The organism is Saccharopolyspora elongata, assembly GCF_004348985.1.
GTDB lineage: Bacteria > Actinomycetota > Actinomycetes > Mycobacteriales > Pseudonocardiaceae > Saccharopolyspora > Saccharopolyspora elongata.
This window is the reverse complement of sequence record NZ_SMKW01000080.1, coordinates 1-42,024: the sequence shown is the minus strand read 5'-3', so window position 1 is coordinate 42,024 and position 42,024 is coordinate 1. Positions and strand designations below refer to the sequence as shown.

At 68.2% G+C, this 42,024-nt stretch carries 36 protein-coding genes and 4 pseudogenes; 20 read left to right on the top strand and 20 right to left on the bottom strand.

All coding sequences use genetic code 11. From position 1 onward, the window contains the following. Positions 1-558 (bottom strand): alpha/beta hydrolase fold domain-containing protein (locus tag E1288_RS37790; protein ID WP_165968473.1); only part of this gene is annotated, 558 nt, incomplete at its 3' end. 186 nt (positions 559-744) lie between these two features. Here E1288_RS37790 and E1288_RS37785 point away from each other — a divergent pair. From E1288_RS37785 to E1288_RS37775, 3 genes are all read left to right on the top strand, one after another. Beyond that, complete coding sequence (locus E1288_RS37785; protein ID WP_132493484.1) at positions 745-1,083, top strand: hypothetical protein; 339 nt, start codon at positions 745-747, stop codon at positions 1,081-1,083. 198 nt (positions 1,084-1,281) lie between these two features. Beyond that, positions 1,282-2,199: an acetoacetate decarboxylase family protein gene (locus E1288_RS37780; RefSeq protein WP_132493483.1), complete on the top strand. Its 918-nt coding sequence runs from the start codon at positions 1,282-1,284 to the stop codon at positions 2,197-2,199. Positions 2,200-2,310: 111 nt separating this feature from the next. Further along, positions 2,311-3,891 carry a succinic semialdehyde dehydrogenase gene (locus E1288_RS37775; protein WP_132493482.1) on the top strand — a complete coding sequence of 527 codons (1,581 nt, stop codon included), beginning with the start codon at positions 2,311-2,313 and terminating at the stop codon, positions 3,889-3,891. Between the two features lie 141 nt (positions 3,892-4,032). On the opposite strand, the gene E1288_RS37770 is transcribed toward E1288_RS37775, so the two are convergent. Further along, entirely contained in the window at positions 4,033-4,629 is a 597-nt protein-coding gene (locus tag E1288_RS37770) for a TetR/AcrR family transcriptional regulator (RefSeq protein ID WP_132493481.1), read from the bottom strand. Positions 4,630-4,724: 95 nt separating this feature from the next. On the opposite strand from E1288_RS37770, the gene E1288_RS37765 reads away from it, so the two are divergent. After that, on the top strand, positions 4,725-5,987 hold the full coding sequence (locus E1288_RS37765; RefSeq protein ID WP_132493480.1) for an NADH:flavin oxidoreductase/NADH oxidase family protein: 1,263 nt from the start codon (positions 4,725-4,727) through the stop codon (positions 5,985-5,987). Positions 5,988-6,010: 23 nt separating this feature from the next. Here E1288_RS37765 and E1288_RS37760 read toward each other — a convergent pair whose 3' ends face one another. Continuing rightward, the gene (locus tag E1288_RS37760) at positions 6,011-9,310 is read right to left on the bottom strand and encodes a BTAD domain-containing putative transcriptional regulator (protein ID WP_132493479.1); all 3,300 of its coding nucleotides are present in this window, start codon (positions 9,308-9,310) and stop codon (positions 6,011-6,013) included. A 159-nt stretch (positions 9,311-9,469) separates the two neighbouring features. Between E1288_RS37760 and E1288_RS37755 the strand changes: the two genes are divergently transcribed. Both E1288_RS37755 and E1288_RS37750 read left to right on the top strand, forming a co-directional pair. Continuing rightward, the gene (locus E1288_RS37755; protein WP_132493478.1) at positions 9,470-11,017 is read left to right on the top strand and encodes an MFS transporter; all 1,548 of its coding nucleotides are present in this window, start codon (positions 9,470-9,472) and stop codon (positions 11,015-11,017) included. Between the two features lie 485 nt (positions 11,018-11,502). Further along, the gene (locus E1288_RS37750; protein WP_235884095.1) at positions 11,503-11,733 is read left to right on the top strand and encodes a VOC family protein; all 231 of its coding nucleotides are present in this window, start codon (positions 11,503-11,505) and stop codon (positions 11,731-11,733) included. A gap of 457 nt (positions 11,734-12,190) precedes the next feature. Here the strand turns inward: E1288_RS37750 and E1288_RS37745 are convergent, their stop codons facing one another. Together E1288_RS37745 and E1288_RS37740 are read right to left on the bottom strand one after the other, a co-directional pair. Beyond that, positions 12,191-12,706: a putative immunity protein gene (locus tag E1288_RS37745; protein WP_132493476.1), complete on the bottom strand. Its 516-nt coding sequence runs from the start codon at positions 12,704-12,706 to the stop codon at positions 12,191-12,193. Beyond that, on the bottom strand, positions 12,703-13,317 hold the full coding sequence (locus E1288_RS37740; protein WP_235884094.1) for a putative immunity protein: 615 nt from the start codon (positions 13,315-13,317) through the stop codon (positions 12,703-12,705). Before E1288_RS37740 ends, E1288_RS37745 begins: the two co-directional genes overlap by 4 nt. A 323-nt stretch (positions 13,318-13,640) precedes the next feature. Here E1288_RS37740 and E1288_RS37735 point away from each other — a divergent pair, with 323 nt between their 5' ends. From E1288_RS37735 to E1288_RS37725, 3 genes are all read left to right on the top strand, one after another. After that, positions 13,641-14,135: an STAS domain-containing protein gene (locus tag E1288_RS37735; RefSeq protein ID WP_207954773.1), complete on the top strand. Its 495-nt coding sequence runs from the start codon at positions 13,641-13,643 to the stop codon at positions 14,133-14,135. Positions 14,136-14,463: 328 nt separating this feature from the next. Beyond that, positions 14,464-14,895 (top strand): ATP-binding protein, encoded by a 432-nt coding sequence (locus E1288_RS37730; RefSeq protein ID WP_132493474.1) that lies wholly within the window; start codon positions 14,464-14,466, stop codon positions 14,893-14,895. Then, a complete protein-coding gene (locus E1288_RS37725) occupies positions 14,892-15,707 on the top strand; it encodes an RNA polymerase sigma factor SigF (protein WP_235884093.1) in 816 nt (271 codons plus the stop codon). The genes E1288_RS37730 and E1288_RS37725 overlap by 4 nt, the downstream gene beginning before the upstream one ends. Positions 15,708-15,824: 117 nt before the next feature. Here E1288_RS37725 and E1288_RS37720 read toward each other — a convergent pair whose 3' ends face one another. Then, positions 15,825-16,445 carry a DUF308 domain-containing protein gene (locus tag E1288_RS37720; protein WP_132493473.1) on the bottom strand — a complete coding sequence of 207 codons (621 nt, stop codon included), beginning with the start codon at positions 16,443-16,445 and terminating at the stop codon, positions 15,825-15,827. 513 nt (positions 16,446-16,958) lie between these two features. Beyond that, on the bottom strand, positions 16,959-17,537 hold the full coding sequence (locus E1288_RS37715; RefSeq protein ID WP_132493472.1) for a TetR/AcrR family transcriptional regulator: 579 nt from the start codon (positions 17,535-17,537) through the stop codon (positions 16,959-16,961). Positions 17,538-17,628: 91 nt separating this feature from the next. Here E1288_RS37715 and E1288_RS37710 point away from each other — a divergent pair, with 91 nt between their 5' ends. Next, entirely contained in the window at positions 17,629-18,090 is a 462-nt protein-coding gene (locus E1288_RS37710) for a DUF1772 domain-containing protein (protein ID WP_132493471.1), read from the top strand. 148 nt (positions 18,091-18,238) lie between these two features. Here E1288_RS37710 and E1288_RS50580 read toward each other — a convergent pair. After that, positions 18,239-18,466, bottom strand: a pseudogene (locus E1288_RS50580) (hypothetical protein); the annotation flags it as partial. Positions 18,467-18,682: 216 nt separating this feature from the next. Here E1288_RS50580 and E1288_RS37700 point away from each other — a divergent pair. After that, positions 18,683-20,437 carry a membrane-associated oxidoreductase gene (locus E1288_RS37700; RefSeq protein WP_132493470.1) on the top strand — a complete coding sequence of 585 codons (1,755 nt, stop codon included), beginning with the start codon at positions 18,683-18,685 and terminating at the stop codon, positions 20,435-20,437. Positions 20,438-20,865: 428 nt separating this feature from the next. On the opposite strand, the pseudogene E1288_RS50745 reads toward E1288_RS37700, so the two are convergent. Beyond that, positions 20,866-21,017 (bottom strand): annotated as a pseudogene (locus E1288_RS50745) (TerC family protein); the annotation flags it as partial. 1,155 nt (positions 21,018-22,172) lie between these two features. On the opposite strand from E1288_RS50745, the gene E1288_RS37690 reads away from it, so the two are divergent. Continuing rightward, the gene (locus tag E1288_RS37690; RefSeq protein WP_132493469.1) at positions 22,173-22,802 is read left to right on the top strand and encodes an isochorismatase family protein; all 630 of its coding nucleotides are present in this window, start codon (positions 22,173-22,175) and stop codon (positions 22,800-22,802) included. Between the two features lie 215 nt (positions 22,803-23,017). On the opposite strand, the gene E1288_RS37685 is transcribed toward E1288_RS37690, so the two are convergent. The 4 genes from E1288_RS37685 to E1288_RS37670 all read right to left on the bottom strand — a co-directional run bounded on the left by E1288_RS37685 (position 23,018) and on the right by E1288_RS37670 (position 27,745). Further along, positions 23,018-24,025 carry a carbon-nitrogen hydrolase family protein gene (locus E1288_RS37685; RefSeq protein ID WP_132493468.1) on the bottom strand — a complete coding sequence of 336 codons (1,008 nt, stop codon included), beginning with the start codon at positions 24,023-24,025 and terminating at the stop codon, positions 23,018-23,020. Between the two features lie 86 nt (positions 24,026-24,111). Next, positions 24,112-25,071, bottom strand: coding sequence for an AraC-like ligand-binding domain-containing protein (locus E1288_RS37680; RefSeq protein WP_165968472.1), 960 nt, complete (start codon positions 25,069-25,071; stop codon positions 24,112-24,114). A gap of 169 nt (positions 25,072-25,240) precedes the next feature. Next, positions 25,241-26,584 carry an aspartate aminotransferase family protein gene (locus E1288_RS37675; RefSeq protein ID WP_132493466.1) on the bottom strand — a complete coding sequence of 448 codons (1,344 nt, stop codon included), beginning with the start codon at positions 26,582-26,584 and terminating at the stop codon, positions 25,241-25,243. 237 nt (positions 26,585-26,821) lie between these two features. Continuing rightward, a complete protein-coding gene (locus tag E1288_RS37670) occupies positions 26,822-27,745 on the bottom strand; it encodes a LysR family transcriptional regulator (protein ID WP_132493465.1) in 924 nt (307 codons plus the stop codon). 195 nt (positions 27,746-27,940) lie between these two features. Between E1288_RS37670 and E1288_RS37665 the strand changes: the two genes are divergently transcribed. Further along, positions 27,941-29,410: an APC family permease gene (locus E1288_RS37665; RefSeq protein ID WP_207954772.1), complete on the top strand. Its 1,470-nt coding sequence runs from the start codon at positions 27,941-27,943 to the stop codon at positions 29,408-29,410. 75 nt (positions 29,411-29,485) lie between these two features. Next, entirely contained in the window at positions 29,486-30,955 is a 1,470-nt protein-coding gene (locus tag E1288_RS37660; RefSeq protein ID WP_268952009.1) for an aldehyde dehydrogenase family protein, read from the top strand. Between the two features lie 63 nt (positions 30,956-31,018). Here the strand turns inward: E1288_RS37660 and E1288_RS37655 are convergent, their stop codons facing one another. Beyond that, positions 31,019-31,624 (bottom strand): CGNR zinc finger domain-containing protein, encoded by a 606-nt coding sequence (locus E1288_RS37655; RefSeq protein ID WP_132493464.1) that lies wholly within the window; start codon positions 31,622-31,624, stop codon positions 31,019-31,021. 98 nt (positions 31,625-31,722) lie between these two features. Between E1288_RS37655 and E1288_RS37650 the strand changes: the two genes are divergently transcribed. Beyond that, positions 31,723-32,490: an MBL fold metallo-hydrolase gene (locus E1288_RS37650; RefSeq protein WP_132493463.1), complete on the top strand. Its 768-nt coding sequence runs from the start codon at positions 31,723-31,725 to the stop codon at positions 32,488-32,490. A 298-nt stretch (positions 32,491-32,788) separates the two neighbouring features. On the opposite strand, the gene E1288_RS47480 is transcribed toward E1288_RS37650, so the two are convergent. Beyond that, positions 32,789-32,926: a hypothetical protein gene (locus E1288_RS47480; protein ID WP_165968471.1), complete on the bottom strand. Its 138-nt coding sequence runs from the start codon at positions 32,924-32,926 to the stop codon at positions 32,789-32,791. An 85-nt stretch (positions 32,927-33,011) separates the two neighbouring features. On the opposite strand from E1288_RS47480, the gene E1288_RS37645 reads away from it, so the two are divergent. Continuing rightward, on the top strand, positions 33,012-33,611 hold the full coding sequence (locus E1288_RS37645) for an ABATE domain-containing protein (RefSeq protein WP_132493462.1): 600 nt from the start codon (positions 33,012-33,014) through the stop codon (positions 33,609-33,611). A gap of 53 nt (positions 33,612-33,664) precedes the next feature. On the opposite strand, the gene E1288_RS37640 is transcribed toward E1288_RS37645, so the two are convergent. Beyond that, positions 33,665-34,270: an MBL fold metallo-hydrolase gene (locus E1288_RS37640; RefSeq protein WP_132493461.1), complete on the bottom strand. Its 606-nt coding sequence runs from the start codon at positions 34,268-34,270 to the stop codon at positions 33,665-33,667. 278 nt (positions 34,271-34,548) lie between these two features. Here E1288_RS37640 and E1288_RS37635 point away from each other — a divergent pair, with 278 nt between their 5' ends. Together E1288_RS37635 and E1288_RS37630 are read left to right on the top strand one after the other, a co-directional pair. Continuing rightward, positions 34,549-35,646, top strand: coding sequence for an LLM class flavin-dependent oxidoreductase (locus E1288_RS37635; protein WP_235884091.1), 1,098 nt, complete (start codon positions 34,549-34,551; stop codon positions 35,644-35,646). A 173-nt stretch (positions 35,647-35,819) separates the two neighbouring features. Continuing rightward, positions 35,820-37,007, top strand: a complete 1,188-nt coding sequence (locus tag E1288_RS37630) for an MFS transporter (RefSeq protein WP_235884097.1) — start codon at positions 35,820-35,822, stop codon at positions 37,005-37,007. A gap of 1 nt (position 37,008) precedes the next feature. On the opposite strand, the gene E1288_RS37625 is transcribed toward E1288_RS37630, so the two are convergent. Next, entirely contained in the window at positions 37,009-37,953 is a 945-nt protein-coding gene (locus tag E1288_RS37625; RefSeq protein WP_132493458.1) for a GlxA family transcriptional regulator, read from the bottom strand. Positions 37,954-38,073: 120 nt separating this feature from the next. On the opposite strand from E1288_RS37625, the gene E1288_RS37620 reads away from it, so the two are divergent. Further along, the gene (locus tag E1288_RS37620) at positions 38,074-38,700 is read left to right on the top strand and encodes an isochorismatase family protein (RefSeq protein ID WP_132493457.1); all 627 of its coding nucleotides are present in this window, start codon (positions 38,074-38,076) and stop codon (positions 38,698-38,700) included. A 190-nt stretch (positions 38,701-38,890) separates the two neighbouring features. Here the strand turns inward: E1288_RS37620 and E1288_RS37615 are convergent, their stop codons facing one another. After that, on the bottom strand, positions 38,891-40,387 hold the full coding sequence (locus tag E1288_RS37615; protein WP_207954771.1) for an ISL3 family transposase: 1,497 nt from the start codon (positions 40,385-40,387) through the stop codon (positions 38,891-38,893). Positions 40,388-40,433: 46 nt separating this feature from the next. Between E1288_RS37615 and E1288_RS37610 the strand changes: the two genes are divergently transcribed. Continuing rightward, entirely contained in the window at positions 40,434-41,147 is a 714-nt protein-coding gene (locus tag E1288_RS37610) for an IS630 family transposase (RefSeq protein ID WP_328592533.1), read from the top strand. A 448-nt stretch (positions 41,148-41,595) separates the two neighbouring features. On the opposite strand, the pseudogene E1288_RS49310 reads toward E1288_RS37610, so the two are convergent. Beyond that, positions 41,596-41,718, bottom strand: a pseudogene (locus tag E1288_RS49310) (IS5/IS1182 family transposase); the annotation flags it as partial. A 97-nt stretch (positions 41,719-41,815) separates the two neighbouring features. Beyond that, a pseudogene (locus E1288_RS37600) lies at positions 41,816-42,024 on the bottom strand (IS256 family transposase); the annotation flags it as partial.

The following is a 42,024-nucleotide window of genomic DNA, read 5'->3' as shown; positions in this document are numbered from 1 at the left end:
GGGTGGGAGGCCGGCCTCTCTGGCCCGGATCGCGGCCAGGGCGCTGATCAACGCGCCGCAGCTCTCGCCGAAGACGGCGGTCCGCGCCGGGTCGATGCCCCACTGCGCGGCGCGCTGCACCACGTGCTGGAGCACGTCCCAGCCGTCATCGACGGCTGCCGACAGCGGATTTTGCGGGTCGACGAGGCGGTGCTCGACCGAGACGACGACCGCGGGCAGCTGGGCGGCAAGGTGGCTGTTCACCCAGTCGCTCTGCACCGCTGTGCCCACGAAGCCGCCTCCGTGCACGTGGAGCACTAGTGGCAGGTCGGCCCGGTCGGCGCCCGTGCCGTCGAGCCCGGGCAATGGTCGGTACACCCGGACCGGGAGCTCGCGGCCGGGCAGCGCCACCTCCTGCCACCGGATCGCGGCGCCGGGATCCGGGTCTCCGGTGATCGCCCGCGCCGTGCTGGACGCCCGAAAGCGGTTCTCCGCCTCGCGGTAAACGACCAGCTCCTCGACCGTCATCGTCGACCAGTCCGGCTCCGGCGGCCGCTCCGCGGCAGTGACCTCACGCATGCCTTCTCCTCGCCCAGATGATTTCGCAACTTCGAGTATCGAAACCTACAGTAGCGAAATTTGATGCCGCCCGCAGCGAACACATCAAGATCCAAAGCTTCTGCGGCGGTTCGCGGCGAGCGCGCGGTGAAGTTCCACCCCTACTCGCCCAAAAGCAAAAGATCACCGATCTTGCGGTGCCTGCAAATGTCCACGACCAGCAACGATGATCACGTGCATGCACACGACGAAAGTCCAGATCATGCAGAGGCAGAAAAGCACCTCCGACGGTTCGAAGGCCACAACCTGCGCATCGGCCCTGGGCGCAAGGTGCACCGCGTCAAGGTGGGCATCAAGAACGGTCTGAAGCAACCGACTCCGGTTTGCGGACAACCTGTTAGCCGGTACCCCTTGTTCGACTGCGAAGCGGTCGACCTCCGCGCTGACTGCCGTCGGTGCCGGGAGCTGTGCGGCACCCCCGACCCCTGTGCAAGCGCTGACTTTCCCGAAGGTGACGACGGCCAACTCGCCCTGTTCGATGTGTGACCCCGCCTGACGCGACGGTGGCGCGCGTGGCTGAGCTCGTGGACCGTGCTCAGCGCGACGAAAGAGGCCACTGCGTTGACGCCGGTGTCGGTCCGGTTGCGTCGGACTCCATTGCTCAGCATTGATGTTGACAGTGCTCACATCCCGAGGCTAGCCTCATGTGAGCACTGTACACATTTGGGTGAGGGAGCTGCGCCGATGTCGTCGATCCACCAGGACGCGGTCGAGGTCGATCTGGGCGGCCGCACGATCGCGGTCCCGAAAGGCGGTCTGTACGACCGGTATCGGATGAACACCGATCTCGACGAAGTCGCCCGCGATCCCCGCGTCAGCAGCGTGGACTTCTTCCGGCGGCTGCCCAAGACCAGGGTCGACTCACCGATCGGTGCCACGCTCACCCCGAACTTCTACTACCGCATCTCGACCGCCCGGCTCACGATGCTCGCTCGGTCCCGCGCGATCCGCACCCGCCTGCCCGGAGAGCTGGCGCCGCTGGAGGTCGCGCCGGGTCTCGGGCTGATCTCGATCATGTTCTTCCGCTACGACGTGTGCGACATCGACTTCTACACCGAAGCCGCCGTCGGGATCGCGGTCCGGCCGGCGCGGCACGGCCGGCTCGGTTTCGTCGACCTCGTCGCCGCCCTCAAGAACGACCACCTCGATTCGTACGTGCTGTCCCTGCCGGTGAGCACTGATATCGCCCAGGTTCGAGGCCACGACGGCTACGGCTTCCCCAAATGGGTCACCGAGCTCGACGTCGGCATCGACGACAGCCGAACCACCGCGCGCGTGGCCAACGACGCCGGCGGGACAGACCTGTCGTTCTCGGTCGCCACCCCCGCCCAGACCGCATATCCCACCGGCGAGCGCGTTTCGACGCTCACCTCGTACACGTCGATCAACGGCGCGTGGCACTCGACCCTGAGCCAGACCAACGTGCTCTCCGCCGGAAGTGCGCGCTTCCCGCGCAACGTCGCCCTCCAGATCGGGCATGGCCGCATGGCGGACGACCTGCGATCGCTCAAGCCGCTCAAGGCCGTTCAGCTCGACGTCACGACCGAAGGCCAACTCGCCCTGCACATGCCGGTCCCGACCTCGGTCAAGAGCCGGGACTAGGAACGCGGGAGCAGAAGGGGTCAAGCGGCCCGCGATCGAGCACTTCAGCCGCAGTGAGGCCGATTTCCGCTTCCGGCCCGCCGCCCGCGACAACACCACGGAGCCCCTGCCATGCCCACTGACCACGCCCCCATTCTCGGCCTGCCCCCATCGCTGAACGCGGCCTTGACCGGGCGACTGACCGCGCGAGTCGCGGCCGCGGCAGACGCCGTGCAGGTCACCACCAACGCCCCGTACACCGGTGCCCCGCTGGCCGCCCTGCCGGTTTCGACACCTGCGGACGTCGACGCGGCGTTCGCGCGCGCCCGCAATGCCCAGGCGGCCTGGGCCGCCACGTCCATGCGGGAGCGGAAGAAGATCCTGCTGCGTTTCCACGACCTCGTTCTCGAGCGCCAGAACGAGGTGTTGGACCTGATGCAGGCGGAAAGCGGCAAGACGCGCCGCGACGCGTTCCTCGAAGTCACCGACATCGCGATCACCACCCGGTACTACGCGCGCAGCGCGCCCGGACTTCTCGCGCCCCAACGCCGCCGCGGCGCGATCCCGCTGCTGACCCGCACCACGGAACTGCGCCACCCCAAGGGAGTCGTCGCCGTCGTCTCGCCGTGGAACTACCCCCTGAGCATGGCCGCCGGCGACGCCATTCCCGCGCTCATGGCCGGAAACGCCGTCGTCCAGAAGCCCGACACCCAGACCGCGATCACCGCGCTGTGGGCACTCGACCTGATGCACGAGGCCGGCTTGCCGACCGGTGTGTGGCAGATGGTGCTCGGCCGGGGCAGCTCCATCGGCGGCGCGCTGATGGGCAACGCCGACTACATGATGTTCACCGGCTCCACCGCCAGCGGACGCCGGATCGCACGCGACGCCGGCGAACGCCTCATCGGCTCATCCCTCGAACTCGGCGGCAAGAACGCCATGCTCGTCCTCGACGACGCCGACATCGAGCGTGCCGCCGACGGCGCGATCGCCGCGTGCTTCCCCTCGGCCGGCCAGCTCTGCGTCTCCATCGAGCGCATGTACGTGGCCGAAGCCATCCACGACGATTTCGTCGCCGAGTTCGCCGCCCGCACCAAGGAACTCCGGATAGGTGCCGCGTACGACTACAGCTGCGAGGTCGGTAGTCTCACCAACCCGGCCCAACTGGACACCGTCACCGCGCATGTCGAGGACGCCGTCGCCAAGGGCGCATCCGTCCTTGCCGGTGGCAAGGCGCGACCGGACCTCGGGCCGCTGTTCTACGAACCGACCATCCTCGCCGACGTCACTCCCGGCATGACGCTGTACGACAACGAGACCTTCGGTCCCGTCGTCTCGATCTTTCCCTTCCGCGACGTCGACGACGCGATCGCGCGGGCCAACGCCACCCCGTACGGCCTCAACGCGAGCGTCTGGTCCCGCAACGGAGCCTGGGGCCGGGCCGTCGCCGCCCGCCTGCGCGCTGGAACGGTCAACGTCAACGAAGCCTTCGCCGCCGCGTGGGGAAGCATCGACGCGCCGATGGGCGGGATGGGCGACTCCGGACTTGGCCGACGCCACGGTGCCGACGGCATCCTCAAGTACACCGAGCCCCAAACGGTTGCCCACCAACGCGTTCAGGGATTCGACCCGCCGACTGGTGTCTCGCATCGGACCTGGGCCGCCATCCTGACCGCCGCGCTGAAGGTCCTGAAGGGAGTCGGCGTTCGCTAAGCGCAGTGGTCAGGCGGACGCGGCTTCGTTCGCGATTCGCGGGTACCGGCTATCCGTCTTCGATCGGTCCTCTTTAGACGGACACGGGGCGTCGAGTGCACGATCAGCAAGATCACGCAAGCCCTTGCCGGTACCGCCCCGCTACGTACTCTGGGGCATCGCCTGGGAAGCGGTGAACAGCGCGTGGACGGCGGCACGGACCTGCTCGGCGACCACCTCGGGGGTGGAGGCGTCGAGCTTGCCGTCGAGGTGCAGGAATGCCAGGCCGTGGACGAGGGCCCAGACCGCGGTCGACAGCGCATCCGCATCGCCCCCGGGGAAGATGCCGTGGACGATGCCGCAGACGTATTCCGAGATGGCGGCGGTCGCGGCGACTCGTTCCTCGTTGCCCGGATCGCAGGGCTCCACGAACATCGCCCGGAACAAGGCCGGGTGCTCGAGCGCGAAACGAACGTAGGCGACGGCGACCGCGGCGAGGTCATCGGCGGTTTCCGGTGAGGGATGCGCAGCGGCCAGGTATCCCGCGAGCTCGCGGTAGCCCTCCGCGGCGACCACGGAGACCAGCGCGTCGCGGTCCGCGAAGTGGCGGTAGGGGGCAGTCGCCGACACGCCGGCCCGCCGCGCCACCGCCCGCATTGACAGCCCCGTATCGCCGTCTTCTTCAAGCAGTTCCCGTGCTGCGCGCAGACAGGCTGCGCGCAGGTCGCCGTGGTGGTACTGGGCGCTCGCTTGCGGCACGGATCACGCTCCCTCATGTTTACAGTGCTCACATTGCCCCGTAATGTGAGCACTGCACACATCATAGGCGATGAAGACTTGGGAGGGGAACTCGGATGACTAGCGAGCTGTTCTCGCCGCTGCGCCTGCGCTCCGGTTCGGTGCTGGGCAACCGGATCGCGAAGGCGGCCATGGAGGAGAACATGGCCGGCGACGGCCAGCTGCCCGGCCGGCAGTTGCTGGAGCTGTACCGGCGCTGGGCCACCGGCGGCGCCGGATTGCTGATCACCGGCAACGTCATGGTCCACGCCGAGGCGCTGACCGGTCCTGCCGGTGTCGTGCTCGACGAGGCCGCGCCGCTGGAGCCGTTCATCGAGTGGGCCAAGGCCGGTAAGGCCGGCGGCGGGGCGCTGTGGATGCAGATCAACCACCCCGGCCGCCAGGTCCAGGCCGACATGCCCGGCGTCGTGTGGGGACCGTCCGCGGTGGGCGTCGACCTCGGTCGGCACAGCAGCCGCTTCGGGCGTCCCGTCGCCATGACCCCCGAGCAGATCGAGGCCACCGTGGCCCGGTTCGCGGTCACGGCCGCGCGCGCCGAACAGGCGGGTTTCGACGGTGTGGAGGTCCACGCCGCGCACGGCTACCTGCTGTCGCAGTTCCTGTCCCCGCTGGCCAACCAGCGCACCGACGCGTGGGGCGGCTCGTTGGAGAACCGGGCCCGGATGCTGCTGGACGTCGTCCGTGCCGTCCGCGCCGCCGTGTCACCGGCCTTCGCGGTCGCGGTGAAGCTCAACTCCGCCGACTTCCAGCGCGGCGGATTCGACGCCGACGACGCACGACAGGTGATCGCGATGCTCGAACCGCTCGGCGTCGACCTGGTCGAACTGTCCGGCGGCAGCTACGAAAGCCCGGCGATGACCGGCCGCCCCGCCGATGCGCGCACCCAGGCCCGCGAGGCCTACTTCCTGGATCTGGCGAAGGACCTGGTCGAGACCAGCCCCCTCCCGCTGATGCTCACCGGCGGCATCACCCGGCGAGACACCGCCGAAAAGGTCCTCGCCAGCGGCGTGGCGCTCGTCGGGATGGGCACCGCCCTCGCCGTCACGCCGGACCTCCCCGGCCGCTGGCGGGACGGCCGTGAGGCCGACCGGCAGCTGCGGCCGGTGACCTGGTCCGACAAGGCCCTCGCCTCGACGGCCAGCATGGCGCAGGTCCGCCACCAGATGCGCCGAATCGCCCGCGGAACCAAACCCACGCCCGGCACCCACCCGGCGTACGCCCTGGTCTGCGAGCAACTCCAGCAGCGACGGGCCCTGCGCCGCTACCGCGCCTGGCTGCCCGAATCACAGGCCGCTACGGCAGTGAGCAGGCCCGCGTAATCGGGCCGGCGGAACCACCTGCTTCATCGGTGGTGTGCTGCTGGGGTCGGGGGCTCTGCGATGAGGGCCTCTTCGGGAGTCAGCGCTTTTCCGCTCTGGTGAGCGATCTGGTAGGCGTGCTCATCCAGGTGCTCCCGCAGTGCCTTGGTGATCCGGTCGACATCTCCCCGTTCTGCAGGGGGAAGCGGCATGCGCACGGCGTCCCTGGCCGCGTGTGCGGTTCCGAGCAGCATGGCCGCGTATGCGTGGCGTCCGGCGAGGGCGTGTGCTCCCGCCAGGCCTTCCAGCGCCAGCGCCTTGGCCCGCGCGTCTCCCGTCCTGCGGGCCGCGGTCCAGCCGTCCAGGTGCAGGCGCAGCGCCTGGTCCGCGTCGCCACGCATCTCGGCGATGAAGCCGAGTTCCGCCAGGGCGAGTGCACGGCCGGGTTCGAAGGCCATTGTGGACTGCCAGTGCAGCACGTGGCGCATGTGGGCTTCGGCGGTGTCGAGCCGTTCCTCGCGGCGCGCGCCGAGACCGAGGCCGACCTCGGCGTGGATCTCACCCGGCTTGAAGCTGTGTTCGGCGGCGAGCCGCATCGCGCGCTGGTGGAACTCCCGCGCGCCGGCGTGGTCTCCGGTGAGCATGGCGACGCTGCCCAGGCTCGTCAGCCGGTCTGCGGCGTCCGGCCACATCCCGAGGTCCTCGGCCATGCGCAGTCCTTCGTGGTGGAGCTGCGCGGCGCGCTCGTAGTCGCCGGCCATCTCGGCGAGCGAGGCGAGCGGTTCGACGGTCTGCAACCGGCCCCAGTCGTCGGCGAGTTCGGCGAAGAGCGCTGCGCTGCGCTGCCCGTCCCGCGCGAGCCGATCGAGGTCGCCGCGCACGTGGGCCTGGTTGGCTCGAACGCTCAGCGCTGCCGCGATTCCCCAGCTGTCGTCCATGTCCTGGAACGCTTCCAGCGCCTGGTCTATGAGTTCTTCGCTGGCGGCCTGGTCGCCGACTCCGAACAACGCGAAGCCGAGGAACCACTGGGCCATGGCCCGCTGCTGCCCGTCGGTGATGTCGCGGGAAAGCTCTACCGCGACACCACGGCTGTGCTGCGTTCGCCCTGCGCGGTCGCCGACGAGCACGGCGAACCCCTCCCGCCACGCCCGGGCCTGGGCGAGCAGGGACGCCATGGCCTGCGGGTCGGTGCTCGTCTCGGGCTTCTCCGCCGCGGCGAGCACCGCTTCGAGCGACCGGCTGGACTCCCGGAGCCGGCCGCGCAGGAACCAGTACCAGACCAGCGCGTTGACCAGCCGGAGGGCGTCTGCGACGGCACCGAGCCGGACTGCGTCGTCGAGCGCTCGGCGGGCGTTGGCGGCCTCGGCATCCAGGAGGCGCAACTGGCGTCGCTGGTCGGGGCCGCGCAGTAGCGGTGCGGCGCGCTCGGCGAGCTCCGCGTAGTACTCGCGATGGCGCTGAAGTACTTTCTCGGTCTCGCCCGCCTCGTGCAGGCGGTCGAGGCCGTAGTCTGCGACCGATTCGAGGAGCCGGTAGCGGGCTTCCTCGCCGCTGTCGGTCATGACGACCAGCGAGCGGTCCACGAGGCGGGCGAGCAGGTCGAGGACGTCCTCGTGAGATACCCCTTCCCCGGCGCAGACGGCCTCTGCCGCCTGCAACGTGCAGCCTTCGGCGTGAACTGCGAGCCGACGCAGCACGGCCCGCTCGGGGACGGTCAGCAGATCCCAACTCCAGTCGATCATCGCGCGCAGCGTTTGCTGACGGGGCGGCGCGCCCCGGTATCCGGTGACGAGGAGCCGGAATCGGTCGTCGAGGCGGGTGACCAGCCCTCGCACGCCGAGAGCCCGCACCCGGGTGGCGGCCAGTTCGAGCGCCAGGGGGATCCCGTCGAGTCGACGGCAGATCACCGCCACGTCCCGGGCGTTGCCGGAGTCGAGCGTGAAACCGGGCGTCGCGGCGGCGGCCCGGGCGACGAACAGCTCGACCGCGCTGGAGCGCGCCACGGCGTCGAACTCCGTCTCGCGGGCGGGACCAGGCACCTGAAGCGGCGGCACGGCCCAGACCACCTCGCCGTAGATCCCCAAGGGCTCCTGGCTCGTCGCCAGGATGTGCAGGCCGGGGACGCGCTTGAGCACGAGCGCGGCCAGTTCGGCGACCGCCTCGACGATGCGCTCGCAGTTGTCGAGGAGCAGCAGCAGCCGTTTGCCGTCAAGTGCCTCGGCGAGAACTTCGGCGGGCGAAGGGGATTCGCCCGCATCTGGGAGCGCCAGCCCGGCCCCTTCCTTGATGCCAAGTGCCGTCATGACGGTCTCCGCCACGGCGTCCACCGCGTCCGCGCTGCCGGTGCGGCCCACAGCGGCGAGCTCGACCAGCCAGGTTCCGTCGGGGAAGTCACCGGCGAGCTGGGCCGCCGTCTCCAGTGCCAGCCTGGTCTTGCCGACACCGCCGGAGCCGGTCAGCGTGAGCTGCCGCGCGGTTGCCAACAGCGACTTCACCTCGGCCACCGCGCTCTGGCGGCCGATCAGCCCGGTGAGCGGGGCGGGCAGGTTCGTGATGGGGCGGCGCGACGGGGCCGCGGCAGGGGGTACGGCTGTCAGCGCCGGGGCCTGCTCCAACAGGGCTTGGTGCAGTGCGGTGATCTCGGGGCCGGGGTCCAAGCCCAGCTCGTTCGCGAGCCGGGTCCGCAGCTCCTGATATCCGGCCAGCGCATCGCTCACCCGCCCGCCGGCGAAGAGCGCGCGCATCTGGAGGGCGCGAAGCCGCTCGCGCAGCGGGTGCAGCACGACGAGCTCGTGGAGTTCCTCCGCCACGTCGAGGTGTTCCCCCAAGGCGATCCGTGCCTCGGCACGTGCTTCGAGAGCTGCCAGCCGGGTCTCTTCGAGTCGCGCGATGAGCGGACGTGCGAACGCCGCGTCCTCGAAGCCGGAGAACGCCGCGCCCCGCCATAGCGCAAGGGCGTCGGACAGCAGATCCGCTCGGGTGCCGGGGGCGTCGGCGACCCGGGCACGTGCCACCAGCGCACCGAATCTGCCCATGTCGACGCTCTCGGGGACCACACGCAGCACGTAGCCGTCGTCCCGCAGCTGCAGCAGCTCGCGGCCGCCCGCTTCGAGGCCCTCGAACACCTTCCTCAACTGCCAGACCCTGGTCTGCAGGGCAGCCGAGGGATTGCCGGGAAGTTCCCCCGCATCCCACAACGAGTCGATGAGCCGGTCCGCGGACACCGCGCGTCCCTCGTGCGCCAGCAAGGCGGCCAGCAGGGAACGCGTCTTGAGCACGGGCACGGTGACCGGCCTGCCGTCCGCTCCCCACACGACCAGCGGTCCCAGCACCCCGAATCGCATGGGAGCCACGGTAACGCAGCCCCACGACGTGCCCGAGTGCCGATGGAGAGCGCGTGGAGAGCAGCTCGTGAGTGGCCGGCCGCAGGCTGGTGCACGTTCCTCACCTGCCCAGCGCTGGGCAGGGCCGGCATACGCGATTCACAACCCGTGGAAGGACCCATGACGACAGAAGCTCAGGCCACGGCGAACCTCAGAGCCGGGTCCCGGGAGTGGCTCGGGCTGTTCGTGCTCACGCTCCCCACCATCCTCCTGGCGCTGGACGCGACCGTGCTGAACCTGGCGATCCCGCACCTCAGCGCGGATCTGGAGCCCAGCGGCGCGGAACTACTGTGGACGGTCGACGTCTACGGCTTCATGATCGCCGGTTTCCTGGTGACCATGGGCACGTTGGGCGACCGCATCGGCCGCCGCAGGCTGCTGATGATCGGGGCGCTCGGCTTCGGCCTCGCTTCGATCCTCGCCGCGAACTCCACCAGCCCGGAGATGCTGATCGCGGCCCGCGCGCTGCTCGGCATCACCGGCGCCACGCTGATGCCCTCGACGCTGGCCCTGATCAGCAACATGTTCAAAGACCCCCGGCAGCGCGGAGTGGCCATCAGCGTGTGGGTGACCTGCTTTTCCGTCGGCACCGCCATCGGCCCGGTCCTGGGCGGTGCTCTCCTGCAGCGGTTCTGGTGGGGCTCGGTCTTCCTGCTGGCCGTGCCGGTCATGGTGGTGCTCTTGCTGGCGGCGCCGCTGCTCCTGCCCGAGTACAAGGACGCGCAGGCGGGTCGCATCGACCTGATCAGCGTAGTGCTGTCCCTGGCCACCGTGCTGCCGGCGATCTACGGGATCAAGCGCCTGGCGGAGTACGGGACGGACGCGCTGGCTGCCGGGACGATCCTGTCCAGTGTGGTCTTCGGCGTGGTGTTCGCGCTGCGCCAGCGCAAGCTGGTCGATCCGCTGCTGGATCTGCGGCTGTTCCGGAACCGGGCGTTCAGCGCGGCGCTGCTGGTGCTGCTGCTCGGCCTCGGCCTGATGGGCGGGCTGTACCTGTTCATCACGCAGTACCTCCAGCTGGTGGCGGGCCTGTCGCCGATCGTGGCGGGCCTCTGGCTGCTGCCGGCCGCCGTAGCGCTGATCGCGGCCTCGTCGCTGACGCCCGCGATCACCCGCCGGGTACGCCCCGGCTACGTCCTCGGCGGCGCGCTGTCCGTCTCGGTGCTGGGATACCTCCTGATCACGCAGGTCGACAGCACCGGCGGTCTGGCACTGCTGGTGACCGGCTTCGTGCTCATCTACACCGGCATCAGCCCGCTGATGGTGCTCGGCACGGACCTGGTGGTCAACTCGGCGCCGCTGGACAAAGCCGGTTCGGCAGCGGCGATGTCGGAGACGGGCATGGAATTCGGCATCGCGCTGGGCATCGCCGGCCTGGGCAGCGTCGTCACCGCGGTGTACCGGAACGAGATCGACGACGCGTTGCCGGCTGAAGTCCCGGAATCGGTCGCGGATGCAGCGCGCGACACGCTTGCCGGCGCCAACGCCGTGGCCGGGAACCTGCCTGGTCCGGTGACCACGCAGCTCCTGGAGCAGGCTCGGGAGGCGTTCACCAGCGGCCTGAACCTAGCGGGCGGAATCGCTGCTGGCATCGTGGCGGTGCTGGCCGTCACCGCGATCGTGCTGCTGCGGCACGCACCGTCGGGCGGGCAGGACGAGGGAGACTGAAAAGCCACTCCGCACTGGTGCGCAATTGCCAGCCTCCTGCATCGCACGACTCGTCCACAGTGCGCTACGGACAGACACTGTCCATGGTGGACGCGCCAGGTCATCAGGGTAATTGCAGGATGCGCCCACGAGTGTCCTGGAATTGAGACACCTGTCGCCGAGCGCTACGACAACATGCGCCGCGCCCACGGCGAGATGGCCTGTGTTCTGTGCCGGCCGGGTCGCCGCTACCGCTGCTCTTCCGCGGTGACCAATCTTCGGCGGGACCGGGACTGGTGACGATCATCGACGCGTAGCCTCCGCGTGCGACGACCTTCAGCCGGGAGCTGGGAGGTCTCCAGGGGACAGGTGTGTCGGCATGCCGTCCGCGCCTTTGCCGCCGGTCGGTGGAATCCGGGCCGCACACCGAAATGGCCACGGAGGAATGGGCAAGTGGGACGTGGAGAACGCTGGTCCACGCCGACGGTTCCGGCAGGGCGTTGGCCTTGCAGCGCAGCGAGTCGCCGGCCGAGTCCCATCCGCGAATCCACCTTGATCTGTTCGTGGACACCACTGCGGAGCAGGAAGCGGAGGTCGAGAGGCTCGTCGGGCTCGGCGCAAGCGTGCTGGACTGGGATCTGTACCCGCCCAACCCGGATTTCGTCGTGCTCGCCGACCCGGATGGCAATGCCTTCTGCGTCGTCGACCTCAGCCGGGCGCCATCTGGCGATCATTGAACGAGGTGCCGACGTCTTCCACGGCACCGTCACCGTCGCCGCGATCTGGCTCTGGCTTCGTCCATGATCCGGGTGGCCGTCGGGGGTCGCCTGCACCGCGAAGTTCACCCAGCAGCGAGCCGCCCGCGCACCTGCGGTGCGGGGCGGCTCGTTGCGTTGTTCCACCGCCCCTGCGCCCTCGACGGAGTGCAAGCGGAACAACCGCAGGACCCACCATGTCGGGCCCTGCTGACGCCCTGGACGGGGGAGGAGTCCAGGACGTACGGCGAGGATGGAACGTCACTGAGATCCTCGCGTGGGGGAAGCTAGACCTGTCGGGGGTAATTTGCACATTTGCGTTACCCACGACGGTGGTGGTAATGGGGGCGGGCTTCGCGCTTCCGCCAAGTCCGCCGGCGCCCAGAACGAGACGGGAACTTCGACCGGGCGAGCAGCAGGGGTCGTGCGAGGTCTTGCGTCAACAGGCGAACACCGACCAGCAGATGTCGTTGCGCAACCTCTGGTCATCAAGTACGAGCTCGCGGATCGCCTCCGGGAGCTGATCGCGCTGCCACTGGCACTCGAGCCGCCCTGCGGCCTCGCTCAAGCCTTCCGGTGCCGCCGCACGGGCAGCCTTGATCGCGTAGGCGGCCGCGCCGAGCTCGTGCGCGGCGACGTGGGCGACGACCCCGGCTTGGCCGGCGGCGTACGCGGCATGCCGTGCTGCCCCGCGCAGGTCTCTGGCTGCCCCCATCGCATGGCCGCCCGCCGCGCGAGCCCGCATCATCTTGACCTCGCCACACACCCAGGCCCGGGCATGCTCGATCGCCTGGCGCGGTCGCGGGTCCCCAGGCCGGGCCGACTCGAAGAGGTCGAGGACGTGCTCTGCGCACGAGGCCGCCCATAGGGCGAGGAGACGGTGATCCGCATCGGTGAGAGTCCCACCCCGGCGGATCGTCACGAAGCGAGGGTCCCGGATCTTCGGGAGGATCATGCCTTGCGCTCCTTCCCGCGCGCATCGGCGCGACTCCCCGCGGTGTGCCCTGACGACCGATCAGCCGCCTGGCGCAGGGAATGATCCAGAGTGCTCATCAGCTGGGCGACACGACTTCTGCCGATCGCTGCGGGCGGGTAGCGGCGGAGCACGTCGATGAGCACCGGTGTCGCACGCCGCCGCGACCGTTCCAGCAGGGTTTCCCCGATCGCGGGGTCACCGCCCGCCTCCATCTCCCCAATGCGCGCAGCGCTCGCGGAGGCTCGCAGGATGTGGCCGACCTGACCGGCCTGGGCGATGGGGTGCAGGTATGCGGCCGATGCGGCGTCACCGGCGGATCGCGCGGCCAGTCGCGCGGCTTCGGACGGTGCGGACCGGGCGGCTCGATGAGCGTCGAGGGAGGTGATGCGCTGCAATTTCGTCCTGTTCGCACCGTTGATGAACGCCCAGGCCGCGTCGATCGCTGCACGGGGGCGCGGGTCATCGGGAACAGCTTGCTCGAAGACCGGCAGGACGTCCTCTGCGTGCCGAACCACGTAACGCGCCACGACGCGCAGCTCGTCCATCGTCAGGTCGAAGTCTCCGGACACGGTGTGCGTGCTCTGTGCCATGTCCCTGAATCGTATCCTTGAAAGCTCGGTTGAAACTCTGCGACGAAGATCCACGCACATGCGCCGGAAACCCTCAACCAGAGATCACATGCGGCCATGGACCCGGCTCGTCGGCGTGGCCTCTCCACGCAGGCGGTCCGCAACCCGTGTGCAGCAGCAGCGTTGGCTCGGCTCCACGCCGGAGCGCGGTGCTGGCTGGGAGGGAGTGCGGGACGTTAGGGTTGGAGGCCTCGGCTGGGACTACTGGCTGAGGGAGACCGCACGAGGAATGCGACAGCCAGTTGGAGCGTTCGCGTTGGTTCCTTCGGGGTCTGCCTGTTGGAGTGACAGGCATCGATGTCGTTGCGCTGGATCAGCCTTGTTCTTCTTCGCTGGCTGCCCTCATCAGGAGGTGCAGCAGCATGACCACGATTTTCCCCATCCCTGAGCAGGCGCCGGCCGCCGTCCTTGGCGACACGGCCGTTCCAGCCCGCACAGAGCCGACGACGCGTTTCTGGGTGCGGCGTCCCAGCCGCCACATCGTCGTGGTCGGTGCGACCGGCGACCTGGATACCGCGACCACCCCACGATTCGCCGAGCTGCTCACGCCCCGGTTGGCGTCCGTAGTGGATGCCGTTGTGATCGACTTGTCGCGGCTGAACTTCCTGGGCGCGGATGCCCTGCGGGTGCTCATGCAGGCCCAGCAGCGCGCCCAGGCGCGAGGGTTCGGCTTCCGCTTGATCACCGGTCCGCCGTGTGTGGCCAGCGCCCTGCGGGCCGCCGGCATGCTCGACCGGTTCGACGCCTACCCCGCGCAGGCCGCCGCGGTTGCGGCCTGACTCACCCGTCCGGACCACCCCACTTGCACCAGCTTCGGCGCGGTCAGCCCGACAGGGCATTCGGATCTGGGCTGGCGGCGACGGTGCGCTTGTCGCGGACGTTCGTCGTCGTCCCCACCCACGAGGTCGAATCCTGTTGCCGCGCGTGTGGTTCCGTTGGCGTTGCTGGTCCCGGCCGTGTGCAAGCCGTTTCGCACGGGATTACCGGGCGGCCTTGAGCCGACCACTTGCCGGCCTCGGATGGGCAAATGTCGTTTGTTTGGTCGAGGGCGGCCCTGGGTAGGGCAGCGGCTGTGAACAACATGTGGAACCCGATGGAGCGTGCCAGATGAGCGTGTCATGGCAGACCGTCCATTCGGGCGGGACTGCGACGGCCTCCGGCGTGGTGGAGGTGCGGGCTCCGGCTCGGCCGGGCTCGTTGACGGTGATGCGAGTGGTGGCCGCCGATATCGCGATGCGTGCGGATTTCGACGTGGACGCGATAGCCGATGTCCGTTTGGCGGTGGAGGAGGCCTGTGCGTCGCTGGTCAAGCTTGCGGCTCCCGAAGAACCGTTGGTGTGCCGATTCAGCGCTGATGACTGCCGGATGGCGGTCACCGCCGAGGTGACCAGCGCACATCCGGTCGGGCCGAGCACCGCAACGTTGAGTTGGCGGGTGCTCACCGCGCTTGCGGACTCGGTGACCACCGAGGTTCTGCGGCCTGCACATCGCAGGCCGCTCGTGCGCATCGAGATGACCAAGGAGGTGGACACCGGGTGAGTGATACCAAGCCCGAGGCCGGCCGAGGTGAGTACGACGCGCTGTTCCCGCTATTCATCAAAATGTCCACACTGGACAAAAGCGGCCCGAGGTACGCCGCGGTGCGCGACGAGTTGGTCACCGGGCACCTACCGGTCGCCGAGCACATCGCTCAGAGGTTTCGCCAGCGAGGCGAGTCATACGAAGATCTCGTTCAGGTCGCCACCGTCGGTCTGATCCATGCCGTCGACCGATTCGACCCCGGCCGCGGGATCAGCTTCCTTTCCTTCGCGGTGCCCACGATCACCGGCGAGGTACGACGGCACTTCCGCGACACCGGGTGGTCGGTGCGCATGCCGCGCAGGCTGCAGGAACTGCACCTGGCCGTCTCGGGCGGGATATCCGCGTTGACCCAGGAGCTGGGGCGGGCCCCGACTCCCAGCGAGTTGGCTCGCCATCTCGACCTCGGTCTCGATGAGGTCCTCGAAGGCCTGGAAGCCGGTAATGCCTACCGCAGTTCCTCCCTGGACGAGCTGATCACCGACGACATCCCGCTGGCCGACGCTGTGGGCGTCGACGACGCGGAACTCGCCGAGGTCGACGACCGCGAAACGCTACGTCCATTGCTGGCCCAACTCCCCGAGCGCGAGCAGCGCATCCTGCTCATGCGATTTTTCAAGGGCATGACTCAAACCCAGATCGCCCAGCAGATCGGTATCTCCCAGATGCACGTCTCCCGGCTTCTTGCCGGCACCTTGGCCCGACTGCGTCGACAGGCCGCCCCTGCCGAACCCGTCGATGCCGCGCCGGCCACCAAGGCTGCGAGCGCCTGACCGCAAGCCCCAGTGGAGACCACGATGTTCGCGTCGACTCGGCGTCCCGCAAGCAGCGGTGACCACGAACATCCGGGCCGGCTGCGCTGAACTTCGTGCCCGGGGAGCAGCGCACACCTACTGGTTCTCGTCGCTGCGGCGCGCCCGACGCCGGTCCTCGGCTTGCTTTCGGGCCCGTTCCTGCTCGACCGCCCGGACCTGCCGCGGGCTAGCGGTTCCTTCTGCCACGGAGACTTCTGCGTCGATCAGCCGCTGCTCTCGCTCATCGACCCGACCAGCCCTGAGCTGCTCGTCGGGATCGGGACGGTCGGTGCGGACCGGGTGATCCCGGCGGTACGGGTTGTCCGGCGGGAGCCCGCCCGAAACACGCCCGTAGAACCCGAGCAGAAGCATCAGCAGTCCAGCGATGATGCAGAAGAGGGCGGTGGACAGCTGGAAGCCGAGCACGTTCCAAGATGTGTGCAGCAGGGCCAACTGGACGATGCCGCCGAGGAGGAACAGGGCGCCGAGGACCGTGCTGACCGACGAGGCGATCCGGCTTCCCCACACGGCCGAGCAGATCAGGATCAAACCCGCGACCAGCGTGCTCACCGAGACCGCGCTGGTCGTCGCCAGCCCAGGAATGGCGTATCCGGACGTCCACGGGAGTTGCAGCACTCCGACCACCAGCAGCACGACGCCGAGCACGGCGGCGCCGAGCCGGTGCGTCAGGTGGACTCGGTTCGACGAGATGCTCACGGCTTGCCTCCCCTTCGCAGGCTGAATCGGCACTCGATCTCTCGATTGCCCGATAGGGAAGTTGCGAAACTCGTACCGAAGGTCGAGTGCCGGCCAACACCGCCCGACGGACGGTCCCGGGGAGGAGACCCCGCAGCTCTCGGTGATGTCAGCCAACGGGCTGCCCTCGGCGAAGACGAAGGATTGCGCCTTTTACAGGCGGTCAGCGCCAAACACCAGGTTGCCGCTGAAGTTGACAAAGATAGCGGCGACGCCAGCCGGACCCCCGGACTCGCCTGGCGAATGATGCCAGCGAGCAGGACGCAGGGGTGCTGACCGCCTCCACGTGAGTGGAGAGCACAAGGGCGCGTATCGGGTCGTGATCGATGAGTACCGCAGCTTCCGGGGCGGGTGCCCGTCTGGGGTACAGGGCCCGGCGATCTGCGGCTGCGCCGTGTGGGCGCGAGTGACCGGAAGCGATGCCGCGGGCAGGCAGCCGGGCCCGAAGACCCTGCTGCCCGGTCGTACGACGCGTCAGATCACGGCGAGCCGGTCCACCAGCAGCTCCGCTCTCCGCTCGGCGTCCTCCGTGGGCAGCCGTCCCGCCCGGGTCAGGGTCGCCAGCCCGTGCAGGGCCGCCCAGAACACCTCGGTGAACAGTGCCGGGTGGACGCCTTCCCCGGTGACCTCACCGAGAGTCTCCAGCAGGGCGGCGAAGGCGTCCTTCAGAGGCTCCGGGGTGTCCTCGTGCGCGAACGCCAGGCCGCCGTCGAGCTGGAACATGGCGTCGTAGACCGCCGGATTGCGCTCGGCGAAGTCGAGGTAGGCGCGGGCGAGGGCGGTGACCCGGGCGCGTGGGCCGTCCGCGGCGGAGGCCGCGGCCCGCAGCGCCGTGGCCATCTCGGCGGCGCCCTCCAGGGCGACGGCGCCGATGATCTCGCGCTTGCCGCGGAAGTGGCTGTAGAGGACGGGCTGGCTGTACTCGATGCGCTCGGCGAGCCGGCGGGTGGTGACCGCGTCCCAGCCCTGCTGCTCGGCGAGTTCGCGGGCCGTCGCCACGATGAGGCGCTCGCGGACCGCCCGTTCGCGCTCCTTGCGTTCTTGGACCGACATGATTCGATCCTAGCGCCGCTAGCCAAGCAAGCGGCAGTAGCGCTAGCGTTGCCTCATCATCTAGCAGCACTAGATTCCACGAGGGGTAGTCATGCTCAACGCACTTGAGATCGTCACCACCGTGATCGTCGGCCTGATGGTGGGAGTGGAGTTCTCCGTCGCCTTCGTCATCAACCCGATCCTCAACGCCCTCCCCGACGACAGCAGCCAACGCGGCCGAAGCCACGGCGGCCGAAGCCACGGCGGCCGGATGCTCGGCGCCGTCATGCCGGTCTGGTACATCGGCTCGCTCGTCCTCGTCGCGGTCTGGGCCATCGCCGGATGGCACCACGACGGCGCCGGACTCGTCGTCACCGCCGGCGCGCTGCTGATCCTCAGCGTGGTCATGTCGCTCCTGCTGCTCGTCCCGATCAACAACCGGGGCAAGACGTGGACCACCGAGAACCGGCCCGACGACTGGAAGGAGCAGATGAACCGCTGGGACCGCTTCCACTACGTCCGCGTCGCCGTCATCATCGCCGCCTTCGCCCTGATGGTCGCCGCCCTCGCCTGAGCCTGCGGGCCGACACCACGCCGGGGACGCACAATCCCCACTCCCCGGGCGGCAGCGGGCCACCGAAATCCCGACATCGGGGAATGCAGCTGCCGCTGAGAGCCCACAACTGCGATCCCGACAAGCTACGCCCCTCGATGACCTGCGCGGCTCTGGTTCGGTTGAGGTCTTTGATCCAGATCACCGAGGCACGCAGGTGAAGCCCGGCGAGGTAGCTTTCCGGGGTCTTGTCGTAGCGGGTCGCGATGCCCCGCCACGCCTTGAGCTTGCTGATCAGGCGCTCGACGGTGTTCCTCTCCTTTGTCTGCACAGCGGGGAGCTCTACGACCTGATCAAGGCGTTCAGCAACACGCCAACGACCGGCGGTTTGATCTCTACAGCTATCGGAGGTCTTGTGGAGGTCGACGGGTAGAGGACCACCCGAACCTGACCGCAGTGGTCGGCTTCACCTTTTCCCAGAGACCTGCCGGGGGCCTGGGGGCGGCGAGCGCCCCAGAAATTTGCGCGCGGAGGAGTCGATGGTCAAGATCATGCTCCCTTGACGCCCACACCACAGGGGCGCGATCCTGCCCCGGATATGGATCTTCCAGAGTTGACTCAGGCGGAACGCCGCCTGTGTGAAGCCTTCCCCCAAGGCAGGCATGTCGTTGTCAGCCCGGGTTCCGAACCCGGCGCTGACGCGGCCGGCGGCGAGTCCTGGGGGCCGGAGCGGACCATCCGGGCCGAGGTTCTGCGCGATCTGCTGCTGGGTGAGGTGCGGCCCCCGGCGTTGCTGTCGATCTCCGGCGCGAAGATCATCGGCCAGCTGAACCTGGACTTCATGCAGATCAGCTTCCCGGTGCAGTTGGTGGGCTGCTGGTTCGCCGCCCCGGTCACCGCCCAGTGGGCACAGCTACGGCTGCTGCAGTTGTCCGGCAGCATCCTGCCGGGCCTCGACCTGGACGGCAGCCACATCGACGGTCACCTGTGGCTGAGCCGGTGCCGGGTACGGGGCCTGTCTGCCGTGCACGCCAGTGTCAAAGGCGATGTGATCCTTGACGGCGCGGTTCTCACGCGCAGAGGTGATGAGGCGGAGGCTGCCATGGTCGCCCACAACCTCACCGTCGGCGGTGGCCTGCGCGCCCGCGACATCACCGTCGACGGCGGGATCGTACTGCGCACCGGGCGCATCACCGGCAACCTCACCGTCGATGACGCGCACCTGACGGGCGGTCCTGGACCGGCGCTGCACTGCACCGGCATCGGGCTCGGCAGTGCCCTGCTCGCCCGCAACGCCACCGTCGACGGTGAGATCCGGCTGTCCGGGGGCACCTTCGCGGGGCCGGTCAACCTGCACGGAGCCACCATCACCCACCCCGGCCAGGTCGCCGTCGCTGCCGAACACGCCCGGCTGGACGAGCTGCTGTGCATGACCCACACCACCGTGCACGGGCTTACCCGGCTGGATGCGGCCCGTATCGCCGGGTCGCTGCTGCTGGCCGACGCTCGTCTGGACAACCCCGGTGACGTGGCGCTGGACGCCGCCGCCGTGCAGGCCGGCCGTGTCGAGGCTGAACGGCTGCGCGCGGACGGGACCGTAAACCTGCGTGGCGCGGTCATCAGCGGGCAGGTGAACCTGGCGCACGCGGACTTGTCGGCTCCCGCCTCCACCGAACCACCCACGGCCCCGAGGGCAGTGGCGCTGCGGGCCAGCAGTTGCACCATCGGCGAGCTGTGGCTGATCTCCAGCCGGATCCAGGGGGTGCTGAATCTACGCCGGTCCCAGATCGGCCAGCTGTACCTGACGCCCGAGGCGGCGCGGGCGCCGATCAGGATGGACGGGCTCACCTACACCTCGCTGATCCCGCGCCTGCCCGCCGATCAGCGAATCCGTACGCTCCAAGCCGACCCGGACGGCTACCTCCCGCAGCCGTACCAGCAGCTCGCCGCCTCCTATCTGGTAGTCGGCGACGACGCGGCGGCCCGCGCGGTCCGGCTCGCCGGTCAGCGGCGGCGCCGCGCCACGCTGCCCTGGCGGACCCGGATCTGGGGGCACCTGCTGGACGTCACTGTCGGGTACGGCTATCACCCAGGGCGCGCCGCGCGCTGGCTGACGCTGCTCACCGCCGTCGGCGCGGTCGTGTTCGGGCTGCACCACCCGCCCCCGCTGAAACCCGGGGAAGCCCCCAACTTCAACCCACTCATCTATACCCTTGACCTACTACTGCCGATCATCGACTTCGGCCAGGAGAAGGCATTCAAACCCGAGGGCGTCTACCAGTGGCTGTCGTACCTGCTGATCGCCTCCGGCTGGATCCTGGCCACCACCGTCATCGCCGGGCTCAGCCGGACCCTCAGCAGGCAATGAGCGAACCTCCGCCTGCCCCGTGTAGACGGTCGATTCCTCAAGGCTCGAGCCAAGGCCATCGATCTGGCTTGAAAACGCCGACCGACTCGGTGTTGGCAGGCAACAGCAAACTTTGTCCACTGTGGAAATCGGATCCGTGGGTTCAGGGTTCGATCCCCTGGCGACCCCCCCAAAAAAAACCAGGTCGCAGACCTGGGGTTTCATGTTTGGTGTACGCCGAGCCGCGCTTTTCCCACACATAACGCGGAACGCCAGGTGCGGTTTATGCGCCGATCTCCTTGCGTAGCGAAGTGGTGAACGCCTGCAGTGCGACGATGGTCTTGTCGTGGTGCTCCTTGTCAGACGACTTGGCGCGCCAGCACGCTTGAACGTAGGAGTTCGCATGATCACGGGTCTCCTGCGTGCACAGCAGGTGGATGACCGAGCGCCCCCTCTGGAGCCTGCAGCACCAGTTTGAGACCGATGACGCCGAGGATGATCGCCAGCCCGTGGTTGAGGTGGGTGAGCTTGGCCAGCGCGGTGTGCAGCACGAAGTACAGGGCGCGCATCCGAGTAGGGCGAAGGCGTTGGTGGCCCACAGGAACAGGGTGAAGACCATGGGCAGCGCGAGGTAGAACATCGACCAGCCCAGGGCTTCGCGGACCCTGACCTCATGTGGCCGGCGGGTGATCGCGAAATCGACGATCAGCAAAGCGAGCAGGACGGCGATGCTCTGGGTCATAGCCGGGTTGGCGTGGCCGAGCTGGTCGGCGATCTCGCGGACGGTTTGCCCGGACACTGCTACCGCGTTCCACTTGCCGGGTGACACCGTCATGTCCGCGGTACTGGGTCATGGCGCGCCAGCTGTCGATCTTCGCGTATGTGGGGATCTCCGGTTCGGGGACCCACTTGCCGTCGACTCTTCCGTAGGTCCGGATCGTGCCCCAGGTGCCAAGCTGCAGTGGAGGGCGAACCATGATCATCTGCAAAGGTGCGCCAAAGGGCAGGCTCAGCTCTATGTGGGCTGACCTGCGCTGCTGGTGCCCCCGGTGCGACTCGAACGCACACTGGACGGATGTTGAGCTTTGCTCAGGGGAGGCGTGCTGAACCGTGCCTGACCAGGGCGTTCTCTTCGCTAGCGTTTGGTTCACGATGGCTGACTCGCAGGGGTGCGCGGTCATAAAGGATGGGTTTCGCATGGGCCGACGCCCGGTTCGACGTCGGCTTCGAGGCTGACGAGCGTGGCGCTCCGGAACGGGCAAGCCAGTTTGGCGACCGGCTCGGAGGTGTCCACGAGACAGCTCGAAGGAACTACGTGGAGCGCATGCCGAGTCGTCGTGGATGGCTGGACGATCCCCACGAGCGTGTAGAGCACGAACTCAATACTGCCGGCCACCCGAGAAACTTCGGATCTTCACGCAAGCACTCATAGCGAGGAAACAATAAATAGGGGTCCAATGTGTTCAAAGGGGGAATCGAACACGTAATCATGGCATACCTGCGCAATGCAGGTGTTCATGCGACAGACCATAGCTGCCGCGCGTGATCAAGTACCAGCCCGTTCACGCTTACGGTCACTGTCGAAAGTTCTTATGCTCCAGCGAGACCGTTGCGGGTGCGGGTCTGCGCCTGCGGAGGCTGGTGTTCCAGTCATACCTGGTGCTTGTCCAGTGCATAGCACCGAGGCGGTCTGGACGATGAACGGCGACGGCGCACCCGGATGCCGTCACTCTGATCGTCCGAGGAGGATTTCGCAGTGAATGGCCCACGCCGAGCTCTCGTCGTCATCGATGTCCAGCAGGAGTACTTCCAGGGGCCGTTGGCCGTCCAGTACCCGCCCCGGGACGAATCGCTGGCCCGGATCGTGCGCGCGGTGGACACCGCGGTCGAGGCGGGAGTGCCGGTGATCACCGTCCAGCACGAACTCCCCGAGGGCGCTCCGGTTTTCGCAGCCGGGTCGGAGGGGTGGCAGCTGCATCCCGAAATCGAACGCCGTTCCGAGACGGCGTCGAAGCACGTGGTCAAGGGACATTCCAGCGTGTTCACCGCCGGTGATCTGGTCGAGTGGCTCCGCGCCAACGAGATCGACACCCTCACCCTTGTCGGGTACATGACGAACAACTGCGTGCTCGCCACTGCTGCGGCGGCCGAACCGCTCGGTTTCGCCGTCGAAGTGCTGTCGGATGCGACTGGGGCCATCCATCTGGCGAACGAAGCCGGGAAGGTTTCGGCTCAGCAGGTTCACGAGACGCTGATGGTCCTGCTGCACTCCAACTGGGCGGCGGTCGCCGACACCGGCACTTGGGCCGTGGCCGTGTCCGGTCAGAAGTCCCTGGACAAGAGTGACCTCGGAACTTCGGCCGTGCAGGGCCAAGCCGCCCACTGACAGGGGGCTTGACTGCCCAGCGCGGGCCGAGCAAATCCGGTGCCGGCTCGTTGACTCTGATGCGGGTGGAACCGCCGATGCGTGTTCCGCCCGCACCAGACGTCGCTTCAGGGGGAACACCCCGCCGCGCGAGAGTCGCGCGCACCGCTTCGGCACGCGCGGCTTCCGTCCGCTCACTGATGGCCGGGCGCTCTACGAAGACGGGACGTCGCCGATCAGGCCGGGGTCATGGGCGGTGGGAACTCCTCCACATCGGACTCTCGTGCTACTGGTGCAGGTGTCTCGACGACTCTTGGGGTGGGGTTGCGGTTGACCATCAGACGCATGACGTCGGGCCGCGAGTAGTGACCGACCGGATCGGCGGCCGACTTCGCGATGGCGAGCAGCGCCGGGTCCAGATCAGCGAACAGGAGGCCTTCTTCGGTCTCCGGCAGCGGCTCGGCGAGCTGGGAGCCTTCAGGCCCGATGATGCGGGCGAACCCGCCGCCGGGCTGGAGCAGCTGCCGCTTGACGTCGGTGTCGCAGAAGACTTCTTGCGCGGCGGTGCCGATGATCGCGGTCGGCGCGACCACGAATGTCTGGCTCTCCACCGCGTACAGCAGGCTCGCTGCGGTGTTGACCTCTGGGCCGAGCGCGTTCGCGGCGCCCCGGTAGAGGGAGAAGCTCGGCCAGGAGGCGACGTGGATCTCCTCTCCGAGGCTGCACATCGCGTACTTGGTCAGCGGCTGTAGGTGTTCCCAGCAGCAGAGCGCGCCGACCTTGCCCAGCGAGGTGGCGTGGACCTGCAGGTCGCTGCCATCGCCTTCGCCGAAGACCGAGCGTTCGACGTGCGTCGGCTTGAGCTTGCGCCGCACCGAGATCAGCTCACCGGTGTCGGAGATGAACGCCTGCGACAGGTAGAGCGTCCCTCCATCACGTTCGCTGAAGCCGAGAACGACGTGGACGCCGTGCTGGGCGGCCGCGTCCTTGATGCGTTGCATCTCGTCGCCGTCGCGCGTCATCGAGTTCGCGAAGTACCGGGGGACGAACTGCATTCCTGCAGCGGGCGAGTCGAGCCAGATCCACCAGGGATAGCCGGGAATCCAGGTCTCGCCGAACGCGACGAGCTGAGCCCGTCCGGCAGCGGCTTGGCCGATCAGCTCGACGGTCTTGTTCACGCCGGCGTTGAGATCGAGCCAGGCTGACTCGGCTTGGACTGCCGCGACACGAACGGTGCCCTGCATGATGACCTCCTGAGAGCGTGATGACTTCGTGATGGCAGTCACGATGCTCTGCAGGGGCTAGCCGCGGCTGGCTGGGTGTGCCGTGATCACTGACCAACCGTGCCATAGCCGCGTCGGTACGCGACCGGTGTCTGGCCCGTCTCGGCGCGGAATGCCCGGAAGAACCCGGACTCGCTGTTGAATCCGCATGCCGCGGCGACGGCGTTCACGGGCCGTTCCGGGGCGGAGAGGAGCAACGCGCGGGCTCGTTCGATGCGCATTCGCCGCAGCTGTGCCGCGACACCTGCTTCGCCGACGATCCGGTAGAGCGTCCGCCTCGATACGTGACAAGCCCGCGCGACGGTGTCGGCGTTCAAGGTCGGATCTGCCAAGTTGCGATGCAGAAAGTCGAACACCCGCTGCCGGGCCATTGCTTCGATCGCGGGAGCGGCCGGGGCACGCTGCCCGGCGTACGACGCCGCAGCGGACAGGAGGCCGAGAGCATGCGGCACCAGGATCGCCCCACCGGTGCCTCCAGCTCTGGTCGACTGGGCAAGGGACCGGAAGAATGCGGAGACCGCGGTGCCGGGCGTCCCCGCGCCAAGAGATCGGGCGGTCAGCTTGCGGGTGTTCTGCAGCATCAGCGCACGCTTCGGCACCTGCACCACCAGCTGCTGGAACGGATCGTCGAAGTGCAAGGCGTACGGCCTGGTGCTGTCGTAGTAGGCCATTTCGCCTGCGGATAACGCGGCGGCGCGGCCGTCCTGCTCGCCGCGTCCGCGGCCGCCGATCTGGATGCTCGCCAGCAGGAATTCCTCGGTGTCGTCGGCGATGAGCGTCCGAGTACGCCGGACGTGCTGCCCCGCCGCGACCACGGTGGACATTTCGATTTCGCCGACTGGCACGTGCTCGATCAGTCCGCTGAACGGACGTCCGTCGATCGGGTCGGCGGTCAGCCGCACGAAGGTCGCGCAGATCATCTCCCGCCAGTAGGCAAACGCGTCTGGCTCCGCTACCTCGGCTGTGCTGAGCTGAGCATACGTGTGGCGATCGACGGTGGCACGCACGCTTCGAGTATCAATGCGCCGCAATCGCCTGTCCAGGAGGCAGTCTCCGTCCCGACCACCATGACCGGATCCGCTCATTCGAGTTGAACCGACATACCAGCTCAGGTCGAGGACGGAAAGGGAACAGCGAGGCGGCCGGCTGCGTTCTGAACGCAGCCGGCCGTTCCGCCTATTCTTCGAGTTCGACCACGATTTCTTTCATCGTGTCGATGAAGGAGGAGATGTCATCGTCGGTCATGGGCAATGAGAGCGAGAGCTCGCCGCGGTGTACTGGAAAGAACCCGCGGTTGGCGAGCTCGAGCGAGATGATCTGCGTCTTGGCGCCGTCCACGTTGCGCCAGTAGTCCCGGTGGGTCCGCACTTCCAGTCCGGGGGCGTTCATGTAACCGTAGGCCATGTGGGAAAAGCCCTTCCCGTAGACCTTGAAGGAGCTGCCTCTGGCTAGGCTCCACTCGTTCAGCTCGGACAGGATCCGAGCCGAGTGCGCGTTGAGCTTGTCAAAGGCTTCCCGATCCAACGCTCTCATGCACGCTGCGCCCGCGATGAGGGAGAGCTTGTGCCCGTGATGCGTGCCCGAGATGGTGACCTTCCCCGTCTCCAGAACGTTCATGACGGCAGCTGCTCCCCCTACCGCCCCGAGCGGGAGTCCTCCGCCGATGATCTTTCCCATGACGGTGAGGTCCGGAGTCACCCCGTACACGCCCTGCAGCCCGTGGTAGCCGGCGCGGAGACTGATCGTCTCGTCGAAGATCAGGACGATGCCGAGCTCCTTCGTCAGAGCCCGAACTCCCTGGACGAATTCCTGGTCCAGGGTGACGAGGCCCCCGGCGCCGCTCTGTAGTTCGAGGATCAGGCATGCGAGATCGCTCGAGTTGGCCCGGAGGATCCGCTCGGTGCTCGTCATGTCGTTCTGGGTCAGCACGACGAGGTTGTTGACGTCGTCTGCGGGGACGCCTCCGCTGTCCGCGACTGCCCGCGGAGCCTCGTCCGTGCCGGCCTGCTCAGGCGGTGTGTGGGACGAGATGTGCAGAGGATCGCTGAACCCGTGATATCCGCCCTCGAATTTGGCGACCTTCGTCCTGCCTGTATGGGCGCGCGCGATGCGAATGGCGCTCATGCATGATTCCGTGGCTGAGCAGGAGAACTGCACCCTCTCGACCGACGGAATCCGCTCGATCAGGATTTGTGCCAGATCGGCCTCGGCTGTGCTCGGGTTGCCGAAGGAGATCCCCGAGGGGATGGCGTTCTGCGGAGCGGAGGTGACCGAAGCAGGGTTGTGACCGAGGACGTTCACCGTGAAGTTGTTGTTCAAGTCCAGGAGTCGATGTCCGTCCACCGTCTCCACGTAAGCTCCGTCTCCGCTGGCGGCGAAGACCGCATGCGGGCCGAAGTTGAAGGAATTTCTGCTGTAACCGCCGGGAATCAGCTGCTTTCCGGCACGGGTGAACGCCGCGGACTTGGCGAACTTCGCGGTGAAGGTATCGAGGCTTGCCTCGATGCTCAGCTTGGGCATCAACAACTCCATCGTGCACGTCACCGGCCTTGGAAAGATTCCACCGATGAGTTGAGGACAGGGTGACGGGCATCCTGCAATCAATCAGGGCGCCTCAGTCACTGTTTCCCCTGCGCTTCCTCCGCACAATGCCCGATCTGAGATTGACCGTTCGCGGAGCGCGATGGTCCCGATGGCGGTAGCAGACCCGCGTGCGCGTGACGGGTGCGTGTCCGGCCTGCGGGGTTTTGTCGCGCGTCAGGCCGCTGGCGCGAACGCGGCGTTCGGCACCAGATCGAGGTGATTCCTGACTGCGTGCTGGACGGCCCGGTCGAAGGCGCGGACGTGTGGGCGGAGATCGTTGTTCCGCATCGCAGCGGTGACCGTGCTCGGTGCCGCATCAGGGACGGGCACGTAGGAGACGCCGGCGTGGTGGAACAGGCGCGCGGCTGTCTGGGGAAAGGTGTCGACGGCGCCAAGGCAGGAGATCGCCATGAGGCACTCCCCGATGGACCTGACGTGCGTTGCCACCCGACCTCGCGCACCGCGGTGGTCGTCGCAGCTCCAGTACGAGGACCACCCGGCGGGTGCGCCGGTGCCTGCTGCCGCGAAGGGTTCATCCAGCAGGTCGGTCACGGAGATCTCTCCGGCGTCCGCCAGCGGATGATGGTGTGGGACGGCTGCGACCCGGGGTTCGGAGAAGATCGGCCGCAGGGAGATGCGCTCGTCGTCGAAGGGCGCGCGGACGAACGCCACGTCCACCTCGTTGGAAACCAGCTTCTCCAGCTGGTCGACCATGCTCAGTTCGGTGAACTCCAGCCGCACGTCAGGCTGCAGTTCACGGTAAACGGACAGGATGACGGGGGTCAGCTCGCCGGCGCCTTCCGCGAAGATGCCGACCCGCAAGACCTCTTCGTGCCGGGGCGCCAGCGACTTCGCTTCTGCTGCGGCACCGGCGACCTGCGCGAGGATTTCCTCCGCGCGTTCGACGAAAGCGACTCCGGCGGGTGTGAGCGCGACTCGATGGTGGCTCCGGTCGAACAGCTTCACGTCCAGATCGCGTTCCAGTTTGGCGATGTGCCCGCTGAAGGCGGACTGGGCGATGTGCTCCAGCTGTGCGGCACGGCCGAAGTGCAAGGTCTCGGCCAAGCGAACGACGTACCGGAGCTGGCGGATTTCCATGTTGCTTCCTCTCAGGCAGGTGCCGCAGCGCTCAGCACGGCTGGCACATGACCGCCGAACCGCTGCTGACCTGGGGCGATCGCGGTACACGATTGTGCGTTCGTGAAGTCGTCCGTTGTCCAGCCTTCACAGCCTCCCCATAGTTTCAGCACGCACGGCGTCAGACGGCGCTCGCTGATTTCGAGAGGTGGACTGATGAGCGCAGAGGGGTCCGGGCAGCTCAAGCGGTCGGCCGTGGGTACGTCCGGCATCGTCTTTTTCGTCGTGGCCGCTGCGGCACCGTTGGGGGCCACGCTGGGAGCGGGTCCCGTAGCCTTCTCGGCCAACGGTACGGGAGCGCCAGGCATGTACCTGGTGGCTGCGGTGGTCCTCCTGCTGTTCGCGGTCGGCTACGCGACCATGAGCCGCCACCTCACGAGCGCCGGTGGGTTCACCACCTACATCGCCGCCGGTCTCGGCGATCGGGCGGGCCATGCCTCGGCCGGCATCGCGCTGCTCGCGTACAACTGCATGCTGCTCGGTCTGTTCGGGCAGTTCGGTGTCTTCGCAGCAGATCTGCTGGCGCGATATGGAGTGGAGGTGACCTGGCAGGTTCCCGCCGTCGTAGCACTGCTCGCCGTAGGAGTCCTGGGCTACCTGGAGGTCAACCTCTCGGCGAAGGTTCTCGGCGTCCTGATGATCGCCGAGGTGCTGATCCTGCTGGTTTTCGACGCGGTGGTGATCAGCCGGGGCGGCTCCGACGGCCTCAACGTGGACGCCTTCGCCCCGAGCAACGTGTTGTCCGGCACTCCCGGCATCGCGCTGTTGTTCGCCTTCACCTGCTTCGTCGGCTTCGAGGCCACGACCATCTACGGCGAAGAAGCTCGGGATCCACACCGCACCGTGCCGCGCGCGACTTACGTCGCCGTGATCCTGATCGGCATCTTCTACACGCTGACCACGTGGGCGATCGGGCTTGCGCACGGACCTGACGCCCAATCGGCCGCCGCCGAGGACCCGGTTGGATTCGTCACCACGGCCAACACCGCATTCGTGGGCGCGTTGTCCACGGAGGTCATGGAGATCCTCGTCGTGACCAGTGTGTTCGCGGTGCTGCTGGCCTTCCACAACACCCTGTCCCGCTACATGTTCTCCTTGGGCCGCGCAGGCTTGCTGCCCCCGGCGCTCGGCAGCACCCACCACCGATTCCACAGCCCCCACCGGGCGAGCGTGGTCCAGAGCGTGCTCACCCTGGCCGTCCTCGGTGCCTTCATGGTCGCCGGCGCCGATCCGTTCGCGCAGCTGTACTCCTGGCTCGTCGGTCTTGGGACCATCGCTGTCCTGACGCTGCAGACGGCCGTGGCCGTCGCCGTCGTCGTCTACTTCCGCCGACGCGCCGGGCGAGGCGGGTTCTGGCAGACCATGGTGGCGCCGATGCTGGGGGCCGTGGGGCTTGGCAGCGGAATCGTGCTGGCACTGGCCAACTTCGACGTCCTCACCGGAATCACGGGCGGTCCGGCTTCGCTGCTGCCGTGGCTGATCCCGGTCGCAGGTGTGTTGTCGCTCGCCACGGGGATGGTGGCCTCCCTGCGCAGGCGCCCCGTGCGGCTGGTCGCCCCGGTGGTCGACTCCGCCGATTCCACTGCGAAAACCCCGTCGCAGGCAGCACAGAAGGCCGTTGACTGAGCAGGTCCTGCCGGAGCTGGAACCCGCCCGACCTCGTCCCGATGCCCGACGTCTTCCCGCTTGGAGGAACACCTCGTGACCACCACACCTGCACTGCACGCCGACTGGTCCCGGTGGCAGTCGACGCCTCTGTCCAGCGCCGGAAGCAGCTCCGGAGAAATCAGCATCAGCGCTCCGGCAACGGGGGAGGTGTTGACCACGATCGCGGCGGGCAGCGCAGACGACGTTGCCACTGCGGCCACCGCGGCGAAGCGAGCTCAGAACGACTGGGCGGCGCGTACCTTTGACCAGCGCGCCGCCGTCCTGCGCAGGGCTGCCCACCTGCTGGAGTCGGAGCCGGAACGGATCTTGAAATGGCTCGTCCCCGAGTCCGGATCCGGCTTGGGCAAAGCCACTTTCGAGGTCTCGCTGCTGGTCGCCGAACTCAACGAATGCGCCGCGCTGGCCTCCCAGCCCTACGGTGAACTGCTGCGGTCCAACCGCCCCCGGCTGTCGATGGCCCGCCGCGTGCCGCTCGGCGTGGTCGGGGTCATCTCGCCCTTCAACTTCCCCGCCATCCTCTCGCTGCGATCGGTGGCGCCCGCCCTGGCCGTCGGCAACGCGGTCATCCTCAAGCCGGACCCGCGGACCTCCGTCTCCGGCGGCCTGGCCCTGGCCGAACTCCTGGCGGAGGCCGGCCTTCCGGAAGGGCTTCTGCACGTGGTACCCGGTGGCGCGGAGGTCGGTCAGGCTCTCGTCGCACATCCTGACGTCGCGTGCATCTCCTTCACCGGCTCCACCGCAGCAGGCCGGGCCATCGCCACGGCGGCCGCCCCACTGCTGAAGAGAGTCCACCTCGAGCTGGGAGGCAACAACGCCCTGCTCGTGCTGCCCGACGCCGACGTGCAGGCCGCGGCCTCCGCCGGTGCGTTCGGCAGCTTCCTGCACCAGGGCCAGATCTGCATGACCGCAGGCCGGCACATCGTCCATTCCTCCATCGCCGTGGAGTACACCGCCGCTCTGGCCGCCGCGGCCGAGCGCATCACGGTCGGCGACCCAACGGACTCCGCCAACGCATTGGGCCCACTCATCGATGGCCAGCAGCGCGACAAGGTCCACGCCATCGTCACCGACAGCATCGCGCAGGGCGCCAGGCTCGTCGCTGGCGGGACGTACGAGGGGCTGCACTACCGGCCGACGGTTCTTGCCGATGTCCCGGCGGACAGTCCGGCCTTCTGCCAGGAGATCTTCGGTCCGGTTGCTCCGGTCATCACCTACGACACGCTCGACGAGGCGCTCGCGCTCCTGAACGACAGCGAGTACGGCCTCAGCGTCGGCATCCTCACCCGGGATGCGTTCGCTGGCATGGAGCTCGCCGATCGGATCGAGTCGGGCATGATTCACGTCAACGACCAAACAGTGGACGACGAGGCGACCATCCCCTTCGGAGGGATGAAGGCCTCCGGCGCGGGCGGTCACTTCGGAGGCACCCGCGCCAACCTCGACACGTTCTGCGATACGCAGTGGATCACCGCGCAGGGCTCGATCGGCAGCTATCCGTTCTAGGGCGGCGGTGCATTCTTGTCGGGTGCTGCCGGGCTTCGGCGCGACCGCTCGACGACGTTGGTGTCAGGAGTCCGCGTCAACGTTGCGGCGTGCGTATGAGCGCGCTGCGCGTACGCGGTCACCGCAGCGCTTCGAGCACCAGTGCCTCCGGGCATGGGTGCGCAGCATGTACCGGTTGCACGGCTCGGCCCCGCAGGTTGCCAGCTGCGTTGCTTCGGGGCCGCTCACCAGGGAGACCGCGTCGGCCGCGATGGTGACCAGAGCGTGTTCCACCAGTCGCGTCGTGGGGTGCGAAATGACGCGGTGGAACCCGTCCGCAGGGGTCCAGCCCAGCAGCTGCGCGGTCGGAGTGAGGGTCAGGGCCCGGTTGACTTCGGTGAGGGCCGGGTCCGGTGGTGGTGTTTCTCGAACGGCGGCGTCGAGCAGAGCGCGCACGTGTCCGCGCAGATCTGTGAGCAGGCCCGCGCAGTAGTCCTGCAGTTCGGCGCCTCCAGGAGCCAGTCCTCGTTCGACGAGCCAGCGGGTGGCTGCCGCCGGCGTGCCGAGCAGCTCGACGACGCCCCTGGTGGGCACCTGCACCGCGCTGTTGGCCAGTTCCAGGGACACGTGCTCGTCCGCACCCGGTGCCGGTGGCAGGGGAGCGTTCGGTGTGACCGTCTCAACATCCATCCTCTCACGGTATCAATTGCTGCTAAACGTGATAATCGGGTAGCGTCGACATCACGTCAAAAATGACGATTAGGCGTGAGAGTAGATAGGTTCAACTGATGAAGATCACGCAGGTTCGCAATGCCACGATCCTCTTGGAGGCCGGTGGCCAGCGCGTTCTCGTCGATCCCATGCTCGGGGCGAAGGGCTCGTTCGGTTCCGCGCCCACCTCGGTCGGTGATTCCTCGCGGAACCCCACGGTCGACCTCACGGTGCCGCTGAACGATCTTCTCGACGTGGACGTCGTGGTGGTCACGCACACGCACCCCGACCACTGGGACGCCGCTGCGGCCGCCCTGCTGCCTCGGGAGGTGCCGTTGCTGGTGCAGAACACCGCCGACGCCGAGATCATCGCCGCCGAGGGCTTCACCGACGTGAGCGTCATGGACGGGCCCGTCGAGGTCGGAGGGGCGGAGTTCGTCCGCACGGACGGGCAGCACGGTTCGGATGCCACCGTGGCCGCCTGGCCGGGGCTGGGCGAGGTCAGTGGTGTCGTCGTCCGCCGTTCTGGCGAGCCAACGGTGTACGTGGCAGGCGACACCGTCTGGAACGAGCACGTGCGCGCGGCCCTGGAGGAGCACCAGCCGGACATCGTCGTTCTCAACACCGGTGAAGCGACGTGGCAGGACGGCAGCCCGATCATCATGGGCGCAACGGACGTGCTGCAGGTGCACCGGACGGCTCCGCAGACGCGCATCGTCGCCGTGCACATGCAAGCGCTCAACCACTGCATCGTCACTCGCGACGACGTGCGCGAACTCGCCCGCCGGCACGGCATCGCCCAGCAAGTCCTCGTGCCGGAAGACGGCGAGGCCCTGACCTTCTGAGCGCAACACATCCGCCCTGGGGCGGGAGGCGCATTCCCGTCCCAGGATCAGGTGCGCGCAGCGCCGTGAAGGTCATTTTGGTCCTCGTGGTTGCTCTCTCGAGCGAAACCAGCCCGCAGCCGCTCCTTGGCCGGCGAAATCAGCGGGTTCAGGTCTCAATTGCCTTCCGTTGAGGTTGGGCCATGATGCGCTCGCGTCTTGGGCTTGGCGATCGCGGCAGGAGATGGCGGCTGACGCCGTTGAGGCTGTTGTATCCAGACCTTGCCGGCGATCGATGCGAGTGCGCTCCTCCAAAGGCTCAAGCGCAGCTGGAGTCGAGTTCGTCGGACAGTTCGCCCGCCTCTGCCGCATCGGGGATGCGGCTGTCCTCCGCGGTGCACACCGGAACCCCGTACGGAATCCGGCGCCCCCGCACCGCGGTGCGCGTCGAGATCACCAATTGGGCGTGCCCGGTGCCGAAGACTTAGGTCGGCTGGGCGAGCTGCGCATCACGGATGTGCGCGAGTTGTAGCATGAGAGGCATGAAGGAGTCCCTGGGTGCGCAGACCGGTCTCCCACCTGCGCAGGGCGCGGAGGAGCACTCGGCCCTCGCGCTGGCCAACACCGCGATCGCGCTGCCCGGCGAGCAGACGGTGGACCTCCTGGGGACTCCCGCGCAGGCGAACGACTGGCTGGTGGAACGCGGTCTGGCTCCGGCGCACGCCGACGTGCAGGAGATGTGCGCGGCGCAGCTGCGTTCGCTGCGCGAGCAGATCAGGTCGTTGTTCGCCTCGCGTGCCGCCGGTCTCCCAGCGCTGCCCGCGGCGGTGGCGGCCATCAACGACGCGATGACGCGCGTTCCCACCGCGCCGCTGTTGCAGTGGGACGACAAGACCGGCCCGTACCGCACGCCGCCGCACCCCACCACCGCGATCGTCGAGCACGCCCTGGCCACCTTGGCGGCCGACGCCGCAGACCTGCTCACCTCGTCCGAGGCCGAACGCCTGACCGCGTGCGCTTCCACGCCCTGCAACCGGTTCCTGCTGCGCCAGGGGCGTCGCCACTGGTGCTCAGTGCGCTGCGGCGATCGTGCTCGCGCGGCCCGCGCCTACGCTCGCCGCACCCGCTCCGAGGCGGGTTGACGCACGTCCGGGACTGATCTCCCGAACGCGCGCCAGTCACGCCTGCCGGGAAATCAGACCGGAGTGCCCTCGTCGGGGACGAACGCCTCCCCGTGACCGGGGACGATCAGGGCGGGTTCGAGGTCGAGGATCTTCCGGCGGGACACGCGCAAGGTCTCGTTGTCGCTGGAGGTGGGGTCTTCGGCCGGACCGGTGGCGCTCCACCAGGCGTGGGTGAACACGATCGTGCCCTGGTCGGTCTCCGCGACGGTGCTGATGTCCTGCGGGGTGTGGCCGGGAGTTTCGATCAGCCGGATCGAGGGCGAGAGCTGGTAGCCCTCGGCGGGGCGGCTGTACCAGAGTTCGCCCTGGTAGATGGCCCAGACGTCGTGGGCCCGCGCGTGGGGGAACAGGGCGGCGTTGAGGGTGTGGTCGGGGTGGTGGTGGCTGAAGACCAGGTCGGTCACCTGCTCCGGGCTCAGCCCGGCGTGGGCGAGCGGATCGAGGATGCGCTTGCGGTCGTCGACCATGCCGGGGTCGACGACGACGGCGAGGTCGCCGTCGCGCAGGAGCGAGACGGTCGAGGCGACGTGCCAAGGCTTCTCGACGCCGTCCCGGTCGGCGTTGCGCGGGTCGAGGCTGTCGTAGCCGGAGGTCAGCAGGGTGAACGTGGCGGTCATCGGGCGCGGTGCTCCTAAGCGGTGGGGGAGGGCAAGTCCCGGTCGCAGGGCTGGGTGCCCGTGCCGGGGGTGAGGTTGTGAGGCCCGCAGGCCGCGGCGTGCGCGGCGGGGTCGAACGGATCGCTCGGACCCGCGGTTCTCACGTTACAGAGTGGCGACATCCGTGACAAACCGCTATGGTCACGGATACAAATCAGCCCTTCCGTGAGGCTGCATCAGGCCGCGGCACCTCCGCGGCCGGGCATCACCGCACCGGGAAACTCCCCGAAGGAAACCTCGTGAACGACCCGATCAAGGGCGCGGTCCGCGGACGCGCTCCCGCACCGCTGTCCGTCCTCGACACCGCTCTGGCCGGCCGCGGCATCAGCGCCGCCGACTCGCTGTCCGGCAGCATCGCGCTGGCCCGGCTCGCCGACCAGCGCGGCTTCACCCGGTACTGGGTGACCGAACACCACTCCATGCCAGGGGTTTCGGCCTCCAGCCCCGCCGTTCTGCTCGCCCGGCTGACCGCGCACACGACGCGACTGCGGCTCGGCGCTGGAGGGGTGATGCTGCCCAACCACCCACCGCTGATCGTCGCCGAGCAGTACGGCCTGCTGCAGGCCCTCGCCCCGGGGCGGATCGACCTCGGCCTCGGGCGCGCCCCCGGCACCAACCCGGCCACCGCCGACGCCTTGCGCCGCGGCAGCTCGGCCGACGACTTCCCGCGGCAGGTCCTCGAGCTCCTGCACTTCCTCGACGACGACTTCCCCGATCAGCACCCGTACCGCGAACGCGTCTACGCCGTGCCCGGACCGGGTCAGGACAGGCAGAACGACGTTGTGCAGACCGCCGGTCGGCCGCCGGTCTGGTTGCTGGGTTCCTCCGGCTACTCCGCCCAGCTGGCCGCCCACCTCGGCCTGCCCTTCGCCTTCGCCGCTCAGTTCTCCCCGGAGGGCGTGGCACCAGCCCTCCAGCTCTACCGCGACCGGTTCACCCCGTCGGCGGCGCTCGCCGAGCCGTACGCACTGGTCAGCGTCAGCGTCATGGCCGCCGACGACGAGGCCGAGGCCCAGCGGCAGACGCGCAGCTACGCCCACGCGATGATGCGCATGCTGCAGGGCAAGTCGTTCCTGCTGCCCACTCCCGACGAGGCCGCGTCCTACCCGTACGCCCAGGCCGAGCGGCAGGTGCTCGACCACTGGACCAGCAGCGTCCTGCACGGCACGCCCGAGGAGGTTACGGCGCTGCTCAACCAACTGCACGAGCGCGCCCGTCCCGACGAGATCATGGTCGGCTCCGTCGGACACACCCCGCAGGCCCTGCTGCGCTCCACCGAGCTCCTCGCCGACGCCTACGCGATGCCCTCCGCACCGCCGGTCGCCACGGCCCGATGAGCCCGCGCCCCGAAACCCGGGATTCTGCGCGGTTTTCGCGCCGCCGAACAGTCACCGACCTCACCGGACAGGGAGAACCCTTGCACAACGCCGCATCCGAGCCGCCGTGCCCGCAGGTCGACGCCCCGCCCACCGCGCGCTCGACGGCCGTGACGCAGCAGCGAACCCTCCGCATCCTGCTGTTCTCCCAGGTCTTCAGCGGAGTGGGACTGGCGGCCGGGGTCACCGTCGGCGCACTGCTGGTCCAGGACATGCTCCACTCCACCGCCCTGGCCGGACTGCCCAGCGCGCTGCTCACCGGGGGCTCCGCTGTCGCCGCCGTCAGCATCGGCCGCCTCTCCCACGCCCGGGGCCGCCGTCCCGGATTGGCCGCCGGCTACCTGGCAGGTGCGCTCGGCGCCGCCGGTGTCGTCGCCGCTGCCGCCCTCGAACTTCCTGCGCTGCTGTTGCTCTCGCTGTTCCTCTACGGCGCCGGCACCGCCGCCAACCTCCAGGCCCGCTACGCCGGAACCGACCTCGCCGCCACCGGAAACCGGGCGCGCGCGGTGTCCACCGTCCTGGTCGCGACCACCGTGGGCGGCGTCGTCGGTCCCAACCTCGCCGCGCCCGCCGGTCACCTCGCCACGTCCCTCGGCCTTCCCCCGCTGACCGGTTTGTTCGTCATCTCCGGTGCCGCTTTCGCCGTCGCCGCACTGGTGCTGATCCTGTGGCTGCGCCCGGATCCCCTCGTGCTCGCTCGTTCGATGCCCGCCGAACCCGACGCCCGCGCGGAATCCGAGGGTGCGAAGCCCGCCGAGCGCCGCCGCCCCGGTCTGTGGCTCGGCGTCCTGGCGATGGTCCTCAGCCAGCTCGTCATGGTCGCGATCATGACGATGACCCCGGTGCACATGCACGATCACGGCCACAGCGCCGCAGCGTCGGGCCTCGTCATCGCCATGCACGTCGGCGCGATGTACCTGCCCTCGCCGCTGACCGGAGCGCTGACCGATCGCTGGGGCCCGACTGCGGGAGTGGCCGCCTCCGGGACGACCCTGCTGGGCGCCGGGATCATCGCCGCCGCCTCGCCCGACGACTCCGTCGTTCTGCTCACCCTGGCCCTGGTGCTGCTCGGCATCGGTTGGAACTTCGGCCTCGTCAGCGGCACCGCCATCATCACCGACGCCGTTGCGATCGCCACCCGCGCGAAGACCCAAGGCGTGGTCGACGTCGCCGTTGCCGTCGCCGGAGCCACCGGCGGCATCGCCTCCGGCCTCGTCGTCGCGGCGACGAGCTACCCGATCCTCTCCCTGGCCGGCGCCGCGCTGGCGCTCATCACCGTTCCCGCGGTCATCGCCGTCTCCACGAGGCGCGCTCGCGCGTGAATCACGGTGCCGTGGTGAACCGGTGGGAGGTGGGGGTGGTGTTGTAGTGCTTGACGAAGTTCTGCCGGAAGGTCACGGCGCTGGCGAACCCGCAGGCCTCGGCGATGCGGCTGACGTTCCAGGTGGTGGTCTCCAAGAGCCTGCGCGCTTCGTCGAGGCGGTGGGTCAGCACCCACCGCGCGGGGCTCATGCCCGTGGTCTCCCGGAAGCGGCGGGTGAAGTTCCGCGGGCTCATCGACGAGTGGGCGGCCAGGTCCTCGACGGTGAGCGACTGGTTGAGGTTCGCCAGCGCCCACGTGATGGTCTCGCTCAGGAAACCGTCATCGCTGCTGGAGAGCGGACGTTCGATGTACTGGGCCTGGTCGCCGTCGCGGTGCGGCGCGATGACGAGGTGCCGGGCGAGGGTGGTGGCGGCCGTCGACCCGAGCCGAGCGCGGACCAGGTGGAGGAGGCAGGCGTCGAGCGCGGAAGCGGTGCCCGCCGAGGTGAGGACGTCCCCGTGGTCGAGGTAGAGCGCATCGGCCTGGACCTGCACGGTCGGGTGCTTGTCGGCCAGCTCGGTGGCGGCGCTCCAGTGGGTGGTCGCGGTGCGGCCGTCGAGGACTCCGCTGGCGACCACCGGGAACGCGCCCAGGCAGAGCCCGATGATCGTCGCGCCGCGCGCGTGCGCCTCGCGGATGCGGTCCAGGAAACCCGGCTCGGGGTCGGGCAAGGACGTGGGCCAGGACGGGAAGACCAGCACGTCGGCCGAGGTGGTCGCGTCGGGGCCGGCGAGGTCGTCGATGACCACGCCTTCGTCAGCGCGCACGGGACGTCCGTCGGAGCTCCAGACGGTGGTGTTCCAGCCCTCGGCGAGGTTCTGGCGGGAGACCTCGCCGAAGGTGAGCAGTGGCGCCGCGAGGTGGAACGTGCTGATCCCGTCGAAGGCGTGGATGGCGATCCGCATGGTTGGCCCGATTTCATCGAAGAGAGGAATCTCTGCCACTCGCGGTACCGGAGCAGCGGCCAGCACGATGGGACGTGATGGTGCGACCGGCCATCACCCCCACAGCCCGGAGGATTTTCAGTGAACGCCCCACGCCGAGCCCTCATCGTCATCGACGCCCAGCGGGAGTACTTCCAAGGGCCGTTGACCGTCCAGCACCCGCCCCGCGACGAGTCCCTGGCCAGGATCGCGGGTGCGATGGACGCCGCCGCCGGCGCCGGGCTCCCGGTGATCACGGTCCAGCACGAAACCCCGGAAGGCGCACCGGTGTTCGCCCCCGGCTCGGAGGGCTGGAAGCTGCACCCCGAGATCGAGCGCCGCGCCGCGTCGGCGTCGAAGCACGTGATCAAGGGATTCTCCAGCGTGTTCGCCGGTGATCTCGCAGAGTGGCTGCGGGCCAACGGAGTCGACACGATCACCCTGGTCGGCTACATGACGAACAACTGCGTGCTGGCCACCGCCGCGGCCGCCGAACCGCTCGGCTTCGCCGTCGAGGTGCTCTCGGATGCCACCGGCGCCATCCACCTGGCGAACGAGGCCGGCAAGGTCTCGGCCCAGCAGGTGCACGACACGCTCATGGTCCTGCTCCACTCCAACTGGGCCGCGGTCACCGACACCGCCACCTGGACTGAGGCCGTCTCGGCGCACACGCCCCTCGACAAGAGCGACCTCGGAACCTCAGCCGTGCAGGGCCAGTCCGCCCACTGACCCGACCAATGCACCTCGCCGCCTCGTAGGAAACCACGTGTGGTGTCGTGGGACGGATCCCGTTCCACTGGTGTCCGAGGACGGAATCGCACACGATTCACCCGCCTTCTGATTCCTGAAATCAGTTGAACCGGGGCTGTCAAGTTTTGGGCTCTGTCGCTGATTGCGTGATCAAGGATGCCGTGGCTGGTCATTGGTCGAGCAGGATTCTCTTACGTAGCAGGGAGAAGCTGGCTTTGCCGTAGGTCTGGCGTTTGAGCATCTTGATCTTGTTGTTGATGCCTTCGGTCGGGCCGTTGCTGTAGGGCAGGGTCAGGCCCGCGGTGGTGGCGTCCCAGTCCTTTTCCAGGCCGTTGAGGTAGGAATCGAAGCCGGGTAGCGCGTCGCCACGGGTTGTTGTGGTCCATGTGGCGAGGTCCTGGCCGCGGCGTCCGGTGAGGATGGCGGCGAATTCGCGCACGCGGGTGGCGAGGGTGGTCATCCTGGGACAGCTGGCGATCAGGTCGTCCAGGTGGCGGCGGGTGGGTTCGGGCAGATCCTTGGGTCTGCTCATGAGCCAGGAGACCAGGCGGCGTGGTGAGGGCATGAGGCGTTCCGGGTCGGCTCGGCCCTGGTTGATGTAGCGGACCAGGAGGTTCGCGCTGCCGGTGTATCCCTGTTCGCGGATCTCGGCCAGGATCCGGGTAACCGGAATGTTCTCGGTCATGCGTTGCCGGACGTGGTCGCGGTGGGCGTCGACCAGGCAGGGGCCGTAGCGGGGTGGGCGCAGCAGGTCCTCGACCCGCTCGGCACGGGCGTAGCGCTTGACGGTGTTCAGCGCCCAGCCCAGCCGCCGGGCGCATTCCAGCAAGCCCACCCCTTGGTTGAGGAGTTCGTGAACGGCGGCGAACCGCTCCCGCGTGCGCTCGGCTAGCGCCGAGTCAGCCGCGCGGGGCGTGGAGCTCCAGGACGCGGCGAAGGCCACGACACTCTTCTCCACTGCCGTGGCCAGGTTGTGCCAGAGGTGCCACCGGTCACTGGCCTGGACCGCTTTCGGGGCGGCCTGGCGGATGGCTTCGGCATAGGCTGCTGAGCCGTCACGGCAGACCACCTCGACACCGGGATGCTCACGCAGCCATGCGGCCACAGTGTCGGCTTTGCGGTCCGGGAGCACGTCGAGGCGGCGGTGGGTGACCGCGTCGATCAGCAAGGTCGCGTACTTGCGGCCCCGCCGGATTGCGAAGTCATCGACACCGAGCACCGCGACCGTCCCGACCTCGGGTTCGGGCAGCGCATGCACCAGCCGCAGCAGGGTGCTCCGGCCGGCCGCCATCCCCAGCCGAGCCGCCAGACGCGCCCCCGCCCTGCCCGCCAGCGCCAACCCGATGTGCTCCAATGCCGCGCGGCTCGGAGACGTCCTGCGGGCGTGCTTGGCAGTCAAGCCGTCGACCTGCTCGGCGAATGTCCGAATAGGACAGTTGATGTCATCACAGAAGAACCGGCGCACCTGTAATCGCAACGTCACCGGCTGGCCGGCTATCGAGACATCGGCCAGCCCACGGTGATATCGGCTGTGAACCCGCCGCGACCGGCCGCCGCACGACGGGCAGACACCATCTTCAGCCTCGACACGCGCCCAGACCAGCACGCCCCGCTCGGCCCGCTCGACCTGCTCCACCACCACGCCGGTCAGGTGCGGCAGCAACACGTCCAGCCACTCGTGATCACACACCGACCATGATCACAAACTCCCCATCAGCCCCGGCGACCAGACCCACGAAGTTGATCACGCAATCAGCGACAGAGCCACCCACCTGACACCCCCCGGCCCGTCGTGCCGTGGAGCGCGACGAGGACGCGATCGAGACCTGGGTCGGAAACGACTGGCCCAGGATCAAAAAAACGCCGTCGAACGCGGAGCGTGGATCGTCTTCTTCGACGAGTCCGGACTGTCACTGACACCGACCGTGCGCCGCAGCTGGGCACCCATCGGGCAAACACCCGTGCTGGAGCACCGGTTCAACTGGAAACGCGCCTCGATGGCCGCCGCACTGTGCTACCCACCCAACCCCGACGACCGCCGCACACCCGAGGTGGCCTTCCACGTCCAATACGACTCCTACAACACCGAAACACTCATCGAGGTACTGGACGAACTGCGTACTTTCCTTGCACCGCAACCAGTAACGCTGATCTGGGACGGGCTTCCCGCTCACCGCAGCAAAGCCATGACCGCCTTCCTGGCCACACAAGCCGACTGGCTGACCGTCGAACGACTGCCCGCCTATGCGCCCGACCTCAACCCCGTGGAAGCCCTCTGGTCCAGCGTCAAAGGCGTCGAACTGGCCAACCTCTGCCCCGGCACCATCGACGAAGCCATCACCTGCGCCCAACACGGCATCGACCGCGTCCGCGCAACCGAGCACCTGCCCTACTCATTCCTTCAACACACCGGACTGTCACTCTAAAACACGAAGCTCAGTAATTAACTCGTTTGCCCTGGCCAGCGAAGGGACTGGCGTGGGTTCGCTGAATTCCGCTAGCCTTATCGCCGGCCAGAGACCGAGGTGAACGCCGCCGGCGAGGGGGACATCCGTGGCTACCTTGAGCCCCGTTGAGCTCAGCGACGAGGTCTGTGACCGCGTCGATGCCGCAGCCCGGCACCTGTGCAATTCCCACCTTGCGCCCCATCCGGATCAGAAGAAAAAAGCACTCGCGAATTTAGCTGAGAGCATGCTCTGGTTCTGGAAGAACTGCCTCCGGCTCGACGGCAAAATGGATTTGCGTGGCCAGTCGAAGCAATACAAATTCATTGTCAAGCTGATTCGTGAAAAAGCTGGAGAGCCCGGTTCGCCGTTAGAAATGCCGACCTCGGTTGCGCATAGAGTCGGTGAACTGATTTTCAATGAGGTGATCTCAGTGGATTCGGCCGTGTTCGTGGTGGGTGAGGGTGAGGGCGGCTTGGACGATGGCGGTGATTTTGCGTGGGCTGGCGGTGATGTGTTGCAGGGTGCGCCAGCGTTGGGTGAGGAGTGCGAAGCCGCGTTCACCTCGTGCTCGTAGCCCTCGGAGTAGTGCGTTGTAGGTGCGGTTGTCGACGTCCGAGAAATAGTCAAGATCTGTGGGTCAAGATTGTTTAGGCGGCGGTGGGTGGGGCGTGGTCGTCGGGGCGTTCGACGAGTTTGCCGCCTTCGAAGCGTGCTCCCGCGCGTACGAGTGCGACGAGTTGGGGTGCGTTGACCGCGCGCCAGCGGGTCTGGGCTGACTCGATGAGTTTGAACGCCATCGCTAGTCCGGCCGCCCGTGAGCCGGGGCCTTTGGTGACTTTGCTGCGGTGCCGCACGG

Excerpts from the sequence above, each read along its gene's own strand:
- E1288_RS37785 (WP_132493484.1), top strand. The coding sequence starts at position 745 with ATGTCCACGACCAGCAACGATGATCACGTGCATGCACACGACGAAAGT.
- E1288_RS37780 (WP_132493483.1), top strand. The coding sequence starts at position 1,282 with ATGTCGTCGATCCACCAGGACGCGGTCGAGGTCGATCTGGGCGGCCGC.
- E1288_RS37775 (WP_132493482.1), top strand. The coding sequence starts at position 2,311 with ATGCCCACTGACCACGCCCCCATTCTCGGCCTGCCCCCATCGCTGAAC.
- E1288_RS37765 (WP_132493480.1), top strand. The coding sequence starts at position 4,725 with ATGACTAGCGAGCTGTTCTCGCCGCTGCGCCTGCGCTCCGGTTCGGTG.
- E1288_RS37760 (WP_132493479.1), bottom strand. The coding sequence starts at position 9,310 with ATGCGATTCGGGGTGCTGGGACCGCTGGTCGTGTGGGGAGCGGACGGC.
- E1288_RS37755 (WP_132493478.1), top strand. The coding sequence starts at position 9,470 with ATGACGACAGAAGCTCAGGCCACGGCGAACCTCAGAGCCGGGTCCCGG.
- E1288_RS37745 (WP_132493476.1), bottom strand. The coding sequence starts at position 12,706 with ATGATCCTCCCGAAGATCCGGGACCCTCGCTTCGTGACGATCCGCCGG.
- E1288_RS37740 (WP_235884094.1), bottom strand. The coding sequence starts at position 13,317 with ATGGCACAGAGCACGCACACCGTGTCCGGAGACTTCGACCTGACGATG.
- E1288_RS37730 (WP_132493474.1), top strand. The coding sequence starts at position 14,464 with ATGAGCGTGTCATGGCAGACCGTCCATTCGGGCGGGACTGCGACGGCC.
- E1288_RS37715 (WP_132493472.1), bottom strand. The coding sequence starts at position 17,537 with ATGTCGGTCCAAGAACGCAAGGAGCGCGAACGGGCGGTCCGCGAGCGC.
- E1288_RS37710 (WP_132493471.1), top strand. The coding sequence starts at position 17,629 with ATGCTCAACGCACTTGAGATCGTCACCACCGTGATCGTCGGCCTGATG.
- E1288_RS37685 (WP_132493468.1), bottom strand. The coding sequence starts at position 24,025 with ATGCAGGGCACCGTTCGTGTCGCGGCAGTCCAAGCCGAGTCAGCCTGG.
- E1288_RS37675 (WP_132493466.1), bottom strand. The coding sequence starts at position 26,584 with ATGCCCAAGCTGAGCATCGAGGCAAGCCTCGATACCTTCACCGCGAAG.
- E1288_RS37670 (WP_132493465.1), bottom strand. The coding sequence starts at position 27,745 with ATGGAAATCCGCCAGCTCCGGTACGTCGTTCGCTTGGCCGAGACCTTG.
- E1288_RS37665 (WP_207954772.1), top strand. The coding sequence starts at position 27,941 with ATGAGCGCAGAGGGGTCCGGGCAGCTCAAGCGGTCGGCCGTGGGTACG.
- E1288_RS37655 (WP_132493464.1), bottom strand. The coding sequence starts at position 31,624 with ATGGATGTTGAGACGGTCACACCGAACGCTCCCCTGCCACCGGCACCG.
- E1288_RS37650 (WP_132493463.1), top strand. The coding sequence starts at position 31,723 with ATGAAGATCACGCAGGTTCGCAATGCCACGATCCTCTTGGAGGCCGGT.
- E1288_RS37645 (WP_132493462.1), top strand. The coding sequence starts at position 33,012 with ATGAAGGAGTCCCTGGGTGCGCAGACCGGTCTCCCACCTGCGCAGGGC.
- E1288_RS37640 (WP_132493461.1), bottom strand. The coding sequence starts at position 34,270 with ATGACCGCCACGTTCACCCTGCTGACCTCCGGCTACGACAGCCTCGAC.
- E1288_RS37625 (WP_132493458.1), bottom strand. The coding sequence starts at position 37,953 with ATGCGGATCGCCATCCACGCCTTCGACGGGATCAGCACGTTCCACCTC.